Source organism: Chryseobacterium sp. GW823-FHT05E08 (assembly GCF_058795655.1).
The window spans coordinates 173015-230685 of the sequence record NZ_JBXAHY010000007.1 but is presented as its reverse complement, the minus strand read 5'-3'; the positions used below and the strand labels follow the sequence as shown (position 1 = coordinate 230685).

Below are 57671 nucleotides of genomic sequence, written 5' to 3'. Positions count from 1 at the left end.
TTCGCGCAAGTTTTAGAATTTTTAGAGAACAGAATTCATTTTTAGCGGAAGTTTCCAAGTCTTGAATTTTTGTTTCTTTTGTTTCAAGACAAAAGAAAATTTTATTTGAAGTATGCTTTAGCAAAATCTTCAGCAAAATCCTTTACTTTCACATTTCCTAAAACCGGTCTATTTTTGTAATAATCTTCATATAAAACTCCGTTTCCTCTGGCAGTATTCATTTCTACGAAACCTTTAGCCGTTTTTGGATTCATTCCGGCATTGATCATTCCGTTCAATAAATCTTCGTCAGCAACAGTTAACCATTTCAGTTCAGGATTTCCGATGGCCTCACCTAAAGTTTTTGCAATATCATTTGGTGAAATTTCTTCACTCGCAATGTAGCGAACTTCTCTTCCATCGAATGGTTTTTCAATTTCTTCTGCGATGACGTTTGCAATATCTAAAGGCGAAACCCAGGGTTCTTTTTCATCTCCACCATAATTTTGAATAATTAAGTTTTGTGATTTAATGGTTGGAATAAAAGAATACATATTGTAATAAAAGCCAACCGGACGCATAAATTTAATGGAAACATCTTCTGGAAGTTCATTCAAAATCTGTTCTACATTGTAATGAAAGGCAAGAATTCCGTTTCCGCTTGGAAGGTGAGCACCGATGCTGCTAAGGTGAACAATGTTTTTCACTGCCGATTTTTCAAAAGCTTCTTTGTAATTTTTCCCGATCTGAGTATTAGCTTCAATAAAATCGATGTTGTGATCAAAGAAAACGCCTGCATTTAATGCTTCCATGGCATACACTACATCTGCACCTGTAAATGTTTTGCTTAAAAAATCCACATCTTCCATAGAACCGATTGCAGCTTTAGCACCCAATGCTTCAATTTCTGATTGCCTTTCTGAGCTGGTGCTGATAACGGTAACGTGATGTCCTTTGCTTACTAATTCTTTTGTCAGTGGCTTGCTGATATTTCCTAAAGAGCCTGTTACGATAATTTTCATTTTAACTTGTTTTTTTGTTGAAACAAAATTCCGTAATTTATGATGGGCAGATGTAGCCGAATCTACTTTTTGTGTAGTCAAAAAAAGAGCGGTAAAAACCGCCCTCAAAATATCTAACAAAATACTTATCTAATAAACACACCCACATCCGGTTTCCCATTCTTGGCAGAATCTTATAGGTTCATGACATCCGCCGCCGGAACCACCACCTCCAGGATTTGATTTATAACAAATACCATTGCTGCAGTATGTTGAATAATTACTTGGAAATGTTGGAGGACAATAGCCACTTTCATCACAAAATGCATATGATGTATCGCCACCACTAATTAATATTAAATCTTGTCTCGTTAATTTCTTTAGATTTTTCATATTGATTACTATTTTTAGTTTGTTGATTACTAAGATAGTAAATTATTTAATACACTTTAATGTGATTTAATAGTTAAAATGTTAAAGATTATTAGAGAACTGTTTTTTTATTGAGTTCCGAAGGTGAAATTCCATACAATTTTTTAAACGTAAAAGAAAAATGGGAGAGGTCTTCAAAACCGAGATCAACATAAATATCTGTCGGTTTTTTGTGCTCTTTATCCAAAAGGAAATAGGCTTCCTGAAGGCGTTTATTCATCAGCCATTTTCCGGGTGTGGTGTTGAAAATTGCTTTAAATTCTCTTTTAAAAGTCGATAAACTTCGTCCCGTCATAAAAGCAAAACGTACCAAACTGATGTTGAATTTATAATTATGATTCATAAATAGTTCCAAATCAATTTTATGAGGAACATTAAAGTTGAAGAAAATATCTTTCAGATTAGGATTGTTCTTTAATAAAATCATCAACAATTCTTCACGTTTTATATCCACAAAAGTATCATCCAATTGCTCGGTTCCGTTGTAATAAGGCTCCAAAGATTGGATGAAATTGCTGATTAGCTTATCTTCATTAATGAACAAAAAAGAATCGTTATTGTCCGTGGGTTCGGTTTGATAAGGATGGCGTTCCAGAAATTTCTTTAAAAATTTTTCATCAAAAGCAATGATTACCTTTTCAAATTCCCCGTCTTCCTTATATTTTGTATAACGAACCAAATGATTTTTCCGCGCAATACAATAATCACCCGGTTTCATGTTGTAATGCCTGTAACCATCGTACGAAACCATCGAACCTTTCAGCAAAAACAAAAAGAAATGCTCAGGAATAAATTGTTCCGGAGAAATTTCGGGGCCTAAATGACAGGATTGTATGTTGTTGAATTTCATTTTTTTTATAATTAATTTCTTTTGCCTTGAAGCAAAAGAAACAAAAATTCAAGACTTGGAAACTTACACTAAAAATTTAAAATTAATCCTAAAATCCCCAAAACTTGCGCGAATTCAATATTGGTTTTTCAATTCAATATTTGTGTCGCGCTTCGAACAGTGGGAATTTTTTAACGGATTAAGTTTAAATTTTCTTAACGCTTCAGCTTCCTATGTCGTTTATATTTGTCAAAGTTTAACTGTTGGTTTTACAATGACTTGTCTTACAAATTTACGAATTTGTCATCAAACTGTCTGCACTTGCCAATAAAGCTTCTTCACGGCTTCTTGGATTCCAGTTTAGGATGGTTTTTGCTTTTTTGTTTGACATTTCTTTGTAGAATTCTTTGCCGATTGGTTCTAAATTATGAATATCAGAAGAGTACTGCGGTCTTTCTTTTTTGAACAATTCGGCAACGTCATAAAAACTCATTACATCATCTGAAGTAGCAATAAAACGCTCTCCCGCAGCATTCGGATGAAGCATTGCTTTGATATGAATATCCGCAACGTCTCTCACATCTACGACACCCATCGTGAAAGGTGGAGTCTGGTTCATCGTCCCGTTTAAAATCCCTGAAACTGCAATATCCAACGAAGCAGAAGTGATTCCACCGATGACAGGACCGAAAATCCCGACAGGATTAATGACCGTCAGTTCCAAGCCATTGCCTTCTTTTTCGATAAATTCCCAAGCAGATTTTTCTGCAACGGTTTTTGATTTGATGTAAGCCGGAAGTTCTGTATTGGCATCCGTCCAGTCTTCCTCCGTGAAAATATGGTCTGCAATATTCTTACTGTAACCAACCGCCGCAAAAGATGAGGTCAAAACCACTCTTTTCACTCCCGCATCATGCGACGCCTTCAAAACGCGCAAAGCTCCGTCTCTTGCAGGAATGATGAGTTCGTTTTCATCTTTCGGATCCTGAGCAGGAAAGGGCGATGCCACGTGAAGGACATAATCACAACCTTTTACGGCTTCATCCCAATTGTTGTCGCTTGTAAGGTCTGCTTCAATAAATGAAAGGTTTGAAAAATCTGTAATTCCGCCTTCTTGCAAAGCTTTTAGAATAGTGTCTTTTTTTGCTAATGAACGAAGAGTTATCTTCACTTCATATCCCTGTTGAAGCAATTGCAGAACGGTATGAACACCCAAAAATCCTGTACCTCCTGTTACCAAAACTATTTTCTTTGTCTGTAAGTTTTCCATTTTGTTTAAATTTTACAATACAAAGTTGGGGTTTATTTTGGGTTAAGGTTTTGTTGTGGAGTTCAAGTTTTGTTTGTTGTGGAGGTCAAGCGTTAGAAATCAAATTTGTTCAGTATCAAGGATTTCATAATCTGTTATTTCAAGAAATTTTCCATTTGTTTTATTAGGATAATATTCAAAATGTGGATAAACAAGAACATTTGAATTAAACCTTTTTACATCAGTTACTCTTTCTTCACCATACCAAATTCTATCTTCTTTATCATATACTGCATGGTTTAAATTTGTAAATTCAGAATCAACAGTATAAGATACATTAACTCCCAATTGGAAAGTGAAATTAGTTTCTTCAATTTCGTTTATTAAACTCATTACAATCTCTAAATTATCAATTTCTATAAAATTTAACTCTAGGTCTTCCATCCAATAATCCTCATGCAAATAATTATAGGCTACAGCTTCTAAATCACTTGACAACAGAGAGTTTATTGATTCTTCTATTTGAGATTTTGCATTGTCATAAATTTTATGAATTACTTCAAATTGAATATCACTATTTTCTTTATAAAGGAATTCAAGTAACGATGATAAATTATATTTACAGTTTATATTTTTATTATCATAAAATTCAAAATCCCTATCATTTGAGATAAAGTAACAATCTTTTGAATTTTGAATACACCAGAATTTTATTGCATTAATACTTATCGCATCGGGGAATTCTGTTTTTTTTGAGCCCTCCTTAAATGGAGGTTTTATCGCAAAATAATCATCTGTAACTTCTTTTAAATTTGCGGTACTAGTGTCAATTATTTCTATAGAATTATTTTTAATTATATCTTCAAACCTTTGTATTATTTCTATAACAGCACTATTTTTGATCTTTTTGAAATCGACTTTCTTAAAATGTTCATCGAGTATGTTTATATTTCTTAATATCCTTGCATTACTTTCAAAACTTAGCTTTTGTGTTTTAAACAGATTTGCAGCTTTTATTACGTGATCAGTAATTCTATTAATAATTTCTCTATAAATAATATCAGTAATTTTTAAATCGATTAGATTTTGTTGCGATAGATGTAAAAGTAAATTGATATTTCTTCCTTCAAAATAATTTTCTGATTCAAAAATACTTGTGTCTAAAAAAATAGTGCGATTTGGCATGTATATTAATTGGTTGGAGTTAAATTTATAAATTATTTTAAAGTAAAAAAATTCCTCCACAGAAAACTCGTGAAAGATAAAATATATATAGAATCAATTCTTGCTCAAAAGTGATTGAAATTCTAATGAATTCACAAAAAAAAGCCAGCGCAAAAAAATTACGCCAGCTCAGTCTATGAAATTTATATATTGAAACTTGCCGAATTAAGCGACAGGAGTTTTCTGTATCATTTTATTAATTATTAAAAGTAGCGAAAGCCCCTTCTGTAGCTGCAAAGAAATTATTGTATAATAAATCTGTATCTCCTACACGAACTTCATAAATATTTTCCTGAAGTGCTTTTACAAGATCGTTAGCAACATCAGAAGCGGGAATTCCGTTTTCTTTGCCTCCAATTTCTGCGGAGAAATCTGTGGCAACCAAAGGTGGCATCAATTCAAAAACTTTTACGTTGGTATCTTTTGCCAATTCGTATCTCAACAATCTGGTGTGAGAGTGAAGTGCTGCTTTTGAATCTGAATACGTTGGAAGATGAGATCCTGGAACAAAGCCTACGATTGATGAAACATTAACGATTGCCGCTTCGGTTTGTTCTTTTAATAATGGAAGGAATTTTTCTGACAGTCTAATTGGCGCGAAATAATTGGTTGTAAATTCTGCCACAGCTTTATCATGTGCATTTCCATCATTCGCAATATTGTAAACGTAGGCATTTCCTGCATTATTGATCAGAATATTCAAACTTCCGAAAGTTGTTTTTACTTCTTCGAATAATCTGTTGACATCACTTTCATTCGTAATATCTGCCTGAATAGTGAATACGTTTTCTAAATCTTTCGCCGCAGCTTCTAATTTTTCTTTGTTTCTGCCAACGATGATAATTTTATTTGCCGGACTTAATGCTTTTGCAATTTCTAAACCGATTCCTGAACCTCCGCCAGTGATCAAAATTGTGTTGTCTGTAATGTTCATAATAATTTGTTTTTGTTTAAGTTATATTAAATTAAAATATTGTACTAATTGGTACAAAATATGAGAAAAAATTTTTAATCGAGTAATTTTAAGTTAAGTTCAATGATTGATGTAAGAATTTGTGCTGAATTTTCCATGCGTTTTGTAACATGAATTCCGTTCCAGAGATTGGTAAGATGCCAGGCTAAAATTTCAGGATCTTCTGTGCTTTTTATTTGTCCGTTTTTCTGTGCTTTATTGATCACTTCAGCAAAAAGATGTTGCAAATTTTTTAAAATTTCGGCTGATATTTTTTTTATTTCATCATCTTTTTCGGAAAGCTGGACTAATGCATTTCCCAGATAACATCCTCGTTCTTTATCGCAATCGAAACCGTTGGCTAATCCTAAAAATAATTGTTTGATGAATTCTATTTCGTTGTCAGAATTTGCAATTCCTTCAGATAATTTTTGATGAAAACTATCTGAAAACTGTTTGATAGAGCGAAGATATAATTCCTGTTTTCCACCTTTGAACGCCAGATAAAAACTTCCTTTTCCGATTCCCATGGCATTCAATAATTCGTCTGCAGAAGCTGTATCGTAGCCTTTGTTTCTGAAAACTTCAGTCGCTTTTTCAATTGCCTGATTTTCGTCGAATATTTTTGGTCTGCCTGCCATTTCTTTATTTTGATGAGACAAAGGTATATAATTGTACCGATTAGTACAAAATAAAATTTTGAATATCTTTTATAGTTTTTGTCGATAAAGTTTAGATAAGAACTTCGTAGCTCATAAATAAAGCTGTTTCGGTAGAGTCATTATACAATTTCGTATTGATTCCTGTAATTGTAAAACCCGCTTTTTTATAGAATTTTATTGCCGAATAATTGGTATTTTGAGTTTCCAGTTCTACAATTCTGCATTGCAATTCTTTTGCCTTTCGGTTGACATTTTTGATCAATAATCTTCCAATATTTTGTCCGCGAAATTTTTCACTGACCAACATATTTTCGATAAAAAGACTGTTGTTCCATTCTCTGAAATCACAGATAATCCAGCCGATCAATTCGTCATTTTCAAAAGCACCAAAAGAATGTCCTTGTTCAATAACTGTATTAAGTTCATCAATGTCATCAGAAGTTGTTTCCCATCTTTTCTTATAATATTGGTGTTTTTCTCTTACACTAAATTCAAAAGTATTCCCAATTTCAATGCTTGAAACAGCAAAGATTTTATCGGTTTCATAACCATTAAATCCCCAATTGAGTGTTGGGTTGGAGGTGAGTTTTTCTAGTTTTTTGATTTGTATCATTAAAATAAATTGGATTTTAGTTGATAAGCAAGTTGTTTTTATTACATATAAATAAAATCTAGGCTTCAAAATTAATTATAATTTCACATTCCAAAACTTTCAAAACCCTTAAATTTGTTTCCAATAAAAATTTACTAGATGCTTAGGAAAATTTCAATTGCGGCGGCTACTTTTCTGTCCGTAATTACAATTAATGCTCAGAAGAATAAAAATTCTCAATTAGAAAGACCAAAATTAGTTGTTGGTCTGGTGGTGGATCAAATGCGTTGGGATTATTTGTATCGTTTTTACAATAAGTTTGGAAACGACGGTTTCAAAAGATTATTGGGTACAGGGTATTCATTAAATAATGTTCATATTCCTTATGTTCCTACGGTTACAGCTTTGGGGCATACTTCTATTTATACGGGTTCGGTTCCGGCGATTCATGGGATTGCAGGAAACGACTGGAATGATAAAGAAACAGGTCAAAATGTATATTGTACAACAGATGAAAGCGTTCAGCCTGTCGGAACTACCAATGCTAAAGTAGGAAGCCATTCTCCAAAAAATCTTTGGTCTACAACGGTGACGGACGAATTAAGATTAGCAACCAACTTTCAGGGAAAAGTGATTGGCGTTTCTTTAAAAGACCGTGCTTCGATTTTGCCTGCCGGTCATACTCCGAATGGTGCTTTTTGGTTTGATGATTCTACAGGAGATTTCATCACGAGTACTTGGTATATGAATGATCTGCCGAAATGGATGAAAGATTTCAATGCGCAGGATTTACCGGGAAAATTAGTTGCAAATGGTTGGAATACTTTGCTTCCGATCAATCAATACACAGAAAGCTCGCCGGATAATTCTTCTTGGGAAGGGCTTTTGGGAAGCGCAAAAACACCGACTTTCCCTTACAGTAATTTAGCGAAAGATTATCAGGAGAGAAAAGATAACATTCGTTATACACCTTTCGGAAATACGCTTACTTTAAAGTTGGCTGAAGCTTCTGTTGAAGGTGAAAAATTAGGAAGTGATGCGATTACTGACTTTTTAGCGATTAATTTAGCTTCGACAGATTATGCAGGACATAAATTCGGACCTAATTCTATTGAGGTTGAAGATGTTTATTTAAGATTAGATCAAGATTTGGCTCAGTTTTTCAGTTATTTGGATTCAAAAGTTGGAAAAGGGGAGTATACGGTTTTTCTTTCTGCTGACCACGGTGGAGCGCATTCTGTAGGATTTTTGAAAGAGCATAAACTTCCAACAGGCTTCTTCGGTGAAGGAATGGAAAAAGATATTAATGATAAATTGAAAGCTAAATTCGGAGTTGATAAATTAATCAATGCTGTTGATAATTATCAGGTTTATTTTGATAGAAAACTGTTAAAAGATAACAAGATCGAATTAGATGACGTTGTAGATTTTACGGTTAAAGAATTAGAAAAAGATCCTACCGTTTTATATGCAGTTTCTGTAACGAAAGTTGCGCAGTCTTCTATTCCGGAACCTATCAAACAAAGAATTATTAACGGAATTAACAGGCAGAGAAGTGGAGATATTCAATTGATTTCTCATGATTCTATGCTTCCGCCTTATGCAAAAACAGGAACTACACACAGTGTTTGGAATTCTTATGATGCACACATTCCATTAATTTTTATGGGTTGGGGAATTCAGCATGGAGAAAGTAATAAGCCGTATTTTATGACGGATATTGCGCCTACGGTTTCTTCATTATTAAAAATTCAGTTCCCAAGTGGAAATGTCGGAAATCCGATTACTGAGGTTATCGGAAAATAATTTTTAGATTAAATATAAAAGAAAAACTCGCAATTACTGCGAGTTTTTTTTGTGTGGTAAATTGTTGTTATTACTTTTTAATAATTTTAATAGACTTATTACTTCCTGTTTTACTGCCTTTTATATTGACGATATAAAGTCCGGAAGTTTTATCGGATAATTGAACCTTCAATGTTTGATCGGAAGTTGTTGTTTTATAAACTATTTGACCTAAACTATTAATGATTTCTATATCATAATTGTCCTTAACCGAGCCTAAATTAATCGTCAATTCATCTTTTACAGGGTTTGGATAAGCGCTTTGTTCTTTATCTTCTTTTATTTCAGATGTTGCCAGTGTACAATTAGTTGCTCTCCAGGTTTGTACGCCAGAATATTTTATAGATCCGTCAGCTTGTGTACTGCCAACTCTTATTGTATTTGGATCTGCTATGTAGTTAGATGAAATATTAGATATTGTCATCGTTGGAGTTTGAGTGCCGGAAAACGTAGCATATCCTGGTACGGTAGCCTCCGGATAATCATGCCAGCTTGCACCAGACAAATATTGCCATTTATATGATGTTCCGGTAGTAGTGGTGGAGAATTGTAATGAACCTCCAACGCAGGCAGAAACACCGTCAAAATTTACATTAATATCAGGAATTCCGTTAGCATAAGAAAAAGGTAGGTAAATGAATTCTACTTCTCCGTTCTCCAGTACAAGTTCTATTTGTAAATTATAGGGTCCGGTGGTGGCTGTAGAAAGTTCACTTACAGGCATACTTACAGAATAAGTATTTCCAACAGGTGCTACAGACCATGCTGTTCTATAATAACCTGCACTGGGAGTTGCGTAAGGATCTTGGTAAATATTTACATCTTTTACAGTTCTATTAGATTCGAAAGTTCCTGATACATTTAGATTTCCACCACTAAAGGATGTGTGAATGCTTTTAAATCTTGCGGAATGCCCATTATAACGTACGCCTGGAGTATCTGCAAATATTTGAGAATTGTTAAGAATAGCAGCTCCTGCTCGGTTTACAAAAGTAGGAGAAGCTCCCAAAGTGCCATGATAAAACATGAGGTTTGTTCCCTGATTCGGATTGTTGGTTTCGGTATTTGTTTCATGACTATGAGGTAGATTCATTCCGTGCCCTAATTCATGCATCATTCCTCCAAACCAGCCTGTGAATGTATAAGTGTAGGTTCCTAGGTATTGTATGTCGAATTGTGGATAATCGAGAGCATAGCATGTTTTTCCCGTACCATAAAAAGGAACATTTGCTGTAGCTAAATCTGCAGCAGCCGTAATAACAAGGGTATGTTCACTTGTTCTTTGTGATGGGTTGTTTGCAAAGAAACTGTTAACCTCAGCAGTCAATTGGCTTGCATCATTATAGGGATATGCCGAACTTGGATGTGCTCCCTGAATAAGTATGATCTTAATATTATTTGGATTTGCTACTTCGGTGAAAAGCCCGAAAGTTTTAGAACCGTAGCCATTGCTGATCATATTCTGTTTATAGAAATTTTGTCCCCAAAGCAGAAGAGCACTTAATCTGGATTTATAAGTGGTGTCCAGGGTGATGTCATTCGGAACAAAGTAAACGACATTCAGATTGTAGGGTCTGGTGGATGAGTAATTAATTCCATTATACGTGTTGGTGTACGTTTGTGCTTTCATAGGGTTGGAAAGAAAGCATAGGCAAATAAGTAAAAATAACCATTTGCAGCAATTGGTAGTTGTGTTTTTCATCGTGTGTAAATTTTATTTTAGAATTTTATATTTACAATTTGTGTTTTGCAAATATCAGAATTATTTACACGTAATACAAATTAAATTCGCATTAACATTTACTTAAAAATGTTTAATAAGCATTTAAATCATTTTATTGAGTGTAATAATTTAAATTAAGTCACAATTTATTGATTATAATAGAATGGGTTTTGTAGGTGTGTTTTGCGTTAAGATTTAATAAGTCTTTGGATTTCTTTCTGATAATTTCTATTTTGTCTTCTTATTTTCATGCTTAAATATGAAAATAATGCTATCAGAATCATGCTGAAGACAACAACTGAAATTGTAAGGTATTTGTAATGATTTTTGATCTCACTGCTTTTTTTTACAGTTTCTTTATTGTGATTATCTATAGAATGATTGATTGAGGTAAGCTCATTCTGCTCTCTTTTAAAGCGCATCTCAAAATACTTTTTATTGTAAGTCTGATACAAATCTGGTCTTCCTGTAGCGAGATAATTTTCAGACATTTCCTTGTAAATTCCTTCGTTTAGAACAAGATCGCCCGTATTTTTACAGAGATTTTCTGCTTTTAGTAAAAGATTTAAAGCAGTTTCGTTTTCATGCTTTTGTTTATGCATTTCGGCCAGACCTTTTAATGCAAATGCCTCTAAGCTTTTGGCATTGCTTTTTTGAGCATAATTAATAGATTCCAAGAAAGCAGACTTAGCTTTTTCTGTCTGATTAAGATTGATATAGCAATATCCAATGTTGTAATAGACAACGCTCATATTAGCAAATGAGTTTTTTTTAACCTTTACTTTTTCGAAATTTTTGATTGAAATCAGGAATTTTTCAAGCGCAATTTCAGAATTCGACTGGCTTTTATAAATCATTCCGCGAATGGCATAACTTCTGGCTGTTTCAACCAATTTTTCGGGAACACTATCGGGTAGTTTTTCAAGAAGAATATCAGCTTCATTAAGGGTTTCAAGACTTTTGCTGAACAATTCCATCTGTTGATATTGTATTGCCACAGAAACCAAAACGCTGATCTGCATTTTAGAATCATTTGTTTTTTGAGACAATTCTTTAGCTTTTAAAATATATTGAAGCGATTCGTCAAAGTTCCTTTTGGCAATATTTGCAGTCGAAAGAAGTAAATAAATAGTAATAGATTTATTAATATCTTTTTCCTTTTTCAGGAGATTTTTAGCAATATTTATCGCTTTTTCCGGATTATCATAAATTTCCAGACGAGCTTTTTTCATCAGAGAATCATCGGAAATTTTTTGTCCATGAACAGAAACCTGACAGATCAAAAAAGTAAATACAAGTATTTTTAAAACTAATTTCATTATGCTCTGTTTTTGCTGATTTCCTGAATATAAACATTGGGAGACATTCCCGTCACAGATTTAAAAACCGTCGTAAACGCGCTGTGAGAAGAGAACCCCGAAAATTCTGCGAGATAACTTACTTTATAATTAAGATAAGTGCAGTCTGTTTTTAATAAATGAGCAATGTGATTGATTCTTAATTCGTTAATGTATCCGTTAAAGTTTTTTCCTTTCGTAGTATTAATGACTTCAGAAAGATATTTGGTATTAACTCCCATTTGTGCAGAAAGCATGGAAAGTGACATGTTTTTGTTTAAATATCGATCTGTGTGTTCCCAATCTTCTAGTTTTTGTAGAATTTCATCTTCTTTTTCTTTGGAAATTTTATTGGAATCTTTTTCAATAATTTTATCAGCAATAATGATCGGTTCTTCCGTTTTTGGAACAGTTATATGAACCGTCTGTTCCCATTTTTTCTGTTTTTCAAAGAAATCGAGTTGCTTTTTCAGATCCTTATTTCTTCTTGTTGCAATTAAAAAATAGGAAATTAAGCTGATGATAATTAATGAGATAACTGTTGTTAATGTCCAGAATTTCTTTGATTCATTTTGTTCCTGAAATTCAAGATTTTGACTTTGATGATTTTCAACCAGTTTTACAATATATCGGATTCCTTCTTTTGTGTTGGAATCTAATTTTGTCTTCAGATCAATATAAAGTTTATTGTAATAATGATATTTTTCGTCGTTGTGAAGCGCCAGATAACTTTTAGCTAAAGATTCATAAATTTTAATTTTCAATCCGTCATAAGGAATGTTTTCAATTTTCAATAATCCTTTTTCTAAGTTCTGAATTGACGAATTATAGTCTTCTTTGAGGAAGAAATAACGTGACAAATTTTCATAAGCAAGTGCGTAGAGGAAAGTGTTATTTTCTTGAATATTAATGAAATAGATGGTTTTTTCGAGTAGTTTTCTTGAATCTTCCAATTTATTTTGCCTCATTAAATAAGATGAACGGAAGATTTTGTTTTCAGTTCCGATGATCTTGTTTTCTTCATTTTTATCATTGATAAACTGATCACTTTTATCGAGATTTTCTAATGCTGAAACATAATTTCTATTAATCCCGAAATTAAGAGCCTGAAGTTGATATAATTTTGCAATCGTTATTTTTATCTTTGGATTTTCACTTTTGTTGAATAATTTATTGTCAGACAGAAGGTTAGAGATAATTTCTTGAGACTGATTATAAAGATCTAAATTCTGATACTGATCAGCGAGATTATAATCTCCAAACATCTGCATAAAGTAAGAAAAGCTTTCTTTTTCTCCGTTTTCTTTTTGGCTTAAGATGTTGACAGACTGTACGTAATCTCCTTTCATAGCGTATGCTTGGGAGATTATGTTTTGCAATACAATCTTGTGTTCAATGCTCTGATCGCTGATGAGAAGACTTTGTGAATAACTGATGCAGTCATCAGGATTTTGGTATAATTTCTGAAAAGCCTTATCTGCTAAAATATTAAAATCCGGGCTCGACTGTCCGTTTACAAAAACTGAAAAGAATAGTAGAATCAACAGCTGAGCATTACTTTTCAGCATTTTTTTGATCAATGGGTTGTTTTTTATAGTTTTTTTTTCAATCTTTTTACGATCTGTCCTCAAAATAAAGTTTTTATATAGGTTTGTTTTTTAGAGATTTAAATATTAAGTTCTTTTAAATTTCACGAATTTTGTAAGTCATTATCTTTTCAATGAGTAAATATAATATTAATATTGTTTCCACCAATTCAAAATAGTAAACCCAAAGAAATATGAAAAATATTTATAAAATTTCAAGGAAAGCATTATTTGCTTGTAGTTTGTTTGGATTTTCAGTGGCTGATGCACAGCTCACGGTAATGGCAACAGGTAATTATACTGTTGGCGGTATTTCTGATAACGGAATCGTAAGTATGCAGACGAGCGGTGGAGATATTTTTAAATGGGACGCCGTAAATGGAATGGTTCAGATCGGAGCATTAACCAACGGCTATCCCGCAGCAGGAAGAACGCTTATTTCCGGTGACGGAACAAAGATAGGTTCTACAGCTACAAATGTGGCGACAGGTTTTAATGAAATCTCAACCTATAATGTGGCAACTTCTACCTGGACGAATCAGGGTGGACTTGTTCCTACCGGATGGGACGGAAGTGTAAGCTCAACTTGGGGAATGACACCAAACGGTAATACAATTGTAGGTTTGGGCTGGATTTCTGCAGCAAGCGCGCACGCCGTAAAATGGAATGCTCAAAGTGGAGTAGTAGATCTTGGAAGCATGATTCCCGGAAGTAGTTCAAGAGCAAATGCCATAAATACAGACGGAACTGTAATCGTTGGCTGGCAAGACGACTTTGACGGAACCAGAAGCGGTGCAAAATGGGTAAACGGAGTAGAAAGTTTTATTAAAGATAGTAATGGCGATAATGTAGGGGAAGCCGGAGGAGTTTCGGCCGACGGAAATACAATTATCGGAACAGGTGATCCAGAACCTTATGTTTGGAACAGTGTGTCCGGACTTACATACATAACACATCCTAATTCCTCCGTCTTCTTCAGAGGTGGTGCGACCGGAATATCAGCTAACGGACAAACAGTGATTGGCTTTTTCAGGCCTTTCCCCGGACCGCCCATGACTGGAGAAGGCTTTATTTGGACTCAGGCAGGAGGACGTGTTAATTTAAATGATTATGCTACATCGGTAGGTGTCAATACACAAGGTGTGACGATGTCTCTTCCGTTGGCAATATCTCAGGACGGGAAAAAAATTGCAGGAATAGGAATGAATTCTGCAAGTCAGATAGTTGCTTTTTATCTTCAGCTTCCGAATGAGGTTCTTGCAACGAATGAAATAGTTAAAAATAAAACGAATGTATCAATTTATCCAAATCCGGTAAAAAATATTCTTTACATAAAAGGAGCGGGTAAAATTGAAAAAGCAGAAGTATACAATATGGTCGGTCAAAAAGTAATATCATTAAATTCCGTACAAGATCAGGTTGACGTAGCATCTTTATCTAAAGGGAATTATGTATTACAAATATTTGTGAAAGGGGAAGTTTCGCAGAGTTATAAATTCATAAAAGAGTAAAGTAAGATTAGACACTTAAAAAACTTGACTGACCAAAAAACTCGCAGCCTCATCCCTGCGAGTTTTGTTTTTTTATTTGATGATCAGAATTTAATTATTTTTGTTCATCGTTTTCATCATTATCCTCTTCTTCTTCTTCGATGTCATCATCGTCGCCTTCATATTGTTCAAGATAATAACTGAAAGTAAAACCTTCCAATTCTTCTTCAGTCTCTTCTAAAGTTGTTAACAGATCTTCAAAGCTTTCAAGCTGATCTACGGTCATATTCACAAATTCGATGTGAAGAGGCATTTCCAATTCTCCTGTAAGAACATCGGAAAGGGCATCCAAATTATCCCCGAAATGCTCAGGAAGAGTAACTTTTTCTTTTAATTGGGTGTAAAAATCTTCATCATCACCAATGTCGGTGAAATCTATATATATTGTCTTCATATCTTTTTATTATTTCTTTAATTTATTTGTCATTGCGAGGAGCGAAGCGACGAAGCAATCTCAAAAACGATTCATTATATCTTTGATCTCATCCGTTAAATCTTTCCATTCAGGGTTCATAGAATTGATTAAATCTAATTTCTTTTGTCTTGAACCTGCTTTAATTTGTTTTTCTCTAAAAATTGCATCTCCAATTTCTTGAAAAGACTCCCAATAAACTAATTTTTGCAAATTATATTTTGCTGTAAAACTTAATTCATGAAATTTTTCTTTATGTTCTTGGATACGATTAGGCAAATTTGATGTTACTCCAGTATAAAGAGTTGTATTATTTTTATTGGTTATGATATAAATAAAACCTGATTTCATTTATTTTTTATTGAGATTGCTTCGTCGCTTCGCTCCTCGCAATGACCGTTCTAACTACTGCTTTTCAAAGCTTTTGTAATGGTTTTTGGTAAGATAAACATCTCCGTTTTTTGTGAAAATAATTCGGTCTGCATTTCTGTTTCCGCAGTTGTAATTTACATCGGCTTCAAAATATTTTTCATCTTTTGGCAGACTTCCTTCTCTGTTGTTAAATTTATCTCCGCCAATTGCTTTTCCGGGCAAAACATCACAGAGGTTTCCTCTTGACGGATCCCAGCCTTGCTTTCTGGCTTCACTTTTTGTGATATAATAATCAGGAAGTCGATGATTTTGTTTTACATAACTAATGACCGTTTTATCTTTCGTTAACTGATCAATCGGCTGTTGGTTCGAAGAATTATCAACTGAATTTTGATTTTCTGCATTACCATAAGTAACGGTTTCTGTTTTTACAGTATTTGAATTATCTTTTTTATCAGCAATAAAATTATTGTAAATATACATCGCAGACATTCCAAAAAGAAGTCCGAGACAGATAAAAAATAAAGGCCTTGTTTTACTGTTCATGATTTAATGTCAATTATTAGATGTCAATAGTCAATTGTGAATTTTACTCCGTAAGTGAATTATAAATTTTAAAATAAAAATTAAATATTCGAATTACAAAAATTCACAATTGACTATTGACAATTCACTTTTTATCCTTCTCTCCATTCCTCAGGAATATCGCAAACCGGGATAGGATCCATTTTATGTTTTGCAGCTTTGTGCATTCTATCAAAAATCAAAAATACTTCTTTGTCGCGACCTTCATAATCGTCGGCTGTTTTTGTTCCGTATTCTTTTTGAATTTTTTCTAATTCCGGGTAAGTTGCTCCGATTTGTTGCTCGTCGGTTCTGTCAACATCCCAAAGCCCGTCGGTAGGAATAGCTTCCTGAATATTTTTAACCAAATTTAAAGATTTAGCTAATTTATAAACTTCAGTTTTATAGAGATCAGCGATAGGAGAGACGTCAACACCGCCATCACCATATTTTGTATAAAAACCGATTCCGAAATCTTCTACTTTATTTCCTGTTCCACAAACTAAAAGCCCGTTCAATTGACCATAATAATACAACGTAAGCATTCTTAAACGAGATCTTGTATTGGCAAAAGCCAATTTTTCGTTCGGGTAAAGATCATCGTGAACATCAAAACTTTTATATAATTCTTCAAACGCAGGAGTTAAATTTACAGACATTGTTTCTACATTTGGAAATCTTGATTTTAAATCATTCATGTGTTCCCAAGCGCGGTTTACCTGATCTTCTTTTTGACGGATCGGCATTTCAATTAACAAGGTTTTTAATCCCGTCATCGCTGCCAAAGTAGATACAACACCGGAATCCACACCTCCGGAAACTCCTAAAACATATCCATTTACCTTTGCTTTTGTAGCATAATCTTTTAACCAGTTTACAATATGATCTGTTACTTTTTGTGTCTGCATTGTTTATATTTTTTTTAGTCTATTCTGAATTTCTTAGAATATTTTACTTTGTTATTTGTATTTTCAATCCGTTTTTGTGCTTATCATTTCCTTTTGAAGCTTCAAATGAAAATGAAATTCCAAAATTAGTGGTTTTTTTGCATCTAAACTTAGGATTTTTGGCTTAAAATCATGATTTTTTACGAATTAAAGTTGGATTTTAATACATTTGATTTATTGTTCTTTTTGTTCATCTACGAAAATAGTAACATCCATTTTTAAACCTTTTTTTACGTCCGTTTCTTTCATCTTATTTCCTCCTAAATTCAAGGTTTGCATATCTTTATTTAATGAAATATCCAGTTTTTGAAGCTGATTATGTTCAAGGTTTAATTTTCTTAAATTTTTCAGTGTACTTAGATCAATCGTTTTTAATTTATTTAATGATAAAGTTAACTGATTAATTCTCGGTGCTACTCTGAACATGATATTTTCAATAGCATTATTGTCAAGATATAAAGATGTTAAATTTTGCACATTATCAGCCTCAAATTTAGAAATCTTACAGCCTGTGCAAGAAAATAATTCCAATTTGCTGAGGTTTTTTATTGCTGCATTTGCAATTGCATTATCATCCAAAACGACCATTGTAGCATTTTTGAAATAAACCAGATCATCAGTTGAAGTAATGCCTTTATTCACTAAAAATAAGTTAGTAATTGCTTCTGCTTCAAACTTACTTATTCCTTTATCTTTATTAATATCAAAATTTTCTGCGACCGCTTTTTCGAGGTTTTTATCCTTAAAAGTAAGGTTTTGACCAAAGAAAACGGCAGATGTCAGGCTTAAAATCGTTGTTATAAATATTTTATTTTTCATCATTTGGTTGTGTTTAAATCCGTATTTTTGTAAACTTAAATTTCATGTAAAAATAATGAAGATTTTTAGAACTATTGCACTCTCTTCACTCTTAGTTTTGGCTTTGAATTCTTGTAAGAAAGATGCTCAGAACCAATGGAATGTGGAAGTCAAAAACCCTGCCGAAAAAGTTGAAATTACTGATATTTCGAAACAATTTTATGATCCGAATGTAAGTTTAGATCAGTTTAAAGCTCAATTTCCTTGGTTTCAGGGGACGGTCTCTGATGCTGACTTTGGAAAAAGAAGAACCGACGCTGGAGAGGTAAAATTGTATAAGGAAGCAATCGGTAAAATCGATCAAAATAAGCTTCAGAAAGAGCTTCAGGAACTGTTTTCTCATATTAAATATTATTTTCCTCAATTCAAAAGTCCGAAAGTGTTTTTGTTTTCATCGGCTTTGCAGATGATTCAGGATCCTATTTTTTATGATGAAAAAGGAAATCTTCTGTTCATAGATGTTACAGGTTTTATGGGAGACGGAAATCCAAATTATAAAGGTTTGGAACTGTATTTTCAGAAATCAATGAACCCTCAGAATATTGTACCGAAAGTTTCGCAGATTTTTGCTGAAAATGTAGTTAAAGAATCACCCGATCACCAAAAATTTATTGATCAGATCATTCTTAATGGAAAAATAATGATGGTTCAGGATGCATTTCTACCGAATTTCCCTGATTATCTGAAAATGAATTATACCAAAAAACAATATGACTGGACAGTAGCAAATGAAGCTAATATTTGGAATTATTTTGTTGAAAATAACCTGATTTTTGGGGATGATCACAGATTGGTAGAGCGTTTTATTGCTCCGGGACCATTCTCCAAATTTTATACAGAAATAGACAATGAATCTTCACCACAAGTCGGAATTTTCGCAGGATGGCAGGTTTGTAGAGCCTATTTTAAAGAAAAACCTGATACAAAACTTGTAGATTTCCTTAAAATGGATGCTACAACGATTTTTAATCAATCAGGATATAAACCGAAAGTTAAATAAGGCTGGAAGTTAGAAGTTAGAAGTTAGAAGTTGCGCGAAAAGGCAACAGTAAAAAATAGAATTATTAGAAATATATAGAAAGTTATGAGAAAGACTCAAATTACGATAGACGTTGAATTAGATGAAAACCACATTCCGGAAGTAATCACTTGGAATGCAGAAGATGGAGGTGTTGAAAAAGAAGACACGAAAGCAACGATGATTTCCGTTTGGGATGATAAAAAAATGGAAGCATTAAGAATTGATCTTTGGACAAAAGAAATGCCTGTTGATCAAATGAAAATGTTTATCCACCAAATTTTAGTTTCTCTTGGAAGTACTTACCAAAGAGCAACAGGAGAGGACGATGTAGCACAGTGGATTGAGCAGATCGCAGAAGAATTTGCTGTAAAGTCTGCAATAAAAATGTAAAAAAGCGATAAGCTGTAGGCAGTAAGCGGTAAGCTTTTTGCGTACAGATTAAGCTAAAAATATTAATAAACATTAAGTTTTAGCAGAAAGGATTAAAGCCTATTGCCTAAAGCTTAAAGCCTAAAGCAAAAAAGTATGAATTTTAATACAAAAGTTATTCACGGAGGACAACATCACGAATCTGCAACAGGTTCTGTGAATGTTCCTGTATTTTTAACATCTACATTCGCACAAAAAAGTCCTGGAGTACATTCAGGTTATGAATATTCAAGAGCGGCAAACCCTACAAGACAGGCGTTGGAAGACTCTTTGGCAAGCATTGAAAACGGAGCAAGAGGTCTTGCTTTCGGTTCTGGTTTGGCGGCAATCGACTGTGTTTTAAAATTATTAAACCCAGGTGATGAGGTTGTTGCAGTAGATGATTTGTATGGCGGAACATACAGAATGTTTACCAGACTTTTTGAAAAATATCAATTGAAATTTACTTTCGTTAATTTTGATGATGCTTCAAAAATCGCTGACGTTATCACAGATAAAACAAAATTGATCTGGATTGAAACACCAACGAATCCATTGATGAAATTGGTTGATATTAAAGCAGTTGTAGAAATTGCAAAAGGAAAAAATATCCTAGTTGCTGTTGATAATACTTTCGCAACTCCTTATTTACAGAGACCAATTGATTTGGGTGCTGATATCGTAATGCATTCTGCAACGAAATATTTAGGAGGTCACTCTGACGTTATTGCCGGAGCTTTGGTTGCAAAAGATGCTGAATTAGGAGATCAACTTCACTTCATCCAATTTGCAAGTGGTGGAATTTTAGGACCACACGATTCTTATTTGGTGTTGAGAGGGATTAAAACATTAGCATTAAGAGTTCAAAGACATTCAGAAAACGGAATGGCTGTGGCGAAATACCTTGAATCTCACCCTGCCGTAGATAAAGTAATTTATCCGGGATTGGAATCTCACCCACAATATGAATTGGCAAAAACTCAAATGAAAGATTTTGGAGGAATGGTTTCTTTCACTTTCAAATCTGGAAAAAAAGAAGATGCGGTTAAGTTTTTAGAAAAAGTAAGAGTTTTCACGTTAGCAGAATCTCTTGGTGGAGTAGAATCTCTTGCCAATCACCCTGCGTTGATGACTCACGCTTCTATTCCTGCTGAAAAACGTGCTGAACTTGGGATTACCGATGATTTAGTTCGTCTAAGCGTCGGAATTGAAGATGCAGAAGATCTTATTGCAGATTTAGAAAAAGCTTTTTCTTAATAAAGTTTTTTACCACAAAAGACACAAAAGAAATTATTAAGTTTAAGCATATTTAATTTAAAAGTTCACAAAACAGAAAATCAAAGATTTTCAAAAACTTAAGTGTACTTTTATGGAGTATGATAAAGAACTTTAAAATACTTAAGTGTAATAGCTTTTGTGTCTTTTGTGGTTAATAAAAAAATAAAGCATAATGAGAAAAATTCAGGTTTTAGTTCTATTAATTTTAAGTCAAATTGCATATTCTCAGGTAAAAACCACTGATGAATTATACAAAACGGCAAAAAAATTAGACAGTTTGATATTCGATATCGGATTTAATAAATGTGATCTTTCTCATTATCCTTCTATCGTGAGTGATGATTTAGAATTTTATCACGATAAAGGCGGAATTACTTCAGGTGAAAAAGCTTTCACAGCTTCTATCAAAAATAATATTTGTGGTAATCCGAATAAAGTGAAACGTGAATTGGTTCCTAACAGCATGAAAGTCTATCCTTTATATAAGGATAATGTTTTATATGCTTTTATTGAAGAAGGTGAACATGATTTCGCTGAATTGAATAATGGAAAATGGAACAAAGGAAGCCGTGCAAAATTCACTATTTTATGGATTTTGGATGGTAAAGACTGGAAAATGAAAAGAGTTTTAAGCTACGACCATCATTTATAATTACCATGAAAAATACAAGAAAAGCTACCATTCAGGATTTGGATCAATTGGCTGAATTATTCGATCAATACAGAGTTTTTTATCATAAAGAATCTGATATTCCTGCCGCTGAAAATTTTCTGAACGAAAGAATCGAAAATAAAGATTCCGAAATTTTTGTTGCTCAAGAAAATGGAAATTTGGTTGGCTTTGTTCAATTATTTCCAATATTTTCCTCAACAAGAATGAAACGTTATTGGCTGTTAAATGATTTATATGTCAACGAAAACCACCGTGGAAAAGGCTTTTCAAAAGAACTAATTGAAGAAGCTAAACAATTAGCGAAATCCACCGACGCTTGCGGAGTTTTGCTGGAAACAGGAAAATCCAACGACATCGGAAACCAACTATATCCGGCTTGCGGTTTCGAATTGTATGATTCTGTTAACTTCTACGAATGGACGAACAATTCATAAATGATCATTGATAAATTATAAATGATTAAAGTAAGATTGCCATCAATTATCGCTTATCATTTATCAATTATATTTTATTACTTATTACCCATATTAACATGACTGATTTTCAAAAATACGTTCAGAGATATTTAGACAATATTCCATCCGAAGATTGGTTGGGAGAATTGAATATTTCAGGAGAAAAAACAATAGCTATTTATTCAAAACTTTCAGAAGAACAAGCTCATTTTGCCTACGATGAAGGAAAATGGACTTTGAAAGAATTGCTTCTTCATTTATCAGACACAGAACGGATTTTTCAATATCGAATTTTAGCATTTGCAAGAGGAGATAAAAATGAACTTCCGGGCTTTGATGAAGAATTGTATGCTAACAATTCTTTCGCTAATGAAAGAACTTTAAAGTCTTTGTTGGAAGAATATAAACTTATCAGAAAATCGTCTCAGATTTTATTGGAAACATTAAATCCATCTGTTTTAAATAATATCGGAACAGCCAACGGAAACGAAATCTCTGTAGAAACCATCGGGAAATTGATTGTTGGGCATAATATTCATCATTTGAATATTATTGAGGAAAGGTATTTACCGAAGTTGTGATTTTATAAAATATTGTAAGCATATCAATAGGAACGGGCTTTAGCCCGTTTTTTTATGACAGAAAATCAATTGGCTTTAGCCAAAATTTAAAATGAATTCTTATTTTTGGCAAAACAACACAAATGCCATTCATTAAAATTTATGTACACCTTGTCTTTTCAACAAGAAATAGAATTCCTTATTTAGACAAGCCAGAGTTAAGAGTAAAAGTTTGGAAACATATTAAAGAAAATGCTTCAGAAAAAGGTATTTATTTAGATATGATTAATGGTTATTTTGATCATTGCCATTGTCTGATTTCTTTAGGATCAAATCAAAATTTAGAAAAAATTGTACAACTAATAAAAGGAGAATCTTCCAATTGGATTAATAAAAATCAATTGACAAAAGAAAAATTTTCATGGCAAGATGAATACTTTGCGGTATCAGTTTCAGAATCGATGATTGATTCTGTAAGAAATTATATTAAAAATCAGGAAAAGCACCACCACAAGAAAACGTTTTCGGAAGAATATCAGGAATTTATGGATAGATACAAATTTGTAATTTAAGTTTTGGCTAAAGCCAAATGATTTTATCTTTTAGTTGAATGGGCTAAAGCCCATTCCTATTGAATAGAGCGTTTTAATTTATAATTTTATGTCTAAAGATTTGTAAATTTGCGGTCGAATAAAATCAATAGGAACGGGTTTTAACCCGTTTATCAATATTAAATTTTCAGTCTGGCTTTAGCCAAAACTCAAAAAGTTTAGATTAAATTATGGAAAACATCATCAACATATTAAAATCCGGCGGAACGATTCTATACCCAACAGACACAATCTGGGGAATCGGCTGTGACGCAACAAACATAGAAGCAATCAACAAAATCTTTGATATTAAGAAGCGTGAAAAAAACAAATCTATGATCATTTTGGTGGAAACTGAAAAGAGATTGCAGGATTTGGTTGACGTTCCGGAGATGGCTTGGGAAATCATGGATTTAAGTGAAAAACCAGTAACACTTGTTTATGAAAACCCAAAAGGATTGCCGAAAGAATTATTAGCAGAAGACGGAAGCATCGGAATTCGTTTGGTGAAAAATGATTTCTGTAAAAAATTAATTACAAAACTAAATCGTCCTTTGGTGTCAACTTCAGCAAACTTCAGTGGGGATAAAAGTCCGTTGAAATTTTCAGATATCTCAAAAGAAATTATTGATTTGGTAGATTATGCGGTGGAAGAAGACAGAGAGAAAGTATCAAAATATTCAGGTTCATCTGTGATAAAAATCTGGAGCGATAACAGAATAAAAGTTCTTCGCGAGTAAAAGAAAAGATTTTAATTATCTTTGCAAAATCATTCAACCATTAAGGCATTAAGAATATGAAGTCAGCGGCTTGATAAACTTAATTTCTTAGTGGTTTTACATTAGATAATGGTCGGTAATTCGGATATAATTTGAATTTTGATTATAAATCTAATATCTAAACTTTAAATATTTAAGCATCTAAAAAAATGTTCATTAATCTTAATCAAAATAAAAACTTAAAGCTTTTCAAAATAATCTCTGAAGTCGCGGACAAAAATAATCAGTCGGTATATATTGTCGGCGGATATGTTCGGGACCTTTTGATGAAAAGAAAAGCTTCAACGGATATTGATTTTGTTACCGAACAAAGTGGAATTGAGCTTGCCGAAAGTGTGGGCAAAGAAATAGATCCTAAAATGAAGGTTTCTGTTTTTAAAACTTACGGAACGGCGATGATCAGGTACAAAGATCTGGAGCTTGAATTTGTAGGTGCCAGAAAAGAAAGCTACACTGAAAACAGCCGTAAACCAGAAGTAGAAGGCGGTACTTTGGAAGACGACCAAAAAAGAAGGGATTTTACCATTAATGCAATGGCGATCTCTTTAAACAAAGATAATTTCGGAGAGTTGATTGATCCGTTCAATGGTGTTGAAGATCTGGAAAAAGGGATTTTAAGAACTCCATTAGAACCGGCACAAACCTATTCTGACGACCCGTTGAGAATGATGAGGGCAGTACGTTTTGCATCAACTTTAAATTTTAAAATCGAAGAAAATTCTTTAGAAGCCATAAAACAGGAAGCAGAACGAATCAAGATTGTTTCGATGGAAAGAATCATGGTTGAATTTAATAAAATCATGCTCTCCAAAAAACCATCAATCGGGTTGACATTGATGGAAGAAACAGGATTAATGAAACTAATTATTCCTGAATTAATCGAACTAAAAGGAATAGAAGAAGTAGAAGGTCAAACTCACAAAGATAACTTTTACCATACGTTGGAAGTTTTGGATAACATTTCTTTGAACACGGAAAACCTTTGGCTGCGCTGGTCTGCATTGCTTCACGACATTGGAAAAGCTCCGACAAAAAAATTCGTTGAAGGAACGGGTTGGACTTTCCATGGACACGAGTTTCTGGGTTCAAAAATGGTAAAAACAATGTTTCAAAAATTGAAATTACCGTTAGGTCCAGACATGAAGTATGTTCAGAAAATGGTCAAGCTTTCATCTCGTCCAATTGCTTTGATTACAGATGATGCTTCAGATTCTGCATTAAGAAGATTGTTGTTCGATGCTGGCGAAGATATGGAAGATCTGTTTACGCTTTGTAAGGCTGATATAACAACAAAAAATTCTAAAAAGCAGGAGCGATTCAAAAAGAATTTTGAATACGTTGCGGTTAAGATAAAAGAGGTTGAGGAAAAAGATCACGTTAGAAATTTCCAGCCACCCATTTCAGGAGAAGAGATCATGGAAATGTTTAATCTTAAACCCGGACGTGAGATCGGAATTTTAAAGGAAAAAGTAAAGGAAGCCATTTTGGAAGGCGAAATTCTTAATGATAAAGAAGAAGCTACAAAATTTGTGATCGCAGAAGCCGAGAAATTAGGTTTGAAAATATAATATATGCTTTTAGGAACGTTTGATTTTTATGTTTTAGTTTTAATGCTAATATTTAATTTCGGAGTCTGGAAATATAAAATAATAAAAAAATGCAACTGGATAGTTTATCTGGTTGCATTTTTATTATTCGGCTTTTTGACTCCCGTTTTGTCTATGTATTTTGAAATTCAAAAGGTTACAAAAGATGTTGAGATTGTAGATAATTTCACACTTCTTTATACATATTTTAGATTTCCAACATGGTGGTTTATCGGTTTTTTGGAGATGTCTTGTTTAAAATATATTCTGAATAAAACTAAATAAAAAAATCCGGCCGCCTTTTCGAAGAGACGCCCGGATAAAAAACACAAATGATGAAAAAAAATAAAAATTTATATATTATACACCGAAGCGCAAATTTTAGTTTTTATAGAAACCGTTTGTTCCGATTCCTGTAGTGAAAGTTTTTAATAAAGAACCATTAGTTGCATTATAAACATTCACTTTACTGTCTGCAGTGAAACTTGCATCAGAAGCGAAAATTTTACCGTCAATTACATTAAATCCGTATAGATTTCCTGTTGTAGTCACAATAGGAGTTGTAGGAACAGTTGTAGAACCTACAGTCATAGAATATATTTTGTTGCTTGAGTTAGTGAAATAAAACGTGTTACCATCCACTCTTAATTTCTGAGCTTGAGGAATTGCCGTCAACGTTGTCGTTGTAAACGTTCCTGTAGTTGAATTGATCTTATAGATGTAAGAATTTGTATTGTCTGAAGCTAAAACGTAAGCATCTCCGCTGTAAGAGATTAGATCTCTGATGATTCCGTTGCTTGGTAGCGTTACGGTTTTGTCAACAACGTTTGTTGAAGGTTTTACAATCGTAATTGTATATCCTGTTGGCAATTCGCTGTACGGAGGAGTAGATTCGTAGGTAACACCGTCAGTTTGTACGACGATATTTCCGCCGGCTTCAACTACTTTTTCCGCAGATCTTGCGAAACTGATACTTTTTACAAAAGAATTGTCTTTGTTGTAAACGTTCAGTTTCATTACATCAAAAAAGTTATTGTTGGTTACGTAATATTGACTTCCCGAAAACGCAATATATCGCGGATTTTGAAGATTAGTTGTTACGGTAGCCTGTTTTTTGAAGGTGTATCTGTTAACGATATCAATTTTATTAGGTACGTTTGAAACCAGATAAGCTTTATCAGAATCAAAACCGATAGTCTGTAAAACGTTTCCTAAAACTTCATTATTTTTTCCTGAATAAATTTTGTTTGCTAATGCAGAAAGATCATTAGTCACAAAAGAAACCTCTGCTGTCGGAGTTGTAAATCCACCTTCATTGGTGATAAGAACTCCATTTTCAAAGGTAACCTCAAGAATCTCCTCGGTGGTTTCATTAGTACAAGAAACATTGAAAAGTAATGTTGTCGCAAATGCAAGAGTTAAAATTTTTCTGATATTCATTATATTTAATTATTTATTTAAAAATTGATATTCAAGTTCACGCTATAATTTCTCAAAGGCATTGGATAAAATGCCGTCGTTGCATATACTTGGTTAAAAATATTATTCACTTTAAAACCTACTGTATAATTTTTAAGAATCGTTGCAGAAACACCAGCATTCATCACGAAATAAGGTTCCAAAGCATCCTCTCTTTTTTCGTTGGTATCGGCATAAGTCAGCCCATTGAACATTCCCTGAACATACAGTCTCATAAATTCATATTGATATTCAATATTTCCAAATAACTTATGAAAAGGAACGTACATCAACTGTTTATCCGTATCAAGATTGGTAGATTTGGTGTATGAATATCCTAAATTCGTTCTTAAATTATGCTTCCCGAATTTTCTTTCATAATCAATTCTGGATTCAATTCCATAAGATTCAACTCTGTTGGTGTTGAAAGCCGAGTAGTATCCTAGTGGACTAGGCAGCCATTGGATCATATCCTTGATTTTCATATAATACGGCGTAACCGAAAGTTGTACACCAGCAATGTTAAATTGATTTCTCAATTCAAACTGATACGATGTCTCTGGTTTTAAATCTTTATTTCCGCCTGGACTCCAGTAAAGATCATTAAATGTTGGAAATCTGAAATTCCTTGAAGCACTGATTCCCACATTGTACCAATCGACAGCATTCCATTTTCCGGAAAACGAAAATTGGAGTGGCGAACTGATATCTTCAACAAAATCTTTTTTAACTCCGGCTTCAAAACGAAGATCTTTCGTAGTGAAATAACGAAGTAATCCCGCTACAGAACCTACATTTCTACTTATATGATCGATTCCGGATGCATAACCTTCGCCTTTATTAACCTGAAATTCTGTAATTAAGTTGAAATTTAATTTTGGAACAATAAAATAATTAAAATCATTTTTCAGAATATAATTTTTTCCTGTTCCGCCACTTGTTTTTGGCCCGTCGATATTCCCGAAATATTGGAAGTTTTCTTCTGTGTAAGCTGCTTTAAATGAATTGCTGAACTTAGTTTTATTCCAATCCCAAGAAATTAAACTTCTTACATTTTGAGTTTCATATTTCGTCGGAGTCTGGCTTTCAAAGAAAATAGGATAATGCTGATTTCCATTAAAAAACTCAGAGATCCAAGAGATTTGGTGATGAGGTGCTATTTTATAAGCCGTCGAAAAATTGAAATTGGTGTTATTATATTTTCCGTTTCTGTTGATATAATTATTTGAATTTTCAACTTCATAATCATTTTCACTAATAGAATAATGACCGGAAGCCTTAAAACTGAATTTCTCGTTGCTGTAAGATGCTTTGAGCAAATTATTAAAAGTACCGAAAGATGCTGCCTCAGAAAATAATGAAGCATGCGCTCCTCTGTTAAAATCCAGATTATTATTTAAATGGATGCTTCCACCGATCGCGCCACTGCCATAACTTACACTTCCTCCACCTGATTTTACAATAAGCTGATCAAATCCGCCAAAAGGGATATTATTAACATCACCCTGACCCAAAAAGTTAGAGTTAATATTAATTCCGTTCCATACAAAGGCAGTTTGCGAAGCTGTTGTCCCTCTGAAAGATGGCGAAGAAACCGCTCCACGACCATTTTCTTTGATATAAACAGCAGATTGAAAGCGTAAAAGTTCAGAAAGATTGGTTGAGTTTTTCTCAGCATCCTGAGGAGTGATGGTGGTAACGTTATGAAAAAGCTTAACCTTACTCATTTGGTTATCAAAAACATAAACGGTGTCAATGGTTTTCTCCTGTGCGAAAAGAAAACAACCATAAGACGAAAAAAGCAGTACTAAAGATCTTTTTATATCCATCACTATTTTACTTTTCCTCCGAAAGCAATCTATTTTTTTATTATGATTTTGGCAGGTCTCCTGACTTTCGCTTTTCTACACCTTCCCGTTTGCACAGTGGTTTTTCGTAGAAATTTCGGTTGCGATTTACAGTTGCGGGGACAGTTTGGGGGTCTCACCCAATTCCCTTTTCATTCCAATACACTGGAAACCAAAATTTTTGCAAAGATAATTTATTAAATTGAAATGCAAAATCGTAAAAGGTTTAAATTAAAAAATCCAACAATATCTATTATTCAAAATTGCCTATTACCAATTACTCATTGCCTATTTTTCAGGAGCTATTTCCAGCTATCCACTCATACTCCTCGCGCCACCACTCTCCAACGCTCAAACCCTCCCACACTCCAACTCTTACTGCGGGGTAACCGTTGCTATCTGGGCTAGGGTATTTGTCGTTCTTTCAATATTCGTCATTGCGAACCGAAGGTGAAGCAATCTCATAAAAAAATTAGTGATAAAAAAGAGTGCTTCGTCGCTTTGCTCCTCGCAATGACAATAAACTTCGCTGAGTGAAACGCCTTTGCGAACGAAAAATATTCTCAATGATTTTAAAGAAAACCTTTGCGATCTTCGCGCTAAAAAAAGCACTCACAAACTATAAGAAAGTAGCATCAAAATAAAACGGCAACAAATCCTTAATAGAATTCACTTTCACGACCACATCATTCATGCTCGAAAAATAAAGATCAATATTTTCATTCTGCTTGGTTTCATATTCAATTAAGCTTTGTCGGCAAGCTCCACAAGGTGGAATCGGCGGATTTTTCTCGTGAAATTCTCTCGGTCCGCCAACAATAAAGATCTTTTTGATCTTTTCATTCGGAAAATTGGCTGCTACCCAGAATAAAGTCGTTCTCTCAGCACAAAGTCCTGACGGAAAAGCCGCATTCTCCTGATTGTTTCCGGAAAAGATCTCTCCATTTTCCAATAAAACCGAACAACCTACCAAAAAGTTGGAATAAGGCGCGTAAGCATTTTCCCTGGCTTGTTTTGCTCTTGCGAACAAAGTATTTTCTATATCGCTAAGTTCACTGCTATTTTTAAAATATTCGTAACCTATCTGTATGTCTTTTTTCATATATTGTGGACCTAAAAAAGGGGGATAAAATTACCTCTTTTTCACCAAGTGGGCAATATTATTTTGTCCTTCAAAATTTTAAATTAAAATTCAAAACATCAAACATGTTATACACTCCTATAAAATTCAGAAATGTTGAAGTAAAAAACCGATGGGTAATGTCCCCAATGTGTATGTATTCTAGTGAAAACGGGATGGCTAATGATTTCCATTACGTCCATTACGGAAGCAGATCGCAGGGCGGAACAGGATTAATTATAGTAGAAGCAACCGGCGTAGAGCCCCGTGGAAGGATCACCAATCATTGCATGGGAATCTGGAATGACCAGCAGGCAGAAAAACTACAGAAAATTGTTGAGTTTGTTCACAAGAATTCAGACAGCAAAATAGGAATTCAGATTGCACATGCTGGAAGAAAAGGCTCAACTTGGAACAATTTGCAAATTCCTGTTGAAGAAGGTTGGGAAACTGTTGCGCCAAGCCCGATTCCTTATCACCCAACAGAAAGAATTCCGCATGTTTTAACAGTAGAGGAAATCAAAGAACAGGTTCAAAACTTTAAAGAGGCAGCAAGAAGAGCGGTAAAAGCAGGTTTTGATGTAATCGAAATTCATGGTGCTCATGGCTATTTGGTTCACCAGTTTTTATCTCCGCTTTCTAATATCAGAACGGATGAATATGGCGGAAGTTTTGAAAACAGAATCAGGTTTTTATTGGAAATTGTAGATGCTGTAAATGAAGAATTGAACGAAAATGTTGCGCTTTTTGTAAGAATTTCCGGAACAGAATACGCTGAAAATGGTTGGGATATTGAAAGCAGTGTAGAATTGGCGAAAATATTAAAAAATCATTCAGTTGACTTAGTTGATGTTTCAAGTGGCGGAAATATTCATGGAGTAAAGATTCCTCTTTTTGACGGATATCAGGTTCCCCTTTCTTCTCAGGTAAGAAATGAGGCAGAAGTAAAAACCGGTGCTGTTGGCTTGATTAAAAAAGTATCACACGCGGAAGAAATCTTGCAAAAAGGAGACGCAGATCTTATTTTTATTGCCAGAGAGATCTTAAGAAATCCATACATTGCAGTTCAGGGTTCGTTTGAGATGGGTGAAGAATGTTTCTTTCCTCATCAATATTTAAGAGCTAAAATTTCTTCTTAATTTTATACAATTAATTTTTAAAAAGATGAAAATAGAGGATTTCATGTTGCCGTGCCCAAGTAAAAAGTTCTTAGGAATAGAATGTTTTGGCTGCGGCGCTCAAAGAGCTATTGTCATGGTTTTTGAGGGGAGATTCTCTGAAGCTTTTCATATGTTTCCGGCTGTTTATACGCTTTTGATATTTTTATTTACCGTAGGAATAAGTTTTATTGATAAAAAAAGAAACTATGGAAATGTTTTAATTATAATGGCAATTATTAATTCAATTATAATGGTAATTGCTTATTTTTACAAACATTTTTATCTTAATTTGCACTAAAACATTAAAATTATAACTATGAATCAACAAAAATTACCAAATGCCACAGCGGTACTTGTATTAGGAATTGTATCTATCATCGGATGTTGTTGCTACGGAGTAGTAGGTATTATCACAGGGATTATCGGATTGTATCTTTACAAAAAGGATAACGAACTGTATAAGAAAAACCCGGATCTTTATTCGGATTACAGCAATTTGAATACAGGTAGAATATTATGTATCATTGGTCTTATATTAAGTGTTTTATACATTGCCTATTTGGTCGTGGTGATCTCTACGTTAGGTTGGGATGCTCTGAAAGATCCTCAACTGATGCAGGAAAGAATCAAAGAATTAACGGGACAATAATTAAATCCTCAGATAAAACAAGAAAGACTGCAAATTTGCGGTCTTTTTTTTTTGTGAAAAAATTTAAGTTAACTTTCTCTTGATTGATTTGTAAATTTTTAATCTAAATTCACACAAAAGCGAAAAAGAATCGTAGAATTACTACAAAATATGAATCTACATGGTAAAAGCTTTCTGAATCGAAACCTGAAATATATCTTTGTTATACCAAAAATAAAAAATCATAAAATCTTTATTGATTAAAATTTACAGATATGGCAGCAAATTCAAGAGGAATCTTAAAATTCAACGGAAGCGAAGGTCAAAAACTATTAAGACTTAATTATAGTGTCGCAAGATCTACAGACGTTTCAGGACGTGTAGCATCAGACCCATCTAACGCAATTATAAAACTTACAATCGAAGCTACAGAAAAATCTGACATTCTGGAAAGCTTACTGAACGGTAAATACAAGCCGACAAGCGGAGAAGTTACTTTCAATAAATCTCATGAAGAAGGTACTTTGATCACTTTAAACTGGGAAAACGGTTACGTTATCCAGCATGAAGTAGACTTCGACGCTGTAGACGAAAACAGTATGCTGATCAGCTTCGTGATAAGCGCAGAGAAAATCAATTACGGAAATTCTGCTTACGAAGGACTTTGGCCATCTAGCTAAGTCTCAAGAAGTAAGAAACACTTATAGAAGACTGTCCCTCAAGACGGTCTTTTTTTACCTGTAGTAGAAGTTTATTTTATAAAGCAAAAACGCAATTTGTTCTTTATAAATTTTCTTTGTTTGAATAATTTTTATAAATTTAAAAACATCACAATCACAAAATTATGTCTACCACACCTGAACAGGCGCGAGGCAATTCGTTTCGTCCTTCCCAAAATGCAGATGGAGTCTCTGAAAATCATCACACGGGAATCAACCGTTTGGTCAAATTATCTTTAGTAATTGAGGGTAAAGTGATAAAGTATTACAAGCATTTTAATTTAAAACAAAGTGCTCAGCGTCACCATGAGTTTACGCTTACTTTGGCTCACGATACTTTGGGAGACCGCCAGACACACACTTTAGAAGAAGCCAATAAATTCTTAGGAAAACGCTTAACAGCCGTTATTTCTTATAAAGACATTGATAAAAGCCCTGAAAGAACCTTCGTGGGAGTTATTACCGGAGTAGGATTCAGTCAGGAAAAAATGAGTCTTGGTAATATTGTTTTATCAGGTTACAGCCCGACGATCTTATTGGACGGAGCTCCGCATATTCAAAGTTTTGGAGGTGATAAACCTGTCAATATGGGCATCATCGCTGAAGAAGTTATCAAACAGGGGATTGATAAAGGTCGTTTTGATATCAGAATTGATACGAATGACTTTTCTCAGATTATCTACAGCAGTCAATACGACGAAACGCACTACAATTATCTGGCAAGAATGGCGGAAGCCTATGGCGAACAATTTTACTATGACGGCGAGGTTTTACATTTCGGAAAACTTCCTCCTCAAAATAAACCTATCAAAATTGTCTACGGAAGCAGTGCCAATGATATTAAAGTTGAATTGAAAGCGGTACATACCAAACCCCAATTTTATGGCTATAACAGCAATAAACATGAAAAACTGACTTCCGGAGCAACACCGATTCAGCATGTTGGAGATTTGGCCAAAACAGCTTACGAACACAACGAGAAAATTTTTAAAACACCTTCTTTACGCATAGCTCCTGTGAAGGCATCAACACATCTTGATGTTGAATATTCTCAGAAAAGTACTTCAGGAAGTGAAGCGGTGAATGTTTTTAATTTATCAGGATCTACCACCGTTCCGTTTTTACATCCGGGCTGTGTGGTTGATGTTCAGATGAGAAAAGTTGATACTAATGAAAGCTCTTATTTCACTAAAATCATGGTAACGGAAACTGAACATGAAATTGATACTTTAGGACATTATAAAGGAAGTTTTAAAGGAATCGCTTCAGACACAGGATTTTTACCTAAGCCAGAATTTACAGCTCCAAAAGCTGAACCGCAAATTGCAACCGTAATTTCAAATGCTGATCCTGAAGGACAGGGCAGAATTCAGGTGAGATTTGACTGGCAGACGAGTGAAACCACTCATTTTATCAGAATGATGAGCCCTGATGCTGGTGGAACAGACGAAATAACTCAAAACAGAGGATATGTTGCCATTCCGGAAGTTGGAGATCAGGTGATGGTGAATTTCGTTCACAATCATCCCGACAGACCTTTCGTAATGGGCGGAATGTTCCATGGAGCAGTTGGATTAGGCGGCGGAGTTAACAATCATTTAAAATCAATTCAAACCAGAAGCGGAATCAGAATTTTGATGAATGATGAAGAGGGAAGCGTAAATATCATCGATCCAAGCGGAAATTATTTCTTTATGGACGGTAAAGGCAATATTTCGGTCAATGCACCTAAAAATTTCACCCTAAAAGCTGGGGAAAATATCAGCATCACTGCCGGAAAAGAAATTTCAATTGATGCCGGAGAAAGTATTACGAGTTCGGCGAATGAAAATATTGTTTCCACTGCCGGAACAGATATTATGATGACGGCAACAGGCGATATCAAGGAATCTTCGGATACAAGAACCGAGATGGTGGAAAAGGAATTCAGAAGACAATCTGAAACTTCTAATGAAATTGCAGGAGAAATATCAATGTTCAGCGAAAAAGAAAATATGACCATGCAGAGTGGAAAAATTGTAGAATTCAATAGTGCCGAAAAATCTAAACTTTTCTAATCATGGCAATAAGAAAAACCGCAAAAAATATATTGATCAAAGTAAATGATTCCTACCATCTGAGTGTTGGTAAAAAAGTTGAAAAAATTGCAGAAAAGATCAATACAGAAGCTAAAAAAGGAAACCTTGTTTTGGCAAGCAATAAAAAGATAATGTCTCATGGGAACAAATAAATTCAAGTTCCTGATTCTCTTTGTTGTATGCAGTTTCTCATTAATAAGTTGTCAAAATAAAAGAATGGAAGAAAAATATAATTGGTTAGGAACCGTCTCAGCACCGCAGGAATATCCGATGGAGGTGTACAAAGGAGCTATTATCGCTGATGATTTCAGTTACGGCTTTGATGCCATTTGGGGAACACAAAATACAGGCTGGGGAAATGAAGGCGGAACGATGAGTGTAGAAACCAGATTGATGGAAATTCCTCACAAATTAGAATTTACATGGTATTCTTTAGTTGAAAGAAAATTTTACACCGGAAAGTGGGATTTAGATAAAGAAAAAATCAATGATTTATTTAAAAAAGGTTTTATAGATCAGGATAATAATAAAAAAACGACCTACACCAATTTTATAGTTGGTTTGGCGCCAAAAGGAAGAGTTGTTTTATGGATCAACGGCCCCGGAAACCAGACGGAAGTTGGAGCTTTTCAGGCTCATGATACAATTATTACAAAGGAAAAAGCTTATGAAAATGCAAAATATATGTTGAAGGAGGGTTTTGCAGACAGAATGCTGGATGACCCGTCTTATGAAACATTTAAACCTGAAATAAGAGCAAAAATAAAAGAACAGGGCTATCCAAATCCTGATGTTTATGAAGTTTACAGAGAAAAATTTAATTGGAAACCTTCGGTCATAGTTCCTGAAGGCGGAGAATGGATCGATTTCGGATTTAATAATTACAACGGAGAACAGGAAAATCTTTTCGCAGAAAGCTTACATAATGATACGTATCAAAAAAGAGCTGTTCCAAAATTCTGTGGTTTTTATTGGAGAGATAAAAGCAAAAACAGATATGCAGTCTGGATAGATTCTTTCGACGAAAAAGAAATTTTTGAACTTTTTCAAAAATTAGGAAAAGAGGAAAATATAGATTTGGTGATTAAAGTTAATCCTGATAATACCAAAGCATCTTTGTCACTAAAGACCGAAAAACAGGAGTTTCCAATTACCAAAGCCAAGATCAGATTATCTCGAAAAATAGAATAATTTATCCTTATTCATCAATTTTAAAATAAGAAAGATGCACAATAATAAATTTGGAGATTATACACCAGAAGAAACCAAAGAGGAGGTCTTAGACATTACTCTCGGGATGTTTTTTGACGGAACCCTGAATAACAAAACCAATACCATCGAAAGAAGGGAAAAAACTGATGCATACAAGAAAAAAGGAGGAAATCCTACTGATAACAACAGTTACAATAACGATTGGAGCAACGTAGCGCGTTTGTGGGACAATTACGATAAAAATTTTGGAATTTACATTGAAGGAATCGGTACAGATGATAAGGAAAAAGATTCAATGTTGGGCTACGCCTTTGGAACTGGGCCTACCGGAATCCGCGGAAAAGTAAAAAAAGGCTGTGAAGAGATTGTGAAAAAAGTGAAAAATATCAAAAACGCAAAAAAAGCAGATAAAATTGCGGTACTTACTTTTGATGTTTTCGGTTTCAGCCGTGGTGCGGCGGCGGCCAGAAATTTTGTTCATGAAATTGGTAAATCAAAATACAAAGCAACCTCAAGAACCTATTCAAGCGAAGGAATGAGTGTTACCGTTCTCTCCGACAGCGACGGAGTGGAAGGTCAGGATCTTCCAAAGTGGGGACATTTAGGATTAAAACTTCAGGAAGCCGGAATTGTAGTTGATGTTTTAAAAATCAGATTTTTAGGAATTTACGATACCGTTTCTTCTTATTCTAAAAACTTTTCTGCTACACCGAATTTTCACAATGATGTGGAAGAATTAAGCTTAAATGATATCGGAAGAGCACAAACCGTCATTCATTTTGTGGCAGAAAACGAACACAGAGAAAATTTTGACCTTACCCACGTGCATGTAGGTACAGAAAGAACATTTCCCGGCGTACACTGTGACGTTGGTGGAGCTTACGAAGACGGAACCGAGAGTTGGGAAGAAATTGAAACATCGTGGACAACCAGCACAAAATTAAAAGAATTAAGAAGTCAGCTTATCGCAGACGCCTGGTATAAAGAAGATCAGCTTAAAATTAACCCCGGTTTTTATTTAACATTATCGGGATCACGTGATTTAGTAAAAAGATACAGCTATGTTCCATTGCATTTTATGGCAGAACATGGCGTTCAGAAAACGGTTCCTTTAACCATCAAAAAACTGACTGATGAAGTGTATTCTATTTCAGAAGATCCATTGTTGGTAAGGGTAAAAGACCGCCTCAGATCTTACGCGATGGAAAATGGAAAACAATATACCTTCAAAAGATATAAAGACGTTGAAAATGCATACGGAGGAGCATCAATTCCGGAACAGAAATATGCAGATTATCAGAGAGAAATGAAGGAGCAGGATGATTTAAGAATTCTTAGAAATAAATATCTGCACTGGTCGGCAAGAAGAGAAGGTATTGGAATGGATCCAACATCAGACAGAGTGAGAGTATTGCATTAATTTTTATTACATGAGAAAACATCTAGTTGTAAGGGTTGCATTATTGTTAATAGGCTTTTTGTCGATATATATTTACGATAATTGGGATTCTTGGTTTAATCCTCAGCAGGTTAATATAGGAGGAAACAGCGGAATGTCAATTCCCATGGATCTTGTTTTGAATATTTGTTGGATGGCGATATGGTGTCTTTTGCTTTTTATAGAATTAATAGTGAGCTTTTTTACATCCAGAAATAAAGAAAATAGAGTTACAAATATAATATTGATCATGGTGGGCATTATTTTACTCGCTGTATATATTTTCAGTATTAAATAAAATCTGAGGATAAAATATTTATTTGCAAATCATTTATATGCAGAAATTTAACAAACATATCGTCCAGAAAAACGAAACTTTAAAAAGTGTTGCTTCTCTGTACAAAATATCCGAAGATGCTTTAAAGTCATTTCACAATAACAATTGCGGTGTTAAGGAGATGATTTTGATAGATTTTACCGGTCAGAAAGAGCTTTTTATTCCAAGAACTGCGGTAATTGATAAAAACAGATTAGTAAAGTTCGATCACGGAAACAGATTGATTTTTCAACCCGAAAATTCATTCAAAAAATATGGTGTTATCATCAGTATTGAAAATGGAAACAACAAAAATGAACTGAAATATGAAGCCACAGTACGTTGGTTACGATCAGAAAAACAGTTACATTTTTTTGAAATAAACAGGATTTCGAATCTTTATTTAAATGAAGAAGAAGTTAATGAAATTGCAGATTTATTAGCCTATAAAACCTCAAAAGTTTTGTATCCTTTACAGGTCAGTGTAGATCAGCAAGGGAAATTTAATGCTGTGGAAAATCTTTCCGTATTCAATGAAAGATGGAATGATGTTAAAGAAGAACTTTACAAAGAATTTGACGGAGAAACTGTAGACGAATATTGTCTTAAAATAGAAAAAACGATAAGCGAACCCGATGCCGTAAGCTTATTAATGAAAAATGATTATTTCCTGAGAACTTTATTTCTCGGAGTATATCAAGGTTTTGGTCAGAATTTTAATATCAATGGAAATGAAAGTTTCCCGATTGTGAATAATCCGGTAGAACCAAAATATCAGATTGAGTTGGAGATTGATCCGCTGAAAGACGAATATGACCTAATAAATATAGAAGGAAACGGAACATTAAATGAAGACAGAAGTTCTTACGATTTTATCAACGGAGCCCCTTTTTCCTTTATTGTAGAAGAAAATCCTGTGATGAATAAAGACGGATCTTTTAGAATCCAATATTATTTAAACGGAAAAACTTCATTCCCCGAATCATTGTATTTAGAATGCGATATCATGCTGAAAGAGAGAAAAAAAATCTCGGTTGTTGTAGCAAGTATCGATGAGAATTAAAAAATATCACACAGATAAAAAGAGTAAAAAATTATGGCAGAAAAACATATTGTAGTACAAGGTGCTATGTGCAAATGCCAATTCGGGCAAATGCCTGATAAGTTAAAAGTGCTTTCGCACAAAAAAGAATATGCAAATGACAAAAGCGCTTCCAAAAAACTGATTGTCACCACAAAAGAAATCGGAGCTGCTACATTTGAGAAAAATACATTCGGAAATTGCCCCAAAATGGGAGCTCCGCCACCGCCGTGCAAAATTATGGTCACCGAATGGCAAAACTTTTATGATAAAGTACAGCTCAGTAATGGAGGATTTATCATTTTAGAAGACAGTAAGGCCGTTTGTGCCATTGCAGGAACGCCATGTATCGAGATCATTGACCATGGACAGAGAGCTGAAGCCAGTGAGCAGAATTTTAAAAATGCGGATCCGGATGTGCAGCAGCAGATCAATCCGTTGGTAGATTCAGAGAGTATGTACAAAGAACAGCCTGCTTTCAAAGGTGGAAAAGATGGTGTAATATAAAGAAAAAACTGATGGCTAAAGGAGTAAAAAAAATCAAGATTATAAAAGGTAATTATTATCCTAAAATGTCTGTTGTAGGTCAGAGATTTACTATTGTGCCCAATCAGGATGTAACTTTTCAGGTTGCCGAATGGTTGCCGGATACCACTGCCGAAGAAAAAAAGAAGCCCGTCATCTGGACGAGACAGACTAACGATCGCAAAATTATTATCTATCAGGCTCCATCTACCAATGGGTATAAATTCTTTATTGATAAACAATATTGCGGAAGCTATAATTACTATATCGAAGCCAGTCTTTCCGGGAAAAGAGATACTAAAAACAATGTTGGTTTATATGTAAAAGGTTGGTGCGAACCCAAAATTGTCACTAGCAAATGGACAACTCAAAGAGGAAGCAAAACAAGCATTAAAAATAAGGACAAAAACAATTATATTTCCTATGGACACCTCGTTTACCTTAATCTTACAACAGAGGGACTTAACGGAAATAATCTCACGATAGAGCTTTGGAACCAGCAGGCTGCAAAAAAAGATAAGGTAGTACATGTTTATACCGATGTTCAGGTAATTGATGGTGAGGTTAATTTAAAAATAGAAAATACCTATTCTTGGATGGCGCATGTAGACAATATCCAAAACGTAGAAGAGTTTTATATAAAAGTAAAGGACAGCAGTTCGGGCAAGTACATTAAAGATAATCTGGGTGATGATCTTCATGCCATTTATCTGAATGTAAAAAATAAAGTCATTACTACAAATGCCAATGTCAGCAAAAATCAAACTCCTACCAAAGTATACAAACCGGATGTAAATGCCCAAAGGTATGAACCGTGTAAATTTGAAGTTATAAAAATTTCAGAAAACGATACAAAAGAAGGAAAGGCAGTCGTTACAACTGTTCCGGTATTCGAAAACGGGAAAGGATTAAGAAAAATAGCAGGACAGGTTCTTGAAGAAAAAATCTACAGAACAATTTATTATAAATTTGATTCTACGGTAATAGATAAAGATGGTGAAGCTGTTCTTAATAATGTATTGAAATTCCTTTTAGAGCATAAAGATTCTACGATCAACCTAAGCGGTTATGCATGTGTTATCGGAAAAGAAAATTACAACAAAGGTCTTTCACAAAGAAGATCAGATATTGTGAAAAAGTTCTTTGCAGATGGCGGATTAGATCCCAGAAGAATTATCTCAGTCGGAAAAGGAGAAATAGATCCTACCGATGATAAATTGGGACGAGACAATATTAAATATAAAAATGAAAAGGATTATGAGACCAATAGAAGAGTTGATATTTCGTTTACATTCAATGCTCATGATGCCCACACGATTATTTATGAAGTAGTTGCACCAAGTAAACCAACTGCTTGGGATAAGATTGTTGTACCTGTAAAAAAGGAACTAACCATAGATATTACGGGTTATGATACAAAAGCTTGTTTTAGAGGAAACAATAAGCACAAAAAGCAAAGTTACATTGTAGATGTAGGTCAGGCAATAGATAGCGGTGATACCAAAAAAACATTTGATACGCCTTCTTTCAGTTATCCTATATATTCGGATTTAACGAGGTTTACGATTAATCCTATAAAATATATTTGGCCATCAGCAACCAATCCGAATCAGTTTCATTTGCATGTTCATAGCTGTCGATTTTTTAGTAATGACAAAAGAACGACGATCTTAATCAACGCTTATCCGGACATCAAATGGGAGTTGGCATTTGAGTTTTTAATAAATGTCTCCAATTATAAAGCGACCAAAATGCCTCCGGGTAATATTTATGCCAAGCATCAGGAAAAATCAAGAGAAGCTGGCTATAAAAGATGGAGAATGAATGAAACGGGAAAAGTCCCGATTTCAATCGGAGTTGGATTAGCTGCTGAATGGAACGGCGGTGTTACCAAAAGATCTTTTACCAATGAGTTTTCTGATAGAATTCAGCTGGCAGCCAGTTTTATTGCCCGTGTTATAGGAATTTTGCAGGATGTCATTAATTTTGCTCAGAGTACAGCTAAAACTACAGGAATTCCCGTAGCTTTTGATATCAGATATCCAAAACTGACTTTTGTAGGAAAATGGTATTTGGAAAGACAGGGAACTAACAAGGTATTAGGAACTACAGGAGAAATTAATTTAGGATTAAAACCTATCATTGGTGCAGAAGTCATTATAGATATTTTGGGTTGTGCAATCACGGCATTGTCGTATGGATTAACTGGAAACCCTGCGGCAGCTAAATTAATTGATAAATTCAGAAAAGGAATTGAAAAAATTGGGGGAGCTGTTACATTCACAGGAACTTTTTATGGTGAGCTGGAGATCGAAATGGAAGCGCTTAAAATTATTGGCGGCAAAGTAAGTATTGACGGTAAAACCACTATTGGCGGTAAAATGGGCGTGAAAATTGTACTCGCCATTGAAGTTGGAGGTAAATTTAATTCAAATAAACAAAAGAAAATAATTGACTTTAGAGCGGAAGCCAGATTAGAAGGTGAAGCTTTCTTCGGCGGAGATTTCATTATCAATTCTGATGATAAAGGATTGTATTATCAACCTGTTATAAAATTTTCGGGAGTGATTATTACGGGAACGGTAGAAGGTGAAGTAGGCTGGTGGAAAAGCAGTTTTAAAATGGAAGAAAAGGCTTTGGATAAATCAGAATATTATTTTGAAAAACATTATATTTAATTATAAAAATGGATAAAATACAGAATCCGTACTATCATTTAAACGTTAACTCATTCTGCGCAACAGAAGTTTATGTAAACGATGTACTTGTAGATGAATGGAAAGGAGAACAAACGGGTGGAAACGAAAGAAACATGGTAATGGCACCCATTAATCATGTTCTTTTGCAAAGCGGTAAATATAAAGTGGTGGGCAAAATGTCTCCCAAACATGGAGAGCATTTGTTAACCGAAGAAAATTCATATCTTGGTATTGATCTTTTTGTTGCTGATGCCGACAATATTAAGGAAACACGGGTTTCATTTGGTCCTAAAATAGAATCACCATGGAATGGTCTGAGTTCAAATATCAGATATCCTCATTTTGAAATTGCAACAGAGATCGAAGTAGAACTTCCTTTTGTATTGGATGGATGGCAGAATTCTGTTAACCTAAAAGATATTCCTGAAAAAGAACTTTTTAATGAAGTTTATACTTATTATTGGAAGATCAAAGAAGTGTTGGAACAGCATGATTTTAATAAATATTTAGAAATGTCCGCTGAAAAGAGAAATCTTCAGGAGCAGGCATTTTATTTTTCAGAAGACAGGAAAAAAGATTTTTTAGAAGGCGGTGTAGAGCTGTTTTCTCAAAAATTACCCGTTGAAGAATTAAGCCGTGAAAATGTAAACATGGAAATTATGGGCGATGGAAAATTGGTACGATTAATGAGAAAAGACGGTACTCAGGCATTACAATTCAAGAGCCCTGATCTTGAGGAACAAAGTAATGTAGAATTGGAGGTGAAATTACACATGAGATCCAGACAAAACGGATTAACTATTATCTAGCAGCATGACTTTTTTTGGATTCTTTGTCGTTTTAATCAATATAATTTCTTTATTCATCGGATATAGAATTTATAAAAAATTACGCAGCAAATCACCCGATAAAAAGGAAGGAGGCATCATAGAAAAAGGGTTTGTTCTTTTCTTTGTCTGTCTTTTAATGATTTGTATCAATACAATGACTTTTGTGTCCTCATACACCTTTATTTGGGAGAAAACATACAGAGCTTATGTTGAATTAAAATATGAAGCAACGGTAATCGGTTATAAAAAAGAACTTGTGAAAACGCAAAGTTTCAAAGGATCTTCTTATTACGATCGTCCGGTATTTTTCCCAAAAGTTAAATATAGTAATGAGAACGGACAAGAAATCATAAAAACATTAGACTATACCACCAATAAGCCTTTGAAGATAGGCGAAAAGGTTAAAATATCAGATTCAGAATCTCAAGCAAGTGCCAATGCCTTAGAAATTAATTGGATTATGCTCTTTTTTACCTGCATTTTCACGGCTTTGGCAGGATTTTTTGCCTGTTTGCTATTCACCTATATTTCAAACAATGATTTGAAAAAGAGAATTCGGTTGTCGATGTGGTGCGGAGCAGGGATTTTGATATTTAATGGTTTATGTACTTTATTACTATATTTTAAAAATTAATACAATAGATTAATACAAATATTATGAAAGCAAAACATTATGGATTATTAATTTTAATAGCATTAGTAAACCTTTGCTGTGAAAGTAAATCCTTTGATTTAACATCGGTTTCTTTAGGAGAAGATGCTAAAAAATACGATTTTGAAAATAAAAATATTTTTCTAAAGGATGAAACTCCTGAAAAAAGTGTGATCCAGTATTATGCCGATGAAAATAAAAACGTAACCTATGGCAATATCGCTTTAGATCAAAATTTAGGAACCAGAATTACGGTTTATAAAAATAAGGTTGCTGCGATACAAACCCATGCAGATCCCAAATATTCTCTACAGTTTGTCGATAAAATTTTAAAAGGAAACGGAAAACCAACAACCCAAATTACCGATAAAGCGCATGTAGATGCAAAGGCTTCCAAGCAGATATTTACAAATCTTAAAAATCAATTTCCAAATGATGTTGTCTGGATCAAAAATGAACCGGATACATTTCAATATCCAACTTCTTTCTTTTGGGACAAGGATAATTCTTACTATATATTGAGTATTTCTATAGAATCTGACGGTACAATTAAAAATCAGTACTTATCTGTTACAAAAGATGCTTATAGAAATAATGTAGTTTTTGGACTGAAATATCCTGCTCCAAAAGAATCTCCATGGTATAATTACATGAAATAAAACCTAAAATTAATCTAATTTACTAAATCTAATAACCAAATTTTTAAAAATGAAAAACCTGTTGATTATTTTCAGTTGTTTAATGGCTTTAAGCTGCAGTTCACAAAAAAACGAAGATCCTAAACTTATCGGCAAATGGGAAGGAATGCTTAAAGATTTGGAAACGACAAACACAATGGGAAAAATTGTTTTAGAATTTACAAAAGATGGAAAATTTATTCAGTACGTTGGTGAAGGAAAAATGCAAAATTCACTGGAATCAACTTACACGGTAAAAGATCATAAAATAATCGCCGTCGACAAAGCAACCAATGAAAAAGACGAAACAGATTATGTAATTAAAAACGATACTTTAACAATTGTATATCAAGGTATCGAAAATAAATACGTAAAACTTAAGTAATATAGAAGAAGAAAACTAAAGTTAAAAAGACTTCCCTTATCAAAGAGAAGTCTTTTTTTTGTCATTGCGAGGAGCGTAAGCGACGAAGCAATCTCAATAACAATTTTATCATTTATCCAGAATGACAAAGATGAATTTAATTTTTTCTAAATTCTTACTGCACCACAAATTTCAAAGTAGTATTATCCAGTTTTAAAATATAAATTCCCTGTTCTAAATTTTTAATTTTAAGCGAATTTCTACTGTTTTTAAAAGGTTGATAAATTGTCTGCATAACTTTTCCCTGCAAATTATAAATCTCAGCTTTTTTAATATTTTGAGTTTCACCTTTTACAAAAATCTCCTGATTAGAAACAGGATTTGGATAGATCTGCAAATCATTAATTTCAGCTTTTTCCAAAGAAGAAACATTCTGTTTCGCCGTTCCTGAATAACAAGTCCAGTTTAAATTATCAATTGCAACTCTGTCACTTGATGAATTATTTTCTAAACTCACCACCACATTTCCTGAAACATTAATATTATTGATCGTCGTCGTCGCAACCGTCGCACTGTAAGGAATAGTACCCACCGTTACGCCATTCACCACCACATTAAAAGTTCCATTACTTCCTGTAAATTTCAACTGAGTTGTTACCGTCAAAGAACTAATTCCATTATCTGAAGAACTAGATTTTAACGAACCATCTCTTACCGTGATCGCTTTCGTAGAAATTGTTTGATCTGTTCTGGAGTCTGTTGCTGTCCATGTAATTCCTCCATTTGTCCACGTTCTTGTTGAATAAGAAGCACTGCTTGCCGGAATGGTTTCAAAAGTTTCATTCACACAATTAGTTGATGGAGTAGAAGTTCCGGTATTAGTTGTTCCTGAAACAGTCGAACTGTTTGTTGAAGAATTTCCTGCGGCATCTTTTGCCACAACATAGAAGTTATAAGTCGTAGAAGGATTTAAACCTGAAATTGTTGTTGAGGTTGAGCTTACCGTAGTTTTCAGACTTCCGTTCATGTAAACATTGTAAGAAGCAACACCAATATTATCTGTTGAAGCATTCCAAGAAAGAGATATACTGTTTGAAGTTTTTGATGGAATAGTTAAACCCGTAACAGTTGTCGGAGCCTGTGTATCAGTCGAAGGTTGCTGAGAACCCCAAATCTGATTTGCATAAGCTGGATTGTCAATAAACGGATTTCTGTTTCCTTGATAAGTATAAGAAGCATTGTTCCTATTAATTTCAGCCTGAGAAACAGGATCTTGATTATGCCAAGCCAGTAAAACATTCAGTTCCCAAGTCTGCAATCCAGGAAAAGTGGTACTTCCCAACATATTTCCTGTAGAAAAAGTAGAAAGTTTACTTTGATAACGCGTCACGAAATAGAAAATCATACGTGCAACATCACCTTTAAACTCGTCAATCGGCTCAAAAACCGTCCCAGCGTATCCTGAAGACACAGAATTTCCAAGCTTAGAACCATTTTTAGAAGTAAAAGTTGCAGTTCCCACTTTCCCGAAAGGATAATTGCTTCTCATTCCGTTCACTTTTCCGTCTGTAGCTCGGATGAAATTGATATCAGAAACCATTGGAGAAGCTTCATTAAACAAGCTTTGTGGAACAATATGCTCACGGTTATAACAGTTTCCTTCCACCGAATAGGTTCCACACTGATTGGTTCCCGGCGTAAATTTATAAGGATCGGTTCCGGTTGGTTTTTCAGAATAAATATCTAAAATTGAACCGTCATTTTCATAATTTTTGTCGATATCTGTGGTTTTGTAACCTGTCCATAATCCGCCGTAACCTTTATCTTGATGCCCGTTGGTGATAATGGTGCTCAATGCAGTTTTCAGAGATGCTCCAGTCAATCCGTTTGCCGAATTGTAATATCCTGCAGGCGCCTGAGCGCTGATAGATCCTGAGAATATCAGAAATAAGATAATTTTTTTCATATAAATATAATTTGGTCAGTAAGATTACTACATTTTTATGAATAAAAAATTACGTTATTGTTAATTTTAATAGGCAATGCATTAGATTTTAATTAAAATAAAACTGTTCTGAAAATTGTAATTTTTGGGTTGTTAATATTCACATCAATAGGAGCGGACTTTAGTCCGCTTATCTTAAATATGTACCATCAATTTGGCTTTAGCCAAAACTTAAAAATAAAATATTAGAAAACATTTAATGATTCAAAAAGAAGCATCAGTGAATTATGCTTATCAATTTCATAATATTACGCATGATATAATTCATAAATAATTAAAATAAAATTGTTTTCTATACTATTTAATAATAGCTATTTTTGTTTTATTATTTTTATTTAGAATGATTAAAAATTTACAATTTAAAATGAGCCTTCCATTGATAGGCTTTTTATGCACTTCATTCGTTAGTGCCCAATGCAATGCTCTGGATAGTTTTTCGGAGAATTTTGATACGTACGCTTCACCAAACAGTATTGTTCCTAGTTGCTGGGAAAGAATTGCTCTGAACGGGGCAAGTCAGATCATCTCGAGTACACAGCCCGCTTCGGGAACGAGCCAGATCTACCAATTTGGCTATGGTACAGGAAAAGTTTCGCTTGTGATACTTCCAAAACTGACGAACGTTAACAAAGGAACGCACCATTTCAGATTTAAAATGAAAGCAAATTCTGCTGGGTTTTTAGAATTTGGTTACATGACAGATCCTGCGGATGCGTCTACGTTTGTGGTTTTAGAGAATATTACTATTACAAATACGACGTATGACAGTACTTCTGAGAGAATTTTCACGGTACCAACATCAGTTCCTTCAACGGCGAGATTAGCGATTCGTAATCCGGGAATATCTTTTGCCGGACATTATTGGGATGATGCGGTTTGGGAACCGATTTCAACAAATTTAGGAACGCATGAAACTGTTTTAAATAAAGTGAAAACTTATCCGAATCCTTTTCATGATGTAATTAATATTTCTGATATTAAGGATGTGCAAACGATTACAATCAGCGATGCTGTTGGAAGATTAATAAAAACTATTGAAAAACCTACTGCTACATTACAGTTGGGTGATTTAGATTCAGGAGTTTACTTTATTACTCTTCAATATAAAGACGGAAAAAATACATCGTTCAAGGCGATAAAAAATAAATGATTTTTATATTTTGACTGAAGGAAGGCTGTTGACGATTGTTGGCAGCCTTTTTATGTAAAAGAAAAAGCCAACACAAAAACTTGTATTGACTTTTATATATTTGATTGATTTAAATCTTAATTATTTTCTCTGAGGAGGATAATTTTTCATAATCTCTGCCACGATCTCAGGAATCTGTCTTTGTTTCGCTTTAGGAGAATCAACGGAAATTCCGCTTCCGATTCCTTGCCAAACTAATTTTTGAGATTTTGCATCTACAAGATCAACAATAATTGCTCCTTCGTTATAGTTACTCGTCCAGGTTCTACTCATTCCAAGACCCCATCCGAAAGATCCGCCCCAACCGTACATTCCGTAAGGTGATCCGCTGTTAATATCTGTAACTTTCTTGTGGTTTGCTTTTACATTGACGATCAAATCAGGATTTTCACCCGATTGAAGTCCTTTGGCTTGTAGTTGTCTAGACAATTCGTTCAACACTCTGTCTTTATCAATATCATTCAGCTTCAAATCATCAATTCTTATTTTATAAGTCTTATAAGAAGTGAAATTGGCAGTTTCGGCGTAGTCTGAACGCACTTGAAAAGGACTACAAGACGTTAAACCCAAAGTAGCCGCAGCTAACAAAATAAAAATATATTTTTTCATTTTATTTATTTTTTTTTATCGTTTTTAATGAATGTATCGGTCTTTTTATCGTATCCGTAAGGACAATGTCTACAGCCACTTTTACAGCAATGTCCTCTTTTCAGATGAAATTTTTCCGTAAAAACCTTGTACCCTTGCTCATTGTAGTAAAAGTCTTCACCTTCTTTGATGTCAAAAAGTGCCATAAGTTAAATCTCTAAGTCAAAAAACTTTATATTTGTTATCATGATAATTGTGTGCCAAAAGCCATTAAAAAAACTTAAAATTAATGGCATCGCTCTTTTTCCCTTTATCTTCGTTAGGAAAACCGAAGATAAGGAAAATAAAATACTTATCAATCACGAAAAAATCCACCTCAGACAGCAGTTGGAAATGCTTATTGTTTTCTTCTACATTTTCTACGTCATCGAATATTATTACTGGTTTTTTAAACTAAAAGACAGCTACCAAGCCTACAAAAGAATCTCTTTCGAAAGAGAAGCCTACACGAATGAATTTGATTTAAATTACCTCAAAAAAAGAAAATTCTGGAGCTTTAGAAAGTATTTGTAATTAATTAGGAATTAGGAATTAGGAATTAGGAATTAGGAATTAGGAATTAGGAATTAGGAATTAGGAATTAGGAATTGATTTTGTTAAATGACAAAACAGTATTTCGAGATCAATAGGAACGGGCTTTAGCCTGTTTGTGATAAATAGGCAATCCTCTGGCTTTAGCCAAAACTTAATATTCAAACACAAATAAAACACAAACATCTGTGCAAATCAGTGAAATCTGTGGGAGAAAAAAATTCAACGCCACTTTTATCGTTCTGTAGGAATTTAAACAATCTTTTTAATTACAAAATGTAGATTCCACACTCCACTTCGTTCCGTTTTGAATGACAAATCTCATGTAAAGTGAAACGCGCTTACAAACTTAAAAAAAACAGTATTTTTGTTCAAAATAAATATCATTTAAGAAGAATGTTATTACAACCCCCAACAGAAAAAATCCCCATTCAGGAAATTCATATCAATAAAAACATAAAACTTTTCATTAAAAGAGAAGACCTCGTTCATCCTCAGATTTCAGGAAATAAATATTGGAAACTTTTCCACAATATCAATAATTATGTAAATCAAAATCCTGAAAAACCTTATATCATAACCTTTGGCGGAGCATTTTCAAACCATATTTCTGCTGTTTCTGCCGTTGGGAATTTAGCAGGAATTCCAACTTTGGGAATCATTAGAGGAGAAGAATTAAAAGATAAATGGCGTGACAATCCAACTTTAGTTTTCGCAAAAAGAAACGGAATGAATTTAAAATTCATCACCCGCGAAGAATACCGAAATAAAGAAAAATTATCAGAATTTCTACAGCATGAATTTCCAGATGCGCTAATCATTCCGGAAGGCGGAACCAATGAAGATGCCGTACAGGGCGTAAAAATGATGCTGAATAACGAAACAAAAGATTTTGATTATCTTTGCACCGCAGTTGGAACCGGAGGTACGATTGCCGGGATTTCCAGATTTTGTGAAGATAATCAGAAAGTTATAGGTTTTAAGGTAGTTGACGATTCTTCTCTGGAAAATAAAATTTCAGAATTAACCTTAAAAAGAAATTTCAATCTAATAGATTCAAGTTTTGGAGGTTATGGTAAAATAAAAGATGAAAACATCCGTTTTATCAATGATTTCAAGGAGAAATACGGAATTCCGTTAGAACCGATATATACAGGAAAAATGATCCAGAAGGTTTTTGAACTGATTGATGAAGAATATTTTCCTGAAAACAGCAAGATCTTGTGCTTCCACACGGGTGGATTACAAGGAATTGAAGGAGCAAATTTGCTCTTAGAAAAACAGAATAGAAATTTAATTATATAAAGTAAAATTGAAAAACATGAAAAGACTTTTCTTACTAATAAGCCTTTTAGTTTTATCAAAATTCTCGGCTCAGACTTGGGCTACTGAAGACCAATACATCCAAAAATTCGCTCAATATGCAGTGGAAGAAATGGAAAAGTATAAAATTCCTGCTTCTATTACGCTTGCTCAGGGACTTCTTGAGACTGGTGGTGGACAAAGCAGATTGGCTCAGGAAGGTAAAAATCACTTCGGAATAAAATGTAAAGAAGATTGGACGGGGAAAACCATGAAACATACAGATGACGCTCCCAATGAGTGTTTCCGTGTGTATGAAGACCCAAGACAATCTTATGAAGATCATTCGATATTTTTATCAACAAGAAAATATTATACAGGGCTTTTCAATTTAGACATGAAAGATTACAAAGCATGGGCATATGGTCTGAAAAAGGCTGGCTATGCAACAAATCCTCGCTACGCATCTATCTTGATAGGTAAAATTGAAAGATATAAACTTTATGAATTTGATAATACAAGTTCTAAAGAAGTTTTGTACGCAGTTCTTAAAATGTATCCTGATTTAAAGGATGACAGGTCTTTTATGGCAAGATTAGAGCCTTCAAAATTTGTAAAGAAAGATAAAGATCCTGTTACAGTAAATGTTCCTTACAAGCAAACTTCTTTCGCTCAACAGCAGAAAAGAGTGGAAAGAATCAAGACAAAAGCTGAAATCCTTAATTCAATTTTAATTAAAAGTCATCCAAATGACGGTTTAAAATATATCATTATTCCTGAGGACACGAATGTTCAATTCATTGCAAATAAATTCAAAGTAAGCGAAAGCAAACTGACCAAATGGAATGAGTTGGAAAGCGATGTTTTAAAGAAAGACGAAATTGTTTTCCTTGAATCTAAAAACTCAGATGGAAATACGGCAACTTACAAAGCTCTTTCAGGAGAGGATATGCATGATATTGCTCAAAAATTCGGAATCAAATTACACAAATTGTACGCAAAAAACAGAATGGATGAAGGTCAGCAACCATCTGCAGGACAGTTAATTTATCTGATAGACAAAAAACCTAGAAACTAATACTCAACCCAAACCATGAAAATAGTAAATGTGAATTTTAAATATCTATGGATATTTTTAGTTTTCATATCGTGCACCCTTTTTTCGCAAGAACAAAAATATATTCCCTTCAGAAGAGGAAATTTATGGGGATTGTGCGATGCTAACAAATTTATTGCCGTACAGCCACAATATTACAGCATAAGTTGGTACGATGAATTTGTCAGGGGTTTTCATGCTGAACAAAACGGTAAGTTCGGAATAATTGACAGCAATGCTACAATCATAATGCCTTTTATTTCTGATAAACCGATTACTATAAGTGGTGAAAATTATCTGGTTTTCGATGGTTTTGACTATTATAATTATTCCATAAAGACAAAGATGAGGCTTGACAAATATATTGAGCCTGAAAGGCATCCAATCAATGATCGCGGGTGGGGAACAGGTATTACTACTCATATAGAAGAGCCAAAAGAGATTAAATTAACTTGGGACGATCTTGATGATGAAGATTTAGAAATGATTAAGCCTTACGAAGATGAAAATGCTTATCAAATCAATTTTAAAGCTAATTTCCTGGAAATTGTTTCTAAAGATTCGCATATAGGAATTTATATTCCCAAGATCAAAAGAATGTATAAAAGTACATCTGAAATTGCTTATGTTGGATGGCAATTCTATAACGGAAAACCTTACATTCTTACAACAAATTTATCTAACTTATTTGGATTAGCTGATGAGAATTCTAATCAGGTTTATCCGATTAAATATACATCAATAGGTTTAATTGATGGTTCAGGATTAGTTGTTCTTTCTGAGCCTGATCAAAACGATCCAAATAATTTAATATTTCAAACAATTTTCCCCAACAATAAAATCTTGGAAGGTCAATTTTTTCCAGAAGGAAATGTCTGGAGAAACGGACATACCTTTAGACTGTATTATAAAATGGTAAATGGTTTGAGAAACTATGCAGGAGAAGATGGAACCCCTTATTTCGAAGGGTAAAATAATAAAGAAAAAATAGAAAATGAAGTATCAAAGAAGTTCAGCTTTATTCGATGAAGCTTACAAATACATTCCGGGAGGGGTAAATTCTCCTGTTCGTGCATTCAAATCTGTGGGTGGCGTTCCTGTTTTCATGAAGTCTGCAAAAGGAGCTTACCTTACAGATGCTGATGACAACACTTATATCGATTACATCAATTCTTGGGGACCGGCTATTTTAGGTCACACTCATCCGGAAGTGTTGGAAGAATTAAAAATTCAGGCAGAGAAAGGTTTCTCTTTCGGTGCTCCGACAGAACTGGAAACTGAAATTGCAAAATTCATCGTAGAAAACGTTCCGAATATCGATCAGATCAGAATGGTTTCTTCAGGAACAGAAGCTTGTATGAGCGCGGTAAGACTGGCAAGAGGTTTTACGGGAAGAGATAAAATTGTGAAATTTGAAGGTTGTTATCACGGTCATTCAGATTCATTTTTGATCAAAGCGGGTAGTGGTGCAGCTACTTTTGGAAACCCAAATTCTCCAGGAGTAACGGAAGGAACGGCAAAAGATACTTTGTTGGCAAGATATAATGATTTTGAGCAGGTTCAGGATTTATTCAGACACAATCAAGGTCAAATTGCAGCCGTAATTATCGAGCCTGTTGCTGGAAATATGGGTTGCGTTCTTCCTGAAAATAATTTTCTTCAAAACTTAAGAAAAATCTGTGATGAAAACGGAGCTTTATTGATTTTCGATGAAGTAATGACAGGTTTCAGACTGGCTTTCGGAGGTGCTCAGGAATTATATAATGTAAAAGCTGATTTGGTTACTTACGGAAAGGTAATCGGAGGCGGACTTCCGGTTGGTGCCTTTGCAGGAAGAAACGAAATTATGGATCACTTAGCTCCAAAAGGCGGAGTTTATCAGGCCGGAACATTAAGCGGAAATCCTTTGGCAATGAGAGCAGGTTTAAAAACGCTTCAATTGATCAAAAACGATGAAAATTTCTTCAGTAATCTTAATAAGACAACAGAAACCTTAGATTTTGAAATCGGAAAAATTTTAAATGAAAAAGGAATTGCTCATAAGATCAACAGAAAAGGTTCAATGATGTCTGTTTTCTTCCATGTTAATAGAGTTTCTAATTTTGATGAAGCACAGGAAGCAAATCATTCATTATTTAATAATTTTTTCCATCAAATGTTGACAAACGGAATATATCTTCCACCAAGTGGATATGAAACGTATTTCATCAGTGATGCAATTAAGGATAAAGAAATTGATATGACGCTTGAAGCAGTCAGAAAATTTGATTTTTCTTAAAATTAAAATATAAAATTTATAAAGGATGAGGTTTAAAACTTCGTCCTTTTTTTATTTTGATTAAAACACAAATTGCACTAATATTTTATACAAATAAAAACACAATCATCTGTGTAAATCTGAGAAATCTGTGGGATATAAAAACAGAATCTTTGTCATCCTGAAAGGATCTAAACATCCAATTTAAGAGTGCGTCTAGATTCCTCCGGAATGACAAACTGAATATAAATTATTGCTTTTAGAAGATTCAATAAATCATACAAACAATGCAATAAACTATACACTTCCAACATTTCAGTTCTTTTTAAATTTGTAATAAATAGATTGGAAATGAACACTTCAAACATATCTCGTAAAGATTTTCTTAAAAGCTCAGCGCTGGCAATGGCCGGACTAACTTTAGCTCCCAACATTATGATGGCAAATTCAATTTTTGATAGCGCAACGATTTCTGCAAAAGGAAAATTAAGCTTAAAAAATGTTCGTCTTGAAACAGGTTTTGAATACGAAGAAGGTGAAGTAATTTCAACAAAAACCGATTTATTTTATATCGAAATTGAAAACGGAAAAATCTCAAAAATAGCGCCCAACCAACCAAATGCAAAAGCGGTTGACGCCAAAGGATTTTTAATGCTCCCTGCTTTCAAAGATATGCATATTCATTTGGATAAAACTTTTTACGGAGACAAATGGCAGGCAGTCCGAAAAAGAACGGGCGGAGTAAAAGGGATGATCGCTTTGGAACAAAAAATGCTTCCGGAAATGTTGAAAAACTCAACGTTTAAAGCTGAGAAAATGATTGAATTGTTACAATCAAAAGGAACATCTTTCGCCAGAAGTCATGTGAATATTGAACCGACTTCAAAATTACAATCATTAAAAAACCTACAGAAAGCATTAGACAACAAGAAGAAAACTTTCGGAGCAGAATTAGTGGCTTTTCCACAGCATGGCGTTTTTTATACAGACTCGGTTCCGTATTTGAAAGAGGCGGCGAAAATGGATATCGATTTTATTGGTGGAGTAGATCCTTTTACGATTGACGGAGCAATTGAGAAAACAATTGATTTTACAGTTCAGTTGGCTTTAGATAACAAAAAAGGAATTGATATTCACTTGCATGAAAGCGGAGAATCTGGTTTGAAAACTGTTGAATATTTAATTAATAAAGTGAATGAAAATCCTTCATTAAAAGGAAAAACTTATCTAAGTCATTGCTTCGTTTTAGGGAAACTAGAAAAACCAAAGCAGGAAGAAATAGCAGAAAAACTAGCCAACGCAAAAATTGGAATTGTCTCTACAATCCCATTCGGAAGCTTAATTATGCCGATCCCGACCTTGTACAAATATAATGTTGAGGTCTTAACAGGAAACGACAGCATCGTCGATCATTGGAATACTTTCGGAACGGGAAGTGTATTGCAAAAAGCCAATTTGATGGCGCAAGTGTACGGTCAGGCAACAGAATTTTTATTATCCAGAAGCTTAAAATTGGCAACGGCAAATATTCTTCCATTGGATGATAAAGGAGTTCAACAATGGCCAAAAGTTGGAGACAATTCAGATTTGAGTTTCCTTAATGCAAGCTGTTCGGCAGAGGCAGTTTCAAGAATTTCAAATGTTGAATCATTGATCCATCAAGGAAATATTGTGTTTTAAAATAGGTAAAGGTTGTTTTAGATTATTAAAATTAGAGTAATAGTTAAAATCTTACCTTGCGTGTAGATCAGAGATTAATTTTATTATATTTTTGAGAAAAATTACACACAATGAGCCATCAGCCAGATTATTTTCCCATTTTAGGAATTCATGAATTTGCAGAAAAACAATCGCAGGGTTGTAATTTGTTATTCAATGAATTATATGGTGAAAGAAGAATTGATGAACCTCATAAACACGATTTTTTTATCATTAATCTTTTCGAAAAAGGAAAAGGTTCTCACACAATCGATTTTGTTGAATATCAGGTTGAAAATCATCAGATCCATCTGGTTTTTCCGGATCAGGTTCATCAGTGGGTGATTGAAAAAGAGACGGTTGGTTATCAATTAATGATCAGTCGGGAATGGTATGAAAGTTTTCTTCCGGCGTTGAGATTTTCGGCTTCCTATTATTTTCAACATCCTGCTTTTACTGTTTCAGAGGAAATTTATCACCTAATTTTACATGAATTTAAAACCATTCAAAAGGAATTAAATGAAGAAAATACCTTTTGGGAAGTGATTCAAAAGAGAAGCGAATTGATTGGTTTGCTGGTGAGTAAATCAGTCGAAGGAGCTTTCAAAGATTTTGAAGTGTATAATTCGAATCCAATTATTTCTAAATTTTTAAATCTAATTGATATTCATTTTAAAACAGAACGCTCGGTTTCTTTCTATGCTGAAAAACTGAATATTTCTGCCAATTATTTAAATATTGTCTGTAAGAAAAACCTTAATACATCGGCATCTTCACTTATTCAGGACAGAATTTTACTGGAAGCGAAACGTTTATTGAAAGTCTCGGAAATGTCTGTAAAAGATATTGTTTACGATCTTGGATTCTATGATCATGCGAGTTTTTCAAAATTTTTTAAGGCGCAAACAGGAATGACGCCTTCCCAATTCAAAGAATAATTGATACAAAACAATACATAATTGATACTCCTGTTTAAAATTTTGCGGGTGTAATTTTGTAGGACTAAACTTGGGATCATGCAATTACAAAATCAACCTCTTGCTAAAGGACATTATACGTTGAAAAATGTCCGTTTGGAAACGGGTTTCGAATATGATAATGAAGAAATTATCAAAACAAAAACAGACTTATTCTGTATCGAAATTGAAGACGGAAAAATCAAATCAATTAAACCAAACAATGCAAATTCTGATGCTGTTGACGCAAAAGGGAAACTAATGCTTCCTGCTTTCAAAGATATGCATGTTCATTTGGATAAAACATGGTACGGACTGCCGTGGCAAACACTTTCACCCAAAAAGAAAACGGTAAAAGACATGATTTCTTACGAACAGGAAATTATTCCGGAACTGTTGAAAACCTCAGTAGAAAGAGCGGAACAATTAATTGATCTGTTGCAAAGTTATGGAACCAATTATGTAAGAACGCATTTCAATATTGATCCGACTTCAGGCTTGAAATCGTTAGAAAATCTGGAGAAAGCTTTAGAGAATAAAAAAGATTCTTTCGGTGCAGAATTGGTGGCTTTTCCGCAGCATGGTTTGTATTACACGGATTCTGTTCCTTTGATGAAAGAGGTGGCAAAATTACCACATGTAGGTTTTATTGGTGGACTTGATCCTTTGAGCATCGACGGAAGTATTGAAAAAGTGCTTGATTTTACAGTACAATTAGCCTTAGACAATAATAAAGGAATTGATATTCACTTGCATGAAGTTGGCGAATCGGGAATGAAAACCATTAATTATTTAATTGATAAAGCCATTGAAAATCCGAAACTTCAAGGAAAAACTTTCGTAAGCCATGCTTTTGCTTTAGCTCATTTAAATCAGAAAGAAGCAGAACAAATTGCAGAGAGATTGGCTTTTGCAAAGGTGGGAATTGCTTCGTCGGTTCCATTCACTGGAAAAGTAATGCCGATTCCAACGTTGAAAAAATATGGAGTAGAAGTTTTGATCGGGAATGATAATGTTCAGGATTACTGGAGTACTTTCGGATCGGGGAATATGCTTCAAAAAGCGAATTTAATTGCCGAATTATATGGTTATGCAACAGAATTTCAACTTTCTAGAACGTTGCAGTTTGCGACGCAAAATATTCTTCCGTTAGATGATAAAGGAAACCAGCAATGGCCAAAAGTTGGAGATAAAGCGAATGTTATTTTGGTTGATGCAAGCTGTTCTGCAGAAGCTGTTTCAAGAATGTCTGCTGTTGAAGCTTTAATGAATAATGGTAATTTATTTTGGAAGAAGTAAGATTACTATAAGATCTAATATATTTTTTAATCCTTGTTTTTATAATGAAACACCCTCGAAAAGTAATTTCCGAGGGCGTTTTTATGTATTATTTTATATTTAAATCTAAAGAGAAGACCAACCTCCTGTAGCCCAAGTCGGCGTTAAAATTCCGTTTCCGGCTCCTGTAGCGTCTGATTTTTCAGTGTAAGTATCAGGTAATAGAGTTATATCTGTACCAGCTGTATTTGTTATCGAAACCTTTTTGGTAACATTAGTGCCAAACAATACGTCAGTTATTTTTTCGGTACCATTAAAATATGTTGCAGAAGCATCACTTTGAATATTCACACCTGTGTTCCAGTTGGAAGTGACTACATTGTTAAAGGTTGCGTAAGTTCCAAGTTTTAATTTTACGGCATCAGCTTCTCCTGTTGTACCTC

The 57671-nt window shown here is 34.0% G+C and carries 59 protein-coding genes and 1 riboswitch (1 of these 60 cut by a window edge); of the genes, 36 read left to right on the top strand and 23 right to left on the bottom strand.

Going from position 1 to position 57671, the window contains the following annotated elements; all coding sequences use genetic code 11:
• Positions 1-101: 101 nt before the first annotated feature.
• From AC1Q7L_RS20465 to AC1Q7L_RS20430, 8 genes are all read right to left on the bottom strand, one after another.
• Positions 102-1001 (bottom strand): NmrA family NAD(P)-binding protein, encoded by a 900-nt coding sequence (locus tag AC1Q7L_RS20465; RefSeq protein WP_492307489.1) that lies wholly within the window; start codon positions 999-1001, stop codon positions 102-104.
• 129 nt (positions 1002-1130) lie between these two features.
• Complete coding sequence (locus tag AC1Q7L_RS20460) at positions 1131-1373, bottom strand: hypothetical protein (RefSeq protein WP_492307490.1); 243 nt, start codon at positions 1371-1373, stop codon at positions 1131-1133.
• A 91-nt stretch (positions 1374-1464) separates the two neighbouring features.
• On the bottom strand, positions 1465-2262 hold the full coding sequence (locus tag AC1Q7L_RS20455) for a helix-turn-helix transcriptional regulator (protein ID WP_492307491.1): 798 nt from the start codon (positions 2260-2262) through the stop codon (positions 1465-1467).
• A 271-nt stretch (positions 2263-2533) separates the two neighbouring features.
• On the bottom strand, positions 2534-3511 hold the full coding sequence (locus AC1Q7L_RS20450; protein WP_492307492.1) for an SDR family oxidoreductase: 978 nt from the start codon (positions 3509-3511) through the stop codon (positions 2534-2536).
• Between the two features lie 99 nt (positions 3512-3610).
• A complete protein-coding gene (locus AC1Q7L_RS20445) occupies positions 3611-4675 on the bottom strand; it encodes a PIN domain-containing protein (protein WP_492307493.1) in 1065 nt (354 codons plus the stop codon).
• 235 nt (positions 4676-4910) lie between these two features.
• Complete coding sequence (locus AC1Q7L_RS20440) at positions 4911-5648, bottom strand: SDR family oxidoreductase (protein ID WP_492307494.1); 738 nt, start codon at positions 5646-5648, stop codon at positions 4911-4913.
• Between the two features lie 74 nt (positions 5649-5722).
• On the bottom strand, positions 5723-6307 hold the full coding sequence (locus tag AC1Q7L_RS20435) for a TetR/AcrR family transcriptional regulator (protein ID WP_492307495.1): 585 nt from the start codon (positions 6305-6307) through the stop codon (positions 5723-5725).
• 91 nt (positions 6308-6398) lie between these two features.
• Complete coding sequence (locus AC1Q7L_RS20430) at positions 6399-6941, bottom strand: GNAT family N-acetyltransferase (protein WP_492307496.1); 543 nt, start codon at positions 6939-6941, stop codon at positions 6399-6401.
• Positions 6942-7079: 138 nt separating this feature from the next.
• Here AC1Q7L_RS20430 and pafA point away from each other — a divergent pair, with 138 nt between their 5' ends.
• Positions 7080-8726, top strand: a complete 1647-nt coding sequence (pafA, locus tag AC1Q7L_RS20425) for an alkaline phosphatase PafA (protein ID WP_492307497.1) — start codon at positions 7080-7082, stop codon at positions 8724-8726.
• Between the two features lie 70 nt (positions 8727-8796).
• Here the strand turns inward: pafA and AC1Q7L_RS20420 are convergent, their stop codons facing one another.
• The 3 genes from AC1Q7L_RS20420 to AC1Q7L_RS20410 form a co-directional block, all read right to left on the bottom strand.
• Positions 8797-10467 carry a T9SS type A sorting domain-containing protein gene (locus AC1Q7L_RS20420; RefSeq protein ID WP_492307498.1) on the bottom strand — a complete coding sequence of 557 codons (1671 nt, stop codon included), beginning with the start codon at positions 10465-10467 and terminating at the stop codon, positions 8797-8799.
• Positions 10468-10676: 209 nt separating this feature from the next.
• Positions 10677-11807 (bottom strand): tetratricopeptide repeat protein, encoded by a 1131-nt coding sequence (locus AC1Q7L_RS20415; RefSeq protein WP_492307499.1) that lies wholly within the window; start codon positions 11805-11807, stop codon positions 10677-10679.
• Positions 11807-13393 (bottom strand): helix-turn-helix domain-containing protein, encoded by a 1587-nt coding sequence (locus AC1Q7L_RS20410; RefSeq protein WP_492307500.1) that lies wholly within the window; start codon positions 13391-13393, stop codon positions 11807-11809. The genes AC1Q7L_RS20415 and AC1Q7L_RS20410 overlap by 1 nt, the downstream gene beginning before the upstream one ends.
• A gap of 212 nt (positions 13394-13605) precedes the next feature.
• On the opposite strand from AC1Q7L_RS20410, the gene AC1Q7L_RS20405 reads away from it, so the two are divergent.
• Positions 13606-14922, top strand: a complete 1317-nt coding sequence (locus AC1Q7L_RS20405; RefSeq protein WP_492307501.1) for a T9SS type A sorting domain-containing protein — start codon at positions 13606-13608, stop codon at positions 14920-14922.
• 94 nt (positions 14923-15016) lie between these two features.
• On the opposite strand, the gene AC1Q7L_RS20400 is transcribed toward AC1Q7L_RS20405, so the two are convergent.
• The 5 genes from AC1Q7L_RS20400 to AC1Q7L_RS20380 form a co-directional block, all read right to left on the bottom strand.
• The gene (locus AC1Q7L_RS20400) at positions 15017-15355 is read right to left on the bottom strand and encodes a barstar family protein (protein WP_492307502.1); all 339 of its coding nucleotides are present in this window, start codon (positions 15353-15355) and stop codon (positions 15017-15019) included.
• A gap of 60 nt (positions 15356-15415) precedes the next feature.
• Positions 15416-15724 (bottom strand): GIY-YIG nuclease family protein, encoded by a 309-nt coding sequence (locus tag AC1Q7L_RS20395; RefSeq protein WP_492307503.1) that lies wholly within the window; start codon positions 15722-15724, stop codon positions 15416-15418.
• 54 nt (positions 15725-15778) lie between these two features.
• Positions 15779-16291: a ribonuclease domain-containing protein gene (locus AC1Q7L_RS20390; protein ID WP_410692395.1), complete on the bottom strand. Its 513-nt coding sequence runs from the start codon at positions 16289-16291 to the stop codon at positions 15779-15781.
• Positions 16292-16422: 131 nt separating this feature from the next.
• On the bottom strand, positions 16423-17217 hold the full coding sequence (gene nadE, locus AC1Q7L_RS20385) for an NAD(+) synthase (RefSeq protein ID WP_123979972.1): 795 nt from the start codon (positions 17215-17217) through the stop codon (positions 16423-16425).
• 213 nt (positions 17218-17430) lie between these two features.
• On the bottom strand, positions 17431-18075 hold the full coding sequence (locus tag AC1Q7L_RS20380) for a leucine-rich repeat domain-containing protein (RefSeq protein WP_492307504.1): 645 nt from the start codon (positions 18073-18075) through the stop codon (positions 17431-17433).
• A 55-nt stretch (positions 18076-18130) separates the two neighbouring features.
• Between AC1Q7L_RS20380 and gldB the strand changes: the two genes are divergently transcribed.
• From gldB to AC1Q7L_RS20335, 9 genes are all read left to right on the top strand, one after another.
• Complete coding sequence (gene gldB / locus AC1Q7L_RS20375) at positions 18131-19114, top strand: gliding motility lipoprotein GldB (protein WP_492307505.1); 984 nt, start codon at positions 18131-18133, stop codon at positions 19112-19114.
• Between the two features lie 84 nt (positions 19115-19198).
• Positions 19199-19525 (top strand): gliding motility protein GldC, encoded by a 327-nt coding sequence (gene gldC, locus AC1Q7L_RS20370; protein ID WP_410692399.1) that lies wholly within the window; start codon positions 19199-19201, stop codon positions 19523-19525.
• Positions 19526-19660: 135 nt separating this feature from the next.
• Positions 19661-20800 carry a cystathionine gamma-synthase gene (locus AC1Q7L_RS20365; protein WP_492307506.1) on the top strand — a complete coding sequence of 380 codons (1140 nt, stop codon included), beginning with the start codon at positions 19661-19663 and terminating at the stop codon, positions 20798-20800.
• 193 nt (positions 20801-20993) lie between these two features.
• Positions 20994-21473 carry a nuclear transport factor 2 family protein gene (locus tag AC1Q7L_RS20360; protein WP_492307507.1) on the top strand — a complete coding sequence of 160 codons (480 nt, stop codon included), beginning with the start codon at positions 20994-20996 and terminating at the stop codon, positions 21471-21473.
• A gap of 5 nt (positions 21474-21478) precedes the next feature.
• Positions 21479-21928 carry a GNAT family N-acetyltransferase gene (locus AC1Q7L_RS20355; RefSeq protein WP_492307508.1) on the top strand — a complete coding sequence of 150 codons (450 nt, stop codon included), beginning with the start codon at positions 21479-21481 and terminating at the stop codon, positions 21926-21928.
• A gap of 98 nt (positions 21929-22026) precedes the next feature.
• Positions 22027-22530, top strand: a complete 504-nt coding sequence (locus AC1Q7L_RS20350) for a DinB family protein (RefSeq protein WP_492307509.1) — start codon at positions 22027-22029, stop codon at positions 22528-22530.
• A gap of 122 nt (positions 22531-22652) precedes the next feature.
• Entirely contained in the window at positions 22653-23081 is a 429-nt protein-coding gene (gene tnpA / locus AC1Q7L_RS20345) for an IS200/IS605 family transposase (RefSeq protein ID WP_410692403.1), read from the top strand.
• A gap of 209 nt (positions 23082-23290) precedes the next feature.
• Entirely contained in the window at positions 23291-23839 is a 549-nt protein-coding gene (locus AC1Q7L_RS20340) for an L-threonylcarbamoyladenylate synthase (protein WP_123979956.1), read from the top strand.
• Positions 23840-24027: 188 nt separating this feature from the next.
• The gene (locus tag AC1Q7L_RS20335; RefSeq protein WP_492307510.1) at positions 24028-25446 is read left to right on the top strand and encodes a CCA tRNA nucleotidyltransferase; all 1419 of its coding nucleotides are present in this window, start codon (positions 24028-24030) and stop codon (positions 25444-25446) included.
• Between the two features lie 399 nt (positions 25447-25845).
• Here AC1Q7L_RS20335 and AC1Q7L_RS20330 read toward each other — a convergent pair whose 3' ends face one another.
• From AC1Q7L_RS20330 to AC1Q7L_RS20320, 3 genes are all read right to left on the bottom strand, one after another.
• Positions 25846-26904 (bottom strand): DUF5074 domain-containing protein, encoded by a 1059-nt coding sequence (locus tag AC1Q7L_RS20330; protein WP_492307511.1) that lies wholly within the window; start codon positions 26902-26904, stop codon positions 25846-25848.
• 17 nt (positions 26905-26921) lie between these two features.
• Positions 26922-28751, bottom strand: a complete 1830-nt coding sequence (locus AC1Q7L_RS20325; RefSeq protein ID WP_492307512.1) for a TonB-dependent receptor plug domain-containing protein — start codon at positions 28749-28751, stop codon at positions 26922-26924.
• A 33-nt stretch (positions 28752-28784) separates the two neighbouring features.
• A riboswitch (cobalamin riboswitch) is annotated at positions 28785-28961 on the bottom strand.
• Positions 28962-29388: 427 nt separating this feature from the next.
• Positions 29389-29871: a cytidine deaminase gene (locus AC1Q7L_RS20320; RefSeq protein ID WP_066755912.1), complete on the bottom strand. Its 483-nt coding sequence runs from the start codon at positions 29869-29871 to the stop codon at positions 29389-29391.
• A 104-nt stretch (positions 29872-29975) separates the two neighbouring features.
• Between AC1Q7L_RS20320 and namA the strand changes: the two genes are divergently transcribed.
• The 16 genes from namA (at position 29976) to AC1Q7L_RS20240 (ending at position 44289) form a co-directional block, all read left to right on the top strand.
• Entirely contained in the window at positions 29976-31028 is a 1053-nt protein-coding gene (gene namA, locus AC1Q7L_RS20315) for an NADPH dehydrogenase NamA (protein ID WP_492307513.1), read from the top strand.
• Between the two features lie 25 nt (positions 31029-31053).
• On the top strand, positions 31054-31347 hold the full coding sequence (locus tag AC1Q7L_RS20310) for a DUF2752 domain-containing protein (protein WP_492307514.1): 294 nt from the start codon (positions 31054-31056) through the stop codon (positions 31345-31347).
• An 18-nt stretch (positions 31348-31365) separates the two neighbouring features.
• Positions 31366-31698, top strand: coding sequence for a CCC motif membrane protein (locus AC1Q7L_RS20305; RefSeq protein ID WP_066755918.1), 333 nt, complete (start codon positions 31366-31368; stop codon positions 31696-31698).
• A 254-nt stretch (positions 31699-31952) separates the two neighbouring features.
• Positions 31953-32357 (top strand): type VI secretion system tube protein TssD, encoded by a 405-nt coding sequence (tssD, locus tag AC1Q7L_RS20300; protein ID WP_072408290.1) that lies wholly within the window; start codon positions 31953-31955, stop codon positions 32355-32357.
• A gap of 164 nt (positions 32358-32521) precedes the next feature.
• On the top strand, positions 32522-34453 hold the full coding sequence (locus AC1Q7L_RS20295; protein WP_492307515.1) for a type VI secretion system Vgr family protein: 1932 nt from the start codon (positions 32522-32524) through the stop codon (positions 34451-34453).
• Between the two features lie 2 nt (positions 34454-34455).
• On the top strand, positions 34456-34626 hold the full coding sequence (locus tag AC1Q7L_RS20290) for a hypothetical protein (RefSeq protein WP_157886029.1): 171 nt from the start codon (positions 34456-34458) through the stop codon (positions 34624-34626).
• Between the two features lie 64 nt (positions 34627-34690).
• Complete coding sequence (locus AC1Q7L_RS20285; RefSeq protein ID WP_492307516.1) at positions 34691-35665, top strand: DUF2931 family protein; 975 nt, start codon at positions 34691-34693, stop codon at positions 35663-35665.
• 34 nt (positions 35666-35699) lie between these two features.
• Positions 35700-37106, top strand: coding sequence for a T6SS phospholipase effector Tle1-like catalytic domain-containing protein (locus AC1Q7L_RS20280; protein WP_492307517.1), 1407 nt, complete (start codon positions 35700-35702; stop codon positions 37104-37106).
• Positions 37107-37116: 10 nt separating this feature from the next.
• Positions 37117-37422, top strand: a complete 306-nt coding sequence (locus tag AC1Q7L_RS20275; RefSeq protein ID WP_492307518.1) for a hypothetical protein — start codon at positions 37117-37119, stop codon at positions 37420-37422.
• A gap of 37 nt (positions 37423-37459) precedes the next feature.
• On the top strand, positions 37460-38503 hold the full coding sequence (locus tag AC1Q7L_RS20270; RefSeq protein ID WP_492307519.1) for a hypothetical protein: 1044 nt from the start codon (positions 37460-37462) through the stop codon (positions 38501-38503).
• 33 nt (positions 38504-38536) lie between these two features.
• Positions 38537-39028 (top strand): DUF4280 domain-containing protein, encoded by a 492-nt coding sequence (locus tag AC1Q7L_RS20265; protein ID WP_492307520.1) that lies wholly within the window; start codon positions 38537-38539, stop codon positions 39026-39028.
• Between the two features lie 11 nt (positions 39029-39039).
• Positions 39040-41724, top strand: a complete 2685-nt coding sequence (locus AC1Q7L_RS20260; RefSeq protein ID WP_492307521.1) for an OmpA family protein — start codon at positions 39040-39042, stop codon at positions 41722-41724.
• A gap of 8 nt (positions 41725-41732) precedes the next feature.
• A complete protein-coding gene (locus AC1Q7L_RS20255; protein WP_492307522.1) occupies positions 41733-42554 on the top strand; it encodes a hypothetical protein in 822 nt (273 codons plus the stop codon).
• A gap of 4 nt (positions 42555-42558) precedes the next feature.
• Positions 42559-43209, top strand: coding sequence for a hypothetical protein (locus AC1Q7L_RS20250; RefSeq protein ID WP_492307523.1), 651 nt, complete (start codon positions 42559-42561; stop codon positions 43207-43209).
• A 23-nt stretch (positions 43210-43232) separates the two neighbouring features.
• Positions 43233-43886, top strand: coding sequence for a hypothetical protein (locus AC1Q7L_RS20245; protein WP_492307524.1), 654 nt, complete (start codon positions 43233-43235; stop codon positions 43884-43886).
• Between the two features lie 49 nt (positions 43887-43935).
• Positions 43936-44289, top strand: coding sequence for a hypothetical protein (locus tag AC1Q7L_RS20240; RefSeq protein WP_492307525.1), 354 nt, complete (start codon positions 43936-43938; stop codon positions 44287-44289).
• Positions 44290-44443: 154 nt separating this feature from the next.
• Here AC1Q7L_RS20240 and AC1Q7L_RS20235 read toward each other — a convergent pair whose 3' ends face one another.
• Positions 44444-46234, bottom strand: a complete 1791-nt coding sequence (locus tag AC1Q7L_RS20235; RefSeq protein ID WP_492307526.1) for an endonuclease — start codon at positions 46232-46234, stop codon at positions 44444-44446.
• A gap of 403 nt (positions 46235-46637) precedes the next feature.
• On the opposite strand from AC1Q7L_RS20235, the gene AC1Q7L_RS20230 reads away from it, so the two are divergent.
• Positions 46638-47423, top strand: a complete 786-nt coding sequence (locus AC1Q7L_RS20230; protein ID WP_492307527.1) for a T9SS type A sorting domain-containing protein — start codon at positions 46638-46640, stop codon at positions 47421-47423.
• A gap of 120 nt (positions 47424-47543) precedes the next feature.
• On the opposite strand, the gene AC1Q7L_RS20225 is transcribed toward AC1Q7L_RS20230, so the two are convergent.
• Both AC1Q7L_RS20225 and AC1Q7L_RS20220 read right to left on the bottom strand, forming a co-directional pair.
• Positions 47544-48071 (bottom strand): DUF4136 domain-containing protein, encoded by a 528-nt coding sequence (locus AC1Q7L_RS20225; protein WP_492307528.1) that lies wholly within the window; start codon positions 48069-48071, stop codon positions 47544-47546.
• Between the two features lie 5 nt (positions 48072-48076).
• Positions 48077-48256, bottom strand: coding sequence for a C1orf53 family protein (locus AC1Q7L_RS20220; protein ID WP_492307529.1), 180 nt, complete (start codon positions 48254-48256; stop codon positions 48077-48079).
• A gap of 40 nt (positions 48257-48296) precedes the next feature.
• Between AC1Q7L_RS20220 and AC1Q7L_RS20215 the strand changes: the two genes are divergently transcribed.
• The 8 genes from AC1Q7L_RS20215 to AC1Q7L_RS20180 all read left to right on the top strand — a co-directional run bounded on the left by AC1Q7L_RS20215 (position 48297) and on the right by AC1Q7L_RS20180 (position 57249).
• Positions 48297-48623: a hypothetical protein gene (locus AC1Q7L_RS20215; RefSeq protein WP_492307530.1), complete on the top strand. Its 327-nt coding sequence runs from the start codon at positions 48297-48299 to the stop codon at positions 48621-48623.
• 414 nt (positions 48624-49037) lie between these two features.
• Complete coding sequence (locus AC1Q7L_RS20210) at positions 49038-49946, top strand: 1-aminocyclopropane-1-carboxylate deaminase/D-cysteine desulfhydrase (protein WP_492307531.1); 909 nt, start codon at positions 49038-49040, stop codon at positions 49944-49946.
• 16 nt (positions 49947-49962) lie between these two features.
• Positions 49963-51021, top strand: coding sequence for a glucosaminidase domain-containing protein (locus AC1Q7L_RS20205; protein ID WP_066755970.1), 1059 nt, complete (start codon positions 49963-49965; stop codon positions 51019-51021).
• A gap of 15 nt (positions 51022-51036) precedes the next feature.
• Entirely contained in the window at positions 51037-52011 is a 975-nt protein-coding gene (locus AC1Q7L_RS20200) for a hypothetical protein (protein ID WP_492307532.1), read from the top strand.
• 22 nt (positions 52012-52033) lie between these two features.
• Positions 52034-53317, top strand: coding sequence for a glutamate-1-semialdehyde 2,1-aminomutase (gene hemL, locus AC1Q7L_RS20195; protein ID WP_492307533.1), 1284 nt, complete (start codon positions 52034-52036; stop codon positions 53315-53317).
• A 330-nt stretch (positions 53318-53647) separates the two neighbouring features.
• The gene (locus AC1Q7L_RS20190) at positions 53648-54976 is read left to right on the top strand and encodes an amidohydrolase (RefSeq protein ID WP_492307534.1); all 1329 of its coding nucleotides are present in this window, start codon (positions 53648-53650) and stop codon (positions 54974-54976) included.
• A 110-nt stretch (positions 54977-55086) separates the two neighbouring features.
• A complete protein-coding gene (locus AC1Q7L_RS20185) occupies positions 55087-55932 on the top strand; it encodes a helix-turn-helix domain-containing protein (RefSeq protein ID WP_410692430.1) in 846 nt (281 codons plus the stop codon).
• Between the two features lie 78 nt (positions 55933-56010).
• Positions 56011-57249 (top strand): amidohydrolase, encoded by a 1239-nt coding sequence (locus AC1Q7L_RS20180; protein ID WP_492307535.1) that lies wholly within the window; start codon positions 56011-56013, stop codon positions 57247-57249.
• 105 nt (positions 57250-57354) lie between these two features.
• Here the strand turns inward: AC1Q7L_RS20180 and AC1Q7L_RS20175 are convergent, their stop codons facing one another.
• Positions 57355-57671, bottom strand: the 3' portion of a protein-coding gene (locus tag AC1Q7L_RS20175) for a beta-helix domain-containing protein (protein WP_492307536.1). Its footprint extends 850 nt past the window's final position; 317 of the gene's 1167 nt are visible here — the last part of the coding sequence; its start codon lies off the right edge, out of view; it ends in the stop codon at positions 57355-57357.

What these genes read in the sequence shown, in the direction of transcription:
- AC1Q7L_RS20465 (WP_492307489.1), bottom strand. Translation starts at nt 1,001, where the DNA reads ATGAAAATTATCGTAACAGGCTCTTTAGGAAATATCAGCAAGCCACTG.
- AC1Q7L_RS20460 (WP_492307490.1), bottom strand. Translation starts at nt 1,373, where the DNA reads ATGAAAAATCTAAAGAAATTAACGAGACAAGATTTAATATTAATTAGT.
- AC1Q7L_RS20455 (WP_492307491.1), bottom strand. Translation starts at nt 2,262, where the DNA reads ATGAAATTCAACAACATACAATCCTGTCATTTAGGCCCCGAAATTTCT.
- AC1Q7L_RS20450 (WP_492307492.1), bottom strand. Translation starts at nt 3,511, where the DNA reads ATGGAAAACTTACAGACAAAGAAAATAGTTTTGGTAACAGGAGGTACA.
- AC1Q7L_RS20445 (WP_492307493.1), bottom strand. Translation starts at nt 4,675, where the DNA reads ATGCCAAATCGCACTATTTTTTTAGACACAAGTATTTTTGAATCAGAA.
- AC1Q7L_RS20440 (WP_492307494.1), bottom strand. Translation starts at nt 5,648, where the DNA reads ATGAACATTACAGACAACACAATTTTGATCACTGGCGGAGGTTCAGGA.
- AC1Q7L_RS20435 (WP_492307495.1), bottom strand. Translation starts at nt 6,307, where the DNA reads ATGGCAGGCAGACCAAAAATATTCGACGAAAATCAGGCAATTGAAAAA.
- AC1Q7L_RS20430 (WP_492307496.1), bottom strand. Translation starts at nt 6,941, where the DNA reads ATGATACAAATCAAAAAACTAGAAAAACTCACCTCCAACCCAACACTC.
- pafA (WP_492307497.1), top strand. Translation starts at nt 7,080, where the DNA reads ATGCTTAGGAAAATTTCAATTGCGGCGGCTACTTTTCTGTCCGTAATT.
- AC1Q7L_RS20420 (WP_492307498.1), bottom strand. Translation starts at nt 10,467, where the DNA reads ATGAAAAACACAACTACCAATTGCTGCAAATGGTTATTTTTACTTATT.
- AC1Q7L_RS20415 (WP_492307499.1), bottom strand. Translation starts at nt 11,807, where the DNA reads ATGAAATTAGTTTTAAAAATACTTGTATTTACTTTTTTGATCTGTCAG.
- AC1Q7L_RS20410 (WP_492307500.1), bottom strand. Translation starts at nt 13,393, where the DNA reads ATGCTGAAAAGTAATGCTCAGCTGTTGATTCTACTATTCTTTTCAGTT.
- AC1Q7L_RS20405 (WP_492307501.1), top strand. Translation starts at nt 13,606, where the DNA reads ATGAAAAATATTTATAAAATTTCAAGGAAAGCATTATTTGCTTGTAGT.
- AC1Q7L_RS20400 (WP_492307502.1), bottom strand. Translation starts at nt 15,355, where the DNA reads ATGAAGACAATATATATAGATTTCACCGACATTGGTGATGATGAAGAT.
- AC1Q7L_RS20395 (WP_492307503.1), bottom strand. Translation starts at nt 15,724, where the DNA reads ATGAAATCAGGTTTTATTTATATCATAACCAATAAAAATAATACAACT.
- AC1Q7L_RS20390 (WP_410692395.1), bottom strand. Translation starts at nt 16,291, where the DNA reads ATGAACAGTAAAACAAGGCCTTTATTTTTTATCTGTCTCGGACTTCTT.
- nadE (WP_123979972.1), bottom strand. Translation starts at nt 17,217, where the DNA reads ATGCAGACACAAAAAGTAACAGATCATATTGTAAACTGGTTAAAAGAT.
- AC1Q7L_RS20380 (WP_492307504.1), bottom strand. Translation starts at nt 18,075, where the DNA reads ATGAAAAATAAAATATTTATAACAACGATTTTAAGCCTGACATCTGCC.
- gldB (WP_492307505.1), top strand. Translation starts at nt 18,131, where the DNA reads ATGAAGATTTTTAGAACTATTGCACTCTCTTCACTCTTAGTTTTGGCT.
- gldC (WP_410692399.1), top strand. Translation starts at nt 19,199, where the DNA reads ATGAGAAAGACTCAAATTACGATAGACGTTGAATTAGATGAAAACCAC.
- AC1Q7L_RS20365 (WP_492307506.1), top strand. Translation starts at nt 19,661, where the DNA reads ATGAATTTTAATACAAAAGTTATTCACGGAGGACAACATCACGAATCT.
- AC1Q7L_RS20360 (WP_492307507.1), top strand. Translation starts at nt 20,994, where the DNA reads ATGAGAAAAATTCAGGTTTTAGTTCTATTAATTTTAAGTCAAATTGCA.
- AC1Q7L_RS20355 (WP_492307508.1), top strand. Translation starts at nt 21,479, where the DNA reads ATGAAAAATACAAGAAAAGCTACCATTCAGGATTTGGATCAATTGGCT.
- AC1Q7L_RS20350 (WP_492307509.1), top strand. Translation starts at nt 22,027, where the DNA reads ATGACTGATTTTCAAAAATACGTTCAGAGATATTTAGACAATATTCCA.
- tnpA (WP_410692403.1), top strand. Translation starts at nt 22,653, where the DNA reads ATGCCATTCATTAAAATTTATGTACACCTTGTCTTTTCAACAAGAAAT.
- AC1Q7L_RS20340 (WP_123979956.1), top strand. Translation starts at nt 23,291, where the DNA reads ATGGAAAACATCATCAACATATTAAAATCCGGCGGAACGATTCTATAC.
- AC1Q7L_RS20335 (WP_492307510.1), top strand. Translation starts at nt 24,028, where the DNA reads ATGTTCATTAATCTTAATCAAAATAAAAACTTAAAGCTTTTCAAAATA.
- AC1Q7L_RS20330 (WP_492307511.1), bottom strand. Translation starts at nt 26,904, where the DNA reads ATGAATATCAGAAAAATTTTAACTCTTGCATTTGCGACAACATTACTT.
- AC1Q7L_RS20325 (WP_492307512.1), bottom strand. Translation starts at nt 28,751, where the DNA reads ATGGATATAAAAAGATCTTTAGTACTGCTTTTTTCGTCTTATGGTTGT.
- AC1Q7L_RS20320 (WP_066755912.1), bottom strand. Translation starts at nt 29,871, where the DNA reads ATGAAAAAAGACATACAGATAGGTTACGAATATTTTAAAAATAGCAGT.
- namA (WP_492307513.1), top strand. Translation starts at nt 29,976, where the DNA reads ATGTTATACACTCCTATAAAATTCAGAAATGTTGAAGTAAAAAACCGA.
- AC1Q7L_RS20310 (WP_492307514.1), top strand. Translation starts at nt 31,054, where the DNA reads ATGAAAATAGAGGATTTCATGTTGCCGTGCCCAAGTAAAAAGTTCTTA.
- AC1Q7L_RS20305 (WP_066755918.1), top strand. Translation starts at nt 31,366, where the DNA reads ATGAATCAACAAAAATTACCAAATGCCACAGCGGTACTTGTATTAGGA.
- tssD (WP_072408290.1), top strand. Translation starts at nt 31,953, where the DNA reads ATGGCAGCAAATTCAAGAGGAATCTTAAAATTCAACGGAAGCGAAGGT.
- AC1Q7L_RS20295 (WP_492307515.1), top strand. Translation starts at nt 32,522, where the DNA reads ATGTCTACCACACCTGAACAGGCGCGAGGCAATTCGTTTCGTCCTTCC.
- AC1Q7L_RS20290 (WP_157886029.1), top strand. Translation starts at nt 34,456, where the DNA reads ATGGCAATAAGAAAAACCGCAAAAAATATATTGATCAAAGTAAATGAT.
- AC1Q7L_RS20285 (WP_492307516.1), top strand. Translation starts at nt 34,691, where the DNA reads ATGGAAGAAAAATATAATTGGTTAGGAACCGTCTCAGCACCGCAGGAA.
- AC1Q7L_RS20280 (WP_492307517.1), top strand. Translation starts at nt 35,700, where the DNA reads ATGCACAATAATAAATTTGGAGATTATACACCAGAAGAAACCAAAGAG.
- AC1Q7L_RS20275 (WP_492307518.1), top strand. Translation starts at nt 37,117, where the DNA reads ATGAGAAAACATCTAGTTGTAAGGGTTGCATTATTGTTAATAGGCTTT.
- AC1Q7L_RS20270 (WP_492307519.1), top strand. Translation starts at nt 37,460, where the DNA reads ATGCAGAAATTTAACAAACATATCGTCCAGAAAAACGAAACTTTAAAA.
- AC1Q7L_RS20265 (WP_492307520.1), top strand. Translation starts at nt 38,537, where the DNA reads ATGGCAGAAAAACATATTGTAGTACAAGGTGCTATGTGCAAATGCCAA.
- AC1Q7L_RS20260 (WP_492307521.1), top strand. Translation starts at nt 39,040, where the DNA reads ATGGCTAAAGGAGTAAAAAAAATCAAGATTATAAAAGGTAATTATTAT.
- AC1Q7L_RS20255 (WP_492307522.1), top strand. Translation starts at nt 41,733, where the DNA reads ATGGATAAAATACAGAATCCGTACTATCATTTAAACGTTAACTCATTC.
- AC1Q7L_RS20250 (WP_492307523.1), top strand. Translation starts at nt 42,559, where the DNA reads ATGACTTTTTTTGGATTCTTTGTCGTTTTAATCAATATAATTTCTTTA.
- AC1Q7L_RS20245 (WP_492307524.1), top strand. Translation starts at nt 43,233, where the DNA reads ATGAAAGCAAAACATTATGGATTATTAATTTTAATAGCATTAGTAAAC.
- AC1Q7L_RS20240 (WP_492307525.1), top strand. Translation starts at nt 43,936, where the DNA reads ATGAAAAACCTGTTGATTATTTTCAGTTGTTTAATGGCTTTAAGCTGC.
- AC1Q7L_RS20235 (WP_492307526.1), bottom strand. Translation starts at nt 46,234, where the DNA reads ATGAAAAAAATTATCTTATTTCTGATATTCTCAGGATCTATCAGCGCT.
- AC1Q7L_RS20230 (WP_492307527.1), top strand. Translation starts at nt 46,638, where the DNA reads ATGAGCCTTCCATTGATAGGCTTTTTATGCACTTCATTCGTTAGTGCC.
- AC1Q7L_RS20225 (WP_492307528.1), bottom strand. Translation starts at nt 48,071, where the DNA reads ATGAAAAAATATATTTTTATTTTGTTAGCTGCGGCTACTTTGGGTTTA.
- AC1Q7L_RS20220 (WP_492307529.1), bottom strand. Translation starts at nt 48,256, where the DNA reads ATGGCACTTTTTGACATCAAAGAAGGTGAAGACTTTTACTACAATGAG.
- AC1Q7L_RS20215 (WP_492307530.1), top strand. Translation starts at nt 48,297, where the DNA reads ATGATAATTGTGTGCCAAAAGCCATTAAAAAAACTTAAAATTAATGGC.
- AC1Q7L_RS20210 (WP_492307531.1), top strand. Translation starts at nt 49,038, where the DNA reads ATGTTATTACAACCCCCAACAGAAAAAATCCCCATTCAGGAAATTCAT.
- AC1Q7L_RS20205 (WP_066755970.1), top strand. Translation starts at nt 49,963, where the DNA reads ATGAAAAGACTTTTCTTACTAATAAGCCTTTTAGTTTTATCAAAATTC.
- AC1Q7L_RS20200 (WP_492307532.1), top strand. Translation starts at nt 51,037, where the DNA reads ATGAAAATAGTAAATGTGAATTTTAAATATCTATGGATATTTTTAGTT.
- hemL (WP_492307533.1), top strand. Translation starts at nt 52,034, where the DNA reads ATGAAGTATCAAAGAAGTTCAGCTTTATTCGATGAAGCTTACAAATAC.
- AC1Q7L_RS20190 (WP_492307534.1), top strand. Translation starts at nt 53,648, where the DNA reads ATGAACACTTCAAACATATCTCGTAAAGATTTTCTTAAAAGCTCAGCG.
- AC1Q7L_RS20185 (WP_410692430.1), top strand. Translation starts at nt 55,087, where the DNA reads ATGAGCCATCAGCCAGATTATTTTCCCATTTTAGGAATTCATGAATTT.
- AC1Q7L_RS20180 (WP_492307535.1), top strand. Translation starts at nt 56,011, where the DNA reads ATGCAATTACAAAATCAACCTCTTGCTAAAGGACATTATACGTTGAAA.